We start from the raw sequence: 41,504 nt of genomic DNA on the forward strand, positions 1-41,504 counted from the left end.
AGCGCGAGAAACACCAGCAGCACGGCGACCAGCGCGGCGTTCACGCCCATCATGATGCCGCGCTTGCGCGTGCGGTCCGCCAGCACGCCGCCGATCGGGCTCAGCAGCGTATAGGGCACGAAGCCGCATGCGATCGCCAAGCCGAAGCGCGTGCCGGAGCCCGTCACGTCGAGCAGGTAGAGCGGCAGGACGAACTGCAGCACCTCCTGGCCCAGCAGCGAGCAGAACTGCGCGAGCAGGATCAGCGCGAACGTGCGCCTATCCGATTTCCCAACCATCGTTCCCATCGAGGCCGCCCTCCCGTACGTTTATACATACTGTTGGTATGTTATTTACTGCTGAGAAAAACCGCCGCAGCGGTTCCTCTCCCACATGCGCCCGCGGGGCTATCCCCGGGGCCGCGCGCCTTCATCCGCGAGCGAGCCTCCATAACGGCGCCGCCAGGTTTCCAAGCTCACCTGCGGATCCAGCACGATGTCCAACCCCATGCCCTTCATAAAGGCATTCATGAACGCCACGCGCCGTGCCTGCTCCTCCTCATCGTGTGCAGGGAAGAAGGCCGGAACGCACCACAAGTTGTTGAGCAGGGCGATCGCCTCGGCAAGCTCGCGCGGATACTCGGTCTGGATGGTCCCGTCCTCCACGCCCTGCTCGATCACGGGCACCATGAGCTCATGGGCGCTCACGGCGAACAAATCGCGATACTCGGTGGCGAGCATCCGCGGGTTCCTCATGGGATCCAGCTCGGGGTCGGCCTGGGAGAAGAAGGCCGAGTCCACTCCGCGCGCACCGTTGTCGAACATCGCCTGAATCTTCTCGCGACCGGTCATGCCCTCGGCATCGCGAATCTTACGCAACCGCTCCACGCCGGGCGCCATCACGCGGTCCATGGCGGCGAAGAAGATCTCCTCCTTACTCGAGAAATGATGGTAGACCGCCCCCTTGGTGAGCCCGCCGAGCTCGTCGATGATGTTTTGCATGCTCGTCTGCTCGTAGCCGCGCTCGACGAACAGGCGCATCGCGACGTCGAGGATCTTCGCGACCGTCTCCTCGGGGTGCTTGTTTCTCGCCATAGCGTGCCCGCCTCCTCATACATACTATTGGTATGTATAGTAGTCTTGAATGCACCCCGCCGCAAGAGACGAGACGATGCAGCATGCGCGGGGCGGCTCCGCACGGGAACCTCAGAAAAGGGACAGGCACTAATCTGAGGCAGAGGTTAATCCGAGACTGCTGGCTGCGATGACTGTCGGCTTCGCATGTTACGTCGAACGTCCCGCCTCAAATTAGTGCCTGTCCCCTTTTTGAGGCGGCCATCCGAACCAGGCGAAGGGAAGAAGCAACCATGAACAGCGAGCAAATCCGCATCGACGAGAACCGCGCCAGCTGGGACGACCGCGCCGAGGTCCACGCGCGCGGCGGATACGGCGACCTCTCCGCCCTCACGGACGACCCGCGCGCCATCACGAGCGTCGCCCGCAGGGACTACGAGGCGTTGAAACCGCACCTGCCGCGCAACTCGATCGAGGGCCTCAAGCTACTCCATCTGCAATGCCACATCGGCACCGACACCCTCTGCTGGCCGCGTCTGGGCGCGGCCGAGACCTGGGGGCTGGACTTCTCGCCGTGCGCCCTCGCCCACGCGCGCGAATTCGCACGCCAGGCGAACGTCGCGGTTCACTACGTGGAGGGCGATGCGCGATGCGCGGTAGATGCGCTCCACGATCACGCCGGCACCTTCGACGCCATCGTGACCAGCGCCGGCACGATCACCTGGCTGCCCGATCTTATCGATTGGGCGCGCTCCATCGAGCGGCTCCTCGCTCCCGGCGGCGTCTTCATGATCCGCGACGACCACCCGCTGCTCGCCGCGCTCGGCTTCAGCGGCATGGGCATCTGCGGCGACTATAAAACCGGCGCGCTCAGCTCCTACGACATGGACGTCACCTACACCACCGATCCCGGCAACGACGCCGCGCAGAAGCTCGCGCACACCAGGAACCACAACTGGACGCACGACTTCGCAGAGATCGTGGGAGCGCTCTTGGGCGCCGGCCTCTCCATCGAAGCGCTCACCGAAGACGAGGTGGCCGAGTGGCGATCGCTCCCCATGCTCGAGTTCCACGCCGCAGACGAGTCGTGGCGCCTACCCGAAGGGTCGCCGCGGCTGCCCCTCATGTTCACCATCGTGGCCCGCAAACCTCAGAAAGGGGACAGGCACTAATCTGAGGCGGGGCTCCGGCAGGAAGCGGCACGCAAGCAGCCTGCGCCCTCGACATCACGCCCGTTTGCAGACCACCGCCTTCGATGCGGCGTCTCGATTTGTCGCCATCCTCAATTTGAGGTTTCACGCCCCTGGCGCTAGACTAGCAAGGACATATTCGCCCCCTTCTCCGGATGGGAGCGGCGCGCGAGCGCTCACGTGCCGGCACCGTAGGACGTTGAAGGTGGCCGGCGGGTGGGCGCTCCTTTTCATAGCGCCCGATGGAATAGGAGTGCATCATGAAGAAGTTCGTCACCGACACCTCATTTTGGAAGCTCTTTCCCGGCGCGTCGTTCGGCGTCGTCGTCGCGCACGGCATGAGGCCCGCGGCGGACGTGGCGCCCGAGGACGCCGCGGCCATCGAGCAGCTGCTCGCGCGCGCCAACGCGCAAGCCGAGCGCCACCTGGAGTCGCCCACGCTCTCCGAGAACGCCCCGGTGCGCGTATGGCGCCAGGCCTACCAGCGGTTCAAGACCAAGCGAGGCGCCCGCCGCTCCATCGAGAACCTGCTCAAGCGCGTCCTCAAGGGCATCCCGTAGGTAGCATCTCGCCGTCCGTCGACATCTACAATGCGATCTCGCTCAAGTACGCGCTGCCCCTCGGCGGCGAGGACATCGACGCCTTCCAGGGCGACCTCGTCCTGCGCGTCACCGAAGGCGGTGACGACTTCACGCCGCTTGGCGAGGGCGCCGAGAACGACCCGACGCTCTCCGGCGAACTCGCCTACCTGGACGATGCCGGCGCCGTCTGCCGCTGCTGGAACTGGCGCGACGGCGTGCGCACCGCGCTCACCGACGAAACCGAGAACGCCTTCCTCATCGTGGAGTGCGCCGACCCCGCGCGCGTCGAAGACTGCCGCGCCGCGACCGATGAGCTCGCCGAGCTGGTGGAGCGCCACCTGGGCGCGACGATCGCCGTCCAGGAACTCGTGACGAGCGAGAACCGCGAGGTCGTCATCGCCTGACCCCGGACCCTCGAAACTGCCCAGCGATGGACGCGGTGACCGTCCTGCTGCGTCCATTCTGTACAAACTGGTCAGAATAGGTTGATTTCGCGCCGATAGGACCTCTCTGAGTCCGTCCTGGAGACCACTCCATCGACCCAGCGCGCACCGACCGCGTCAAATTGAGGCGCTTCCGCATCAGGAGCCGCATATCTTGGGTCTCTTGACCATTTCAACCGCAACGCGCTGCCTTTCCCAAGAGATAAAGGGCCATCACCGGCGCGATATTGATCCATTTTGACCACACTTTGAAACACGAAGCGGTGAAACAGGAATGCTCAGGTACATCCGGCGCTGCGACCGGCTAAGCCCACGGGCAACGCACGGACGCGGGCCGAAAACAACAGGCACGCCTTCGCCCCCGTCTCCGTGCCAGCCCCTTCAGCACCCTAAGGCGCTCGCAAGCCTTCCCGCCAGCATTCAATCAAGCGTCCTTCGGACCATGCGGCGTTGGCGGGACTCGTCGAGGGCAGCACGACGGCCCGCATACCCGTTTGCACCTCAAGGTGGCGCTTGTAGAGACGCGCGGACGTCGCGCCGTTGCAAATCACCCGCTCGATGGGAGCCACCTCGAGAATGCACTCGATACGCGCAGGCACGACATTTCTGATCGACGCATCGCTCGAGCCTTTAATATCGCAGCTCTCGATCACGTCCCACAGCGCGATGCCGTGCCGAAGCAGCAGCATCCGCTTGGCCGCAAGGTCATGATCGCCCGGCACCTCTTCACCCAAGCAGGCGGCGATCACGCGCCAAAAACGATTGCGCGGGTTGCCGTAGTAGAACTCATTCGTACGAGAAAGGGCCGAAGGAAACGATCCGAGCACGAGCGTACGGCTGTGCCTATCGAACACCGGATCGAACGGCTGAACGATATGCTGGTACTCTGCCATCTCAACCCATCCTTTCAGCCCGAACCCGCGATGGCCGAATGCGCATCGCGCCCGCATCCCCACCCGCAACTGATGCGCGCCGGTGCCCGGTGTGCCCGAATTCGGCCGCCCGCGCTCGAGTCAAGCGCCTCAGCGCGCATGGGCATCTATCGCGTCACGCAACCAGGCGGCGCAGCCCGCAAGCCTTCGGTCGTAATACGCGCGAAAGCGGTCGTCGCGCATGTACATTTCAGCAAGGCCCCGATGGGCGGCGGGGCTATACGACGGCCAGGTGTACCCCAGCCACTCCCTATGCAGCGCGCACAGATGCGCACCGAGCTCCCCCTCCGGGTCCGCGCCGAATTCGACCGCACGCTCGACGTCGGTACGGATCTCCTCCTCAAGCCGCCTCCATCTCTCGAATTCGGCAGGCCCGAGCCCCATGACCTTCTGTGCGGAAGCATCGACCGCAACGTCCCCGTAGCGCGCACGCGCCTCCATGCCGTGAGCCTCTTCGTTGCTCTCGACCATCGCGCGCTTCATGCCTTCGAACTTCTCTCGATCGCTCATGGCTACCCCTTCCCTCTCACAGCGCAACGTCGCCTCCACCGTCTCAATCAGGCGATCGATCTCGTCGCGTTCGCGGCGCAAGCGCTCCAGATGCTTAATAAGAAAACCTGCCCGTTCAGACGGCTCGGCGCACAGGCACTCGGCGATCCGCGACAGCGGCACCCCCGCTCTGCGGAGCAGCAGGATCTCCTGGAGACGGTCAAGATCGCTCGACATGTAGCGCCGATACCCGTTCGCCATCCGCCTGGGAGCGATCAGCCCCGCCTCCTCGTACAAGCGCAGGGCGCGCGGACTCACTCCGCTCATCCGCGACACCGCGCCGATACCGTACCCCTCATGCGCCATCGGACACGTCCTTCCCTCTTGTCATGCCCAGCTTAAACCCTAACTCTACGTTAAGGTCAAGGGCAGACGGCAGCTGGACAGAAGATGCCGCCGGAGCGCCACTGAGATACACTGACCGGATAAAGTCCCGAGTCGAAAGGAAGCAACCATGGATATCCACACGGACCGCCTCGTCCTGCGCCCATGGGACGATGCGGACGCACCCGCCCTGTTCGAACTCGCCCGCGATCCGCGCGTGGGGACGGCGGCGGGCTGGCCTCCGCACACCGCGGTTGAAGAGAGCCTGGAGATCATTCGCAACGTCCTGCGCGGTCCGGAGCAGTACGCGATCGCGCGCAAGGACGGTACGCTCGTCGGAGCAATCGGCCTGATCGGCCACGAACGCTGCAGCTATGTCGAGGCGGAAGATGAGTTCAGCGTGGGCTATTGGATCGGAGCGCCGTTCTGGGGACACGGTTACGCCCCCGAGGCCCTCCGAGCCCTCATGGAGCACGCGAAACGCGACTTAGCGGCCCGCGCGATCTGGGCGGACCATTTCGAGCAGAACGAAGCTTCCCATCGCGTGATGGAGAAATGCGGACTCGAATACGTGCGTCGCCAGCCCGCAGCAGAAATGCCCTTCACCGGCGAAAACAGCACGATCGTCATCATGCGCCGGGAGCTTTAACGCAAAAAGCGCGAGCCCTGAACCGCCTCCAGTCGCATCACGAAAACGCGCGCAGACGTCAACGGCGTCTGCGCGCGGCGTGTGCATATGATAGAGGAGCGTGTATTTCGGCTGCGGGACTAGCCGACGAGCTCCCTGACAATCACCATGAGGTTCTCGACCTCGTCAATCTTCGTGCAGCCGGTCTCCTTATCGATAATGGAGCTGTACACATGCGGGATGATCTTGGGCACGCCGGCGTCCAGGATGATCTGCATGATCTCGCGGAAGTTCTCGGGCGTGATGCCACCGGTGGGCTCGAGGCAGAAATCAGCCTCGGCGCAGGCCTGCGCGACGACGCGAAGCTCGTCGGCGCACTTCAGTCCTCCCATGGGGAAGAACTTAATGGAGTTTCCGCCCATCTCCTTAATCATGGCGATGGCGGTCGCCACGGGGATGTCGGCAGGCTCGGAGCACTCGCGGGACAGCGGGCCGGTGGAGACGCGCACGAGGCCGGGCGTCCCCGAGGGCGAGATCATGGCATTGATGTGGCAGTCGTCGTTGCCCACGTTGGCGCGCGTCCAGCCCACGGCGCAGAAGGCCTGGTTGAAGTGGTGCGCCTTGATCTTCTTGGCCACTTCGGCCACGGCGCGCCACTGGTTGGGGTTGCCGCCGCCCAGGCCGACCGAGAGGTTGCCCTCGAGCACGTCCATGTACTTCTCCATGTCCTCGATCGCGCTCGAGACATCCGGGTAGTCGGCGGTCAGGACGCCGACCTCGACGTGCTTCTCGGCGGCCGCGTAGATCTCGCGGGCGTTGTCCAAGCTTCCCGCCAGGACATTGAGGCACACGCGGTCGTTGTAGTAGTTGATTCCAGTGGCCATAGTGTTATCCCTCCATAATAATCGATTGAAGTTTCTCGACGATGAGCTCCTTATCGCCCTCGACGAGCGGACGCGGATCGAAGTCGATCTTGCCGAGGTTCAGGAACTCCGTGCGGGTCCACACGGTCGGATCGCCCGCCAACAGCGCGTCGTTGACCTCCGACATCGTCCTGCCGACAACGGCGCCAGCATCGAGCTCCACGCGGCAGCGCCAGATGGCACGCCCCGCCTCGTCCTGAATCACCTGGGCCTTCAGGCCCCCGATGGCTCCGATATGGTCGGCAAGCCACGTCGCGGTGTCGAGGTTATGGCGCGCCTGCGCCTCGTGATCGCGCTCGTCGTACTGGTCGAGCGCTTCGAGCAGGCCCATGATCTGCTCCTTGCCGACCTTCATGGCGCGGCCGATGCCGTGGTACTGCTTGCGGACCGCATCGATGATGTCCGCGCGGCCGCAGACGAACCCGGACGTCGTCGCCTCGAGCGCCTTCGCGCCGCTGTAGCAGACCAGGTCGGCGCCGAGCGCGATGTACTTGCGGAAATCCTCCTCCGCGGCGCAGTCCATCATGAACGGAAGGCCATGCTTGTGTGCGATATCGCGCATGGTCTCGATGTCGACCATGCCCTTCTGGACGCAATGGTGGCTCTTCACGTAGAAGAGAGCGGCCGTCTTGGCAGTGATCGCCTCCTCGATATCGGCCGGCACGACCTCGTTCGCGCAACCGACCTCGACCGGAACGCCTCCGCCCAGGCGAATCATCGTGGGCATGGGTGCGCCATACTCCACCGAATGGCCCTTCTGGATAACGATCTCGTTAGGCAGGCCCGTCGAATCGGGCAGACGAGCAACGTCACTCCACCTGCCGCGCGTGACAAGCGCGGCAACCGATAGCGCGATGGCGGCCGATGCGCACGAGGTGGGGCAGGCGTCCTCCGCCCCCGTGTGCTCGGCGATCAGCTCCCCCGCACGCTTCATAAGGTCGTCGATCACCACGTAGGACTGACCGCCCGCCACAGCCGCCCGAGCGACCCTGTCGCTGATGGTGGACACGCCGAGCTTCGTCATGCGGCCGCTCGCGTTGATGACGCGGGGCAGGCCGATCTCCGTGTAAACGCTCATGTTCCCCTCCTTATCGCGCGCCCGGCAGTATCACCGGGCGCGCAGCGTTCGTTACATGGATGCGAGAATCGTCTAGGGGATGAAGATCGCGCCCATGATCATGGCACCCAGGATCGCGCCGCCGGTCATCTCCTTGCCCCACTTGTAGAAAATGGCGGAGCCGATGATCGCGCCGATGCCTGCGTACACGTTATAGGAGGCGGCGCAGATGACGATCATGGGAGCGAGATAGCGTCCGGACGCGTTGCCCGCGCCCATCATGATGCCCGTGCCGCCCACGGCGACACCACTCGGGACGAGCTTGCGGATCGCGATGATCACGCCACCGATGACGACGCCCACGATGGCACCGAACAGGAGCGCGACGAAGAAGTTGGACAACGGGAAATCCCAGCCCATGGAGAGCAGCAGGCCCGGGATACCGATGCCCACGCCGGTCATGAGGGAGCCGCCGATATCGAGAAGACCGACGAGCGGGCCCTCGAGGATGCGCGCAATCAGGAAGCCGGCGGCGAAGCCCGCGGCGGCGCTATAATCGCCCGTCTCCATGCCACCCTGAAGCATGGCCACAATGGAGACCTCGTTGAAAGCGCCGGTGCCATGGCTGATATACAGATACGTGCCGGCGAAGATCGAGGCCGCCGCACCCATGACGAGCAGGATGAAAGTCCAATCCTTCATCAGGAGTTCGTTAAGCTTGTCCATGAAGGACAGGTTTTCCTTTTCCATTCCGTTCACTCCCCTCTTAAGCCGCGGCAACGAAGAACTGATCGAAGAACCCGCGGAAATACGCAATGGCCACGAACATGATGACGACGACCGCGATCAGGATACGCACGACGTTGGACTTGTAGCCGTTCTCCTCGGCGGACTTGCCGACCAGGATGCCGAGCACGAGGCCGGGCAGCGCGTTACCGGTGACCAACGCGGAAACGCCGCCGAGGACCGTCGCCCACATGCCGCACATCTTGCCGCCGTCGATCGCCGCCAGCCAGAAGATGGCAGGCATGACGGGATTGATGAGATAGGTGGTCGCGGGCACCAGGACCTCGGAAGCGATCGTGGAGAGCTTCTCGGGGATAACCGCGGACAGGGTGTTCAGGAACGCAACCACGACGGCACCCACACCCGCTCCGGCGAAGAGCATCTTCGCGGGATTCTGCAGGGTTTCCTCGACATTCTTGTTGCCGAACAGCAGGATGCTCGCCGCCCAGTTGGGGACGATGCGGTGGAAGACGTCCTGGGTGAGCGCGCCTGCCGCGACGGCGGATGCTGCGGACGAGAACAGGAAGCCCAGGCCGAACGAGAAGTGCGAGATCGGGTCCCCGCCACAGGCGTTCAGCTCGCCCAGGGTGCGGAACGACCCCATGGCCTGGACCTCGGGGGCGCGGAACATGCGCGCCGCGCCCGCTGCCAGGCAGCCTCCGCCGACCGCACCGATGATCAGCGAATAGATGAGTACCTCAATCATGTGTCTATCCCCTTTCGTTGATGTTCAGGTATTTCACATCCACGACGATGCGAGCCGTCACCTCATAGGTCTTTTTCTGACGAGGCCAGAAGAACAGCATGAAGTGCTCGGTGGTCTCCTCCACATCGACCTGATCGAAATACACGGCTTTCGCCTCCATGTGGATAATGGGCTGCGAAATCTCCTGGAAGATCTGTTTGCGCATCTTCTGGAACAGCTTTCCCGTGAGATCCTGGAGCGACTCGCCCCGGGCGCTCACGGTCATGGTGTGCTCCATTTCCTCCAAAAGCTGCACATCCGATCCGTCTGCAGCGACGCGCTTATCGCTACTCATCCCCATGCGCCTCGCGGTAGGCCTGCACGAGACGCTCACCCAGCTCCTCGGTATCCAAAAATCCCAGCCCGACGACCTTGCAACCCTCCTTGACGGCAGTGCATGCCGCATCAACACTGCGAAGCTCGTAGCGTGCCGGGTAACCGTACTTGGTCTGAGCGGTCAGCGCACCGGCGCCACCGCTACCGCACTGGCTGACGCCCAAATCGGCGCCCATCTCATTCATGACGTCACCAAGCTTCATATCCGCCGCCATGCCCGGAATCACGTACGCCTTGCCGCCGGCCTTCTCCACACCTCGGGCAATCGCATCACCCTTGCCCAGCCGGTGTCCGATAACGACGAGTATTTCCTTACTCATTGCCCTGATCCCCTTTCTTCGCCATGGCAACATCAAGATGCGTCGCGAGCATTAACACCTCGGTCTTGTCGGGCTCCTGACCCGCTTTCTTGAACGCACCGCCCACGAGTTCCTCTGCCATGGAGCGGGCGCGATCGGTCAGCTCCGAGAACAGTCCCTCGTCCATGGGCGGCACGTACTCGCCCGTTTGGATGCGCTTGAGCAGGCACATCACGTGGTTGGAAAACATCAAGTCGGCGACCTCATCCATCGTCACGCCCAACGTATCGTAGATGCGTCCAATTGCCTCGTACTCCGCGCAGATAGCCTCATCGACATCGGCGAGGTTCTGGCAGCGCTCCTTAAGCTCGGTCGATGACAGCACTCGTATCACCCCTGCTGTAAATCGTCGTGTGCACGCGCATGCGCCGATCGAGCACCACGCGCTCCCCCATCGCGTCCTCGACGGTCTCGCAGACCTCATCGACCGTGACGATGTTGAGGTCGGCGACCATGCCAGGCGCTATTTCGCCCAAGCCAGAGAGTCCGAAGTAGCGCGCGGGCGCACTCGTGCATTTTGAAATAGCGTCCTCGAAAGGCTCGCCACATGCCATGACTTTAGAGAGCGTCGTGGCCATATCGAAAACCGGGCCGCCCCAGTTCTGCACATGGAGGTCGCTCGAGATGGAATCGCAGTCGAATCCCGCCGCCATGGCGCGCTGATACGTCTTGAACGCGAAGCTCGCCACACCGTGGCCCACATCGAAGCGGACGCCGCGCTGGCGACCCCTTACGGCCTGCGCAATGATCGTGCCGTCCTCGTTCAGGATGCCGCCCGGCTTCCCGTGGAAGGCATGCGTGATGATGTCCCCGGTGTCGAGCAGGTCGATGACCTCGCCAAGCGCCGGAGGATAGTTGCCCACATGGACCATGAGCGGGAGCTTAAGCTCATGAGCGGTCTGAGCCGCCACGGAAATCGGCGCAAGGCCCTGGTCGCCGACGACGCTCGCACTCGCGCGCGCCTTCAGTCCCACGATGTTGTCCGCATGCGCCCGCGCACACGCCATCGCCGATGCGACGTCGACCTTCGCCGGGTCGTCGAGCTCGTGCCCCCGGATAAGGCCCTCGCGCGATATGTTCAAAAGCGTGAACACCTTTGTCTGGGCGGTATCGATATAGTTGGATCTGAAATCATCATAGGTATCCGATCCGCTGCTGCCCGCGTCCACGATCGTCGTGGCGCCGCGGTCCAGACCCAGGACATCGGGGGACAGACCTAAAAACGCCTTGGGATAGCAATGGGTGTGGATGTCGATGAACCCGGGCGTGACGTAGCGCCCCTTCGCGTCGATGACCTCCCCCTGAGCCTCCAGGTCGCTGCCAACCTCCGCAATGCGACCGTCCTTGACAACGATGTCGCCAGCATCGCCGTGCAGCCCGTTGACCGGTGATATCAACCGTCCGTTCTTGATGGTCAGAGTCTTCACGCAATCGCCCTCCTTGTGTTGAGAACCCTGGCTTGCGCCCCTCGCCGACCAGCACGGATCCGATACGCCCGTTCCTCCTTCGTAACCGCGACGCTTCATGATCCGTATCAGTACGGTTTGAATATTATCCCGGTATACTTTCAAATGTGTTTCGATTTATATAAACGGTCATAACGAGACGGTAAAAGGCTGTATGTCGGTTTTATAAGACCCGATTTCACATGCAGGGGTAGAATGATTAGAAGTTTCGAAGCCACACTGTAAGGAGGGGCGGCAGCCGGTGTATAAGTACGAGGAGATCGCTGAAGATATCGAAAACGCCATCAACGACGGCCTCCTCAAGGCATATGACCAGCTGCCCACCGTCAAGGAGCTCTGCCAGACCTATAACGTCAGCAAGAGCACGATCACGCAGGTCATAAACGAGCTTTCGAACCGAGGCCTCATCGCGCGCCGCCGCGGGTCGGGCATGTACGTCAAGAGCATCGCCACTGAGGCCGACTCCTATTGGAACAAGTACAACCAGATCGTTAACGATGCCGGCGACGACGCTCGAGGTGGCGAAAAGCCCGTGACGATCGAGGTCTACGACTTCAACGTCGTACAGCCGGAACCCGCCGTCTGCCGCGCACTCGACCTAGAGAAGAAGAGCTTCACGTACAGCGTCACGCGCGGACGCAAGCAGGCGGGCGAAACGTTCCTACTCGAGTACATCTTCATCCCGCTCGAGCTGGCGGCGAGATTCAAGTACGAGTACGCGAGCAAGCCTATCCGGACGTTCATCGAGCGCAATCTAGGCCTGAAGATAGGAAGCGCCCACAAATCGGTCCGCGCCGTTATGCCCACCACGGAGGAGCGGGCGCGGATGCAGATCGCCTACGGCACACCTCTCCTGGAGATTGAGCAGATTGGCTTCTTGGCGGACGGTCGGCCGTTCGAGTACATCCTGTCGCACTACCGAGGCGATAAATATGAGTTTCGAACCGTTGACAGCCTGTAGAACCTTTTAATCGGCAACGCTCAACGCCCTTTTATCCGACGAAGGGTCAAACCCCCTGGGCCAACCGAGGTCGAAGCAAGGCTACGGACAACCGCCCTATGCGCGGCCCACACGCATGCCGCGCAGCACGGCTTCGCGAAGGGCGGGTATGCGCGCCTTGTCCATAGGCTCCACGCCCGCAAGGCGATAGGGTATCCCTAGCTGCTCGTATTTCGAGACCCCCATCACGTGGTAAGGCAAAAGCTCGAGCCCCACCACGTTGCGCCACGGGGCGATCAGACGCCCGAGGGCCTCGCATTCCTCCTCGCTGTCCGTGATGCCGGGGACGATGACGTGACGAATCACCGTCTTGATGCCGCGGCGCGCCAGCTCGGCGCCGAACGCAAGGATGCGCTCGGGGTCGCGCCCCGTGAGCTCGCGATGGCCCGCGGGGTCGGAATGCTTGATGTCGAGAAGCACCATGTCCGTCTCGTCGAGGACGGCGGAGAAGCGCTCGAGGTGCTCCGGGTCATACGCGTACCCGCAGCTGTCGAGACAGGTATGGACGCGCCCGGCAGGGCGCTCGTGCATCGCACGGAACAGGTCGGCGATGAACTCGGGCTGGAGCAACGGCTCTCCACCGGAAACCGTGATGCCGCCCGAACGATAGAAGGCGCGGTTGCTCTCGAATTCCGAAACGAGGGTCTCGACCGATACGAGGCTCCCCGCATCGACGGCCCAGGTGTCGGGGTTGTGGCAGTATGCGCAACGCATGGGGCACCCCTGTGTGAAGACCACGAAGCGGATCCCCGGCCCATCGACCGTGCCCATGCTCTCGATCGAATGGATGCGGCCGATTGCATAGGCGGAATCCTCCGCGTGCGCGTCCGTCTCGATTACCCTCTGCGCCATGCCGCCGCCCTTTCAATCTCCTATGTGATCGCAGCCATTTTAGACGAAACGCGACGGCCCCTCATCAAGAAGGACCGCCGCGAAGCAATCGACGCTAGAGCAACGCGACGCGCATCGCGTCGCGTCTTCCGACCTTACGCCCTCTCAAGGACAGCCATGATGGAAGGCGCTTCCGACAGGCGCTCCTCCGCGTCATCGTTGCCCTGGGACGCGATGGCGGCGAGGGCGCGGCAAAGCCACGTTCCGACGGAACGGTGACCGGCACCGCGCGAAGAGGCGACGCGCGCGATCCGACGCGCCGCACCGTACAGGTCGGCCTTCAGAGACCCCTGAACGATGGCACCGTCGAACCATTCCGCAGCGACCCCGGTGCAATCGCTCACGCTGCGGGCAGCATCGCGAACGGCCTGCAGGCGCGCTGCACGCTCGGCATCGGGCAACTGCTGGCCCAGCGCATGCAGCGTATCAACGACAAGGCCGGTCGGCATATTGGATGCACCGGCCATCTTATCCGACTCGATCGCTTTTGCGACGGTCGCGCCGAGACCGACCAGGGCCTGGGCAAGCTGCTCGTTCTGTTCGTCGTACATGTCATCCTCCCTGCAGGTATGTACCGATGAAAGATATTTTCGCCTATCGTACAGATTGAAAAATATTCTGCAAGTTTATCTGCGCAGCCTTCATGCGACGTCGACAAGCGAAAGATGCGAACAACCGTATCTTTCGTCGCGCTACATTCGTATGCTTACGTTTCAAGGGTCATCGACGAACGGGCCGGCGGCATCCGCCATGCAGATGCGAGCCCGCCGCGACGCCAGCGCGTCTTGCGCGCTGCACAGAGTTCGATGCTCCGCGGCTCATACGCAAAACAAAACCGCTGGCAGCTATATGCTACCAGCGACATAACATTTGGTGGAGCCGCGGAGAATCGAACTCCGGTCCACGAAAGCCCCCTGATCGGCATCTCCAGGCTCAGTCGCTCGTTTGATCTCGGACGCGTTGCGCGGAGCGACACGCTCGCGGCGTCCCAACCGGTTCGATCTTAGCCCGCGCCATACCGATCACGTGCGCGGGAGCATTCCCCTAAGATGACGTCGCGCCGGTGTCGGGGAAATCACCGGGTTGACGCGCCGCTATCTAACTAAGCAGCGAGAGCCAGCTGAGGCTCAAAAGAAGAATTCTTGTCAATTCATTTTGACGGTACCCCTGTTTAGCGTGGCGAGGAGACCACGGCCTGCTTCCTCTCTCAGAGCTATCGTGTCGAAACCAGTCGGCCCCTCATGGCGAGGGTCGTGCGGGCGCATGCCCGCTGGCCGCCGCTTGATGCGGCGTCGACCTGTCAAGGTTCAAGGCGGCAGAGGCGCCACCTGAAAACAATATAGTAGCATGATGAAGACTTCGCCGCACGCCGTCTGCAAAGCCACACGTCCCGACACCCAAGCATGTCCGGAGATCGGAGACGCATCGTCGCAAACGTTGCGCTAGACTTGCGTCACGAGCAGCATACGAAACGTTCGCACGGAGCAGCCCATGCCCGCACCCGCCTCTCAGTCCCACGACCCCGCCGCGGTTCGCCAGCAGGCCGCGGCCCTCATCGCTGTCAGGATCCTCCTCTATCTCGGGGGCATGTCGTCCTACTTCATCGGCGTGCTCGGCACCCTCACCTTCACGTTGGGCGGAGGCGTCTTCGATAACGCCATCGCCGTGGGGCTCCTCAACCTGTTCATGACATTTGGCTCCATGCAGAGCGGAACCTTGTTGGATCGCCTCGGCATGCGCGCGCATTTCCGCATCTGCGCCTCGTCCCTTGTCGTCATAGGCCTGCTCTACCAAGTGCTCGCCCGCTCGGTTCCCGGTCTCTACCTCGGAGCCGCGCTATTCGGTTACGCCATGGGCGCCGCCGACGTTATCCCCCGGTCCTATCCCGCATATCTCACCGACCGCGTCGACGAGCTCAAGCGCATCAACTCGGGCATCACCGTCGCCACCAACGTCAGCATCATCGTCGGACCCCTCGTCGGCGGCGCCATTGCCACCGTCGCCCCCACCCAGACCGTCTTCCTCTTCATGACCGCCTGCTCCCTGCTCGCCTTCGTGCCGGCCGCCGTCATGCGCCCCTTGCGCACCTTGCGCCAGGGCAGCGGGAAGGGCGGGAAGGATCGCCCGGACGCGCTCTACGGATTCAAATCGATACGCTCCTCCCGCGTGCTCAACCTGCTCTTCTGGTGCACCATGCTCTCCTTCCTCGGCTATGGCGCGTTCGATCCGCTCGAATCGCTCTTCTATCGCGATGTGCTCCGGGTCGGGGCGTCTTGGATGGGATGGCTCTCGGCGCTCTCCGGCGTCGGGGGTATCGTCGGAGCGTTCGCCGTGGGCGCCATTCCGCGGCATCACGTCAACGTTCGAACCCTGCTCACGGTCCTCGCGCTATCAGGCGGCGGCAGCCTTCTGTATGTCTCCACCTCGGATGTCCGCATCGCTTGCGCAGGACAGCTCGCCCTCGGGTTCTTCTTCGCCGCGTTCGGTCCCATCAAGGACACGCTCATCCAGGTGCACACGCCCCTGGAGAACATCGGGCGCGTCAACGCCGCCATGACTGCAGGGTTCAACTTCGCCGGCGTCGTGCCGCTGTTCGCCGCGCGCGCGCTCGCAGCGATGCTCGGGGTCCAAGGAACGCTCGTCGCCGCGGGCGTGACGGTCACGCTCGTGCCCATCTGCCTATTCCTCGTCAAGCGCAAGCAGCTGCAGATCATGGTCGCCCAGGAGCGGGCGTACTGTGGTCGCGAGCCCGGTGACGGCGCGCTGTAAAACTTCCGGGCAGCAGAAGGATGCGCCGCACGGCGGCGGCGCCCGACGCTAAAATAGACGCCGACACGATCGCGTACGATGGGAGACTTCATGTCAATCACGCCTGCAGAAATCGCCGAGACCCGTGGCATGGTCTCCGAGCAGAACCTCGACATCCGCACGATCACCATGGGCATCTCGCTCATGGGTTGCGCCGACGAAAACCTGGACCGCATGTGCACCAAGGTGTACGACCACGTGACCTCTACCGCCGAGCACCTCGTGACAACCGCAGAGGACCTCGAGCGCGAGTACGGCATCCCCATCGTCAACAAGCGCGTCTCCGTGACGCCTGTCGCGCAGATCGCCGCAGCCTGCAAAGAAGAGGACCTGACGCCGCTCGCTCACGCGCTCGACCGTGCCGCCGGCACCCTCGGCATCGATTACCTCGGCGGCTTCTCCGCCCTTGTCCACAAGGGCATCGGCGATGCCGACCGTCGCCTCATCCAGTCCATCCCTGAAGCCCTTGCCGGCACCAGCCGCGTGTGCTCAAGCGTCAACGTCGCCAGCCTGCGCGCCGGCATCAACATGGATGCCGTGCTGATGGTCGCCCAAACCGTCCTCGACGCCGCCCGGCTCACCGCCGACAACGAGTCCGTCGGCGCCTCGAAGTTCGTCGTCTTCGCCAACATGGTGGAGGACTCCCCCTTCATGGCCGGCGCGACGCACGGCTCCGGCGAAGCCGATGCGGTCATCAACGTCGGCGTCTCCGGCCCGGGCGTCATGGCCGCCGCCCTCGAGGAGCTCCCAACCACCGCATCCATGATGGAGGTGGCCGAGAAGATCAAGCAGACCGCCTTCAAGATCACCCGCGCAGGTGAGCTCATGAGCCGCGAGGCCGCCCGTCGCCTCGGCGTCGAGAAGGGCATCGTCGACCTCTCCCTCGCCCCAACCCCCGCGGTAGGAGACTCGGTCGCGCGCATCCTCGAGATCATCGGCGTCGGCCAATGCGGAGGACCCGGCACCACGTGCGCCCTCGCCATGCTCAACGACGCGGTAAAGAAGGGCGGCGTGATGGCAAGCTCCAGCGTCGGCGGCCTCTCAGGCGCCTTCATCCCCGTATCCGAAGATGCCGGCATGATCGCCGCCGCGGAGTCCGGGGCGCTCACCCTTGAGAAGCTCGAGGCCATGACCTGCGTCTGCTCCGTCGGCCTCGACATGATCGCCATCCCCGGCGACACGAGCGTCGAGACCATCGCCGGCATCATCGCCGACGAGATGGCGATCGGCGTCATCAACAACAAGACCACCGCCGTCCGCGTCATCCCCGCAATCGGCAAGGGCGTCGGCGAGTGCGTCGATTACGGCGGCCTGTTCGGACGCGCACCCATCATGCCCGTCAACCCGCACGCCGGCACCGTTCTCGCGCACCGCGGAGGACGGTTCCCCGCTCCGCTGAACTCCCTCAAGAACTAAAAGGGCCGTGCATCCATCTTTCTATCGGGGGCGTATCCGCAGATATGCCCCCGCTTCTTATGTGCAGACGCCCCGCGTTCGAACTCCTCATGCTATCCTCAACGACAAAGATTTCGACGTCCGGCCACGACCCGGCACACACCTTCATCCCAGAAAGCGAGTCGTTACATGGCACTCACCGGCAAACAGGTTCGCCAGCTCCGCAGCCTTGCCCATCACCTCAATCCCGTTGTCCAGATCGGCCGTGGAGACGTCAGCGATACCGTCGTCGCGCAGACCGTCGAGAGCCTTGAAGCGCACGAACTCGTCAAGTGCTCCGTCCAGGATGGATCCGACCTCTCCTGCCGTGAAGCGGCGGAGTTGCTCGCCGAGCGTTGCGGGGCCGATGTCGTACAGGTTATCGGCCATCGTTTCACCCTGTATCGCCCCTCATCTCGCAAAGACATCGAGAAGATCGTCCTGGTCTAGCCTCATCCTCGCATTCCCTGTTCGGGCACGGCGCAATGCCGTGCCCGCTTCATATCAGCAGCTCACCTTTCCCGGGACCGACCACGCGCTCGTACATCTCCCGCGTCTCGATTTCGGGCGCATCGTGCAGCTCTCGTTGGAGATAGCCCAGATGCGCCTGGTACACCCGCGCCGCCTCGCGACGTCTGCCCATCAACCCGTACACCTTCATCGCGCGACGGATCAAGTCTTCTCGATTCGGCTCCTGACGCAACGCCGCCTCGGCCAGCCAACCCGCTGCAGACAGATTCTCCACGTCGAGCGCCTCGTCGATTCCCCGCACCATGCAGTCGACGTACTTAGACGCGTACATATCCCTCATGCGCGCGAACAGCGAGGTGTCTCCCGCATCCGGCACCTGCAACGGTCCCTTATAGATCCCTTCCAGCTTGAGGCATGCCTCGACCGTCTGCTTCGCGTCGAGCCTGTCCCCGTGCGTCAGGATTTCGCGGGCGAGGGTGTCGAACAGGTTCGTATCCGATGTCGCGAACTCCCTATTCAGCGCCAGACCCTCCCCTTGGGTCAACAGGTACTGCGGGCCCGTCTCGTGCTGCCCCATTGCCGCACGCAGCGCCGACAGCGTCACGTACAGACAGGAACGGGCGCGACCGTATTCCTTCGTCGGCCACAGCATATCGATCAGCTCACGGCGCGTCACGAACACACCGATATCGAGCGCAAGCCGCTCAGCCACAACGCATGCTTTGCGCCGCTTCCACATCGAATCGGTGAGGGCGTGCCCGTTCTTTGAAACCTGGAAGCCTCCGAACAGGCTGAAGACCAACTGACCCATCTCGGTATCCCGTTCCCGGGAAACCACGACGTCGTACAGCGTCTCGTCAGGCCCGCTTCCCGAAGCATCCATTCGGTAGGCGTCCCGAACCCTATCGGGCAGTATCCGGCACAACGATGCCGCGCGTTCGCCCAGCACCGATATCGCGACGCGCGCTATAGGCCGGATCGAGTCGACGAGCAAAACGTGTTTATGCAGCGAGAACCACGCCGCGAGCTCAGAGTCGAGACGGGCTGCGGAGAGATGCAGCGCAATGGTCCATGCCTCGGCGGGATCCGCGCACTCTTCGGACAGGTCGAGCATCTCCGCCTCGTCCGCGATGCCGAGCGGAGAGGTATTCCTCAAATGCGCCACGCGGTCGAGCAATCTGCCCCAACCGTACAGCATCGTCCTCGCCGAACCTGCGAGCCGCATGACTTGCTGGCCGCGGAATTGGGCATTTACCGCCTGGCCGGCAATCAGGTCCTGCCATCCTTCCGCCACCATGCAGAACAACTGGGTGAGCTGATCGGATTCACGCACGGCGGCGGCGCCTGCATCCATGAATCCCCGCTCGTCCTCCATCGGTTCGCCCTCAACCAGACGGCATACGTTGACGGTCATGCGGATCCTGACCGCAAGGGCAAATAAGCCGCGCTCGATGACAGGCTTCAAAAGCCCCTCCATGCGAGAGATCCCCGCCGCCACGCCTCCACCCTCATGTATAGCGCGGTCAAGACACCCGTCTGCCATGAGCAGCAGGCGCGGCACGTCCACGGCGTTCGATGTCGGGCGCGATGACAGCCTGTCCACGACATCGTGCCATTCTATCGGCCCCGTGCCTCCCATGATCTCCGCGTAGATCCTCGCATGCTCATCCAGCAGATACGCATCTTCCCCCGACGCCGACACGGCATGCTCTGCCGGAAGATACGGGAGCTCGATCCCCGAGCATGTCCTCCATCCGCGCGCAAGCGCCACCGCCGCCGCCCATTGCCGCGGCGAGACCGCAGAGCGTATCTCGTCCGCTCGCCTCCCCAGCTCCGCCGCCATCTTACGGGCCATCCGATACTCCCCCGTCAGCAGCGAGACCATGTACGTCGCCGTCAGCGCCCCGGGGTGAGCATGGGGACGCGGGACGCGCCCCGCCTCCGCGATCGAGTCCCCGATGAAGCGCGCGTGACCGGCCAGCGTGAGGTCGGCAGGGAACTCCGCGACGAGATCGAGCCGAGCCCGCTCATCGAGATAGGCCTCGGCGAAAGCGACCGATTCGTCGACCCTGCCCGAAAGCATCAACATGCGGGCCGCGGCCTCGGCGAATGCCGGACGCCGACGCGCCAACTCTTCCCGTAGCGGTCGGATGGCGGCCCCGGAGCCCAGGCAGCGGTAGGTCTGCTCCGTCAGGTCCACGCCGAACAGAGGCCAATCGTGCGCAAGCCGCTCCATGAGCCCCGAACGCAACCTGAGCCCTACGGCGGCGAACGTATGCAACGCCCCCGATCCCGTCAGCACCATAAGCGATGCGATCCGGTACAGCGGATCGCGCGCGGAGCGCATCTGGACGAGCGCGTCGGACAGGATCTCAGCCGTCCCCGCATCCAACGCCTCGTATCCCGGCTCACGGCCCACGCACCGTTCCAAGAGCGCCACGAGCGCCGGAACGCCCCGGGTCAACTCATACACGTCCAACGCAGGAGACAAGGCGAACGCGCGCGCCCAGGCGCGATATTCGTCCGGGCGCACAAGCAGATGCTGCGCCGAAACCTTGTGCGCATCCCCCATGGCCTGCATGAACGGCCGAGCGATGGGGACGCAACCAACCACCGCCTCGACATCGTGCTCCCGCAGCGCCCGCAGCGTGGATGCGATTCGCTCCGACGCATCTCGATCGAAGCGAGGAAGATGGTCGAGGGCGAGCAGAGGGTGCGAACCGGCCGGCATCGCCTTGCAGGCAGCTTCCACCGCCTCGATCACCCCGGCGCAATCGAGACGCGCGACATCGAGATATGTTGCCGCACCTCGCGCGGGGTCGGACTGCACAACGGATACATACTGCCTCAGAAGGGCGCTCACACCGAAACCGCGCGGGGCGCAGACGACCGAGATCCCCATATCCTTGCCATGCATCGCCAGGTCATGCAACAGCCGATCTCGCTTCACGATCAACCCCGCGTACACGCCGAGCGCCGTTTTCTCATGATCGGCATATGCGACGAGCCCCTCCGCTCCCCCGCTATCCGCCATCCGTTCATCCATCGTTCCTCCCAACGTGTCGAGTGGCCCCACTCTACGGCCGCCACGCCCCGATTCCACTCCACGGTTCCATCAACTTTGCCGGCGCCGTCAGATACGCGCAAGCATCTTCGCATGCGATCCGAAACCGGGTGTCACTCCCCCTTATGACATAGTTTATGAGACCCCCTTTTGACGAGGGGTTATTATGGTTTACATATCGCCTCCTGCTCATCCGAACAATTTCAACCTCACTTCTTATGGCCAGGCTGTTGAAGTTGTTGATAACTGCGTTGGGTAGCCGCACGCTCCGTGTTGCATCCATGCGCACCGTCGATCACCGTTGAAGCGCGATAAAAAAACGCGCCCCGGCCTTACCGGAGCGCGTCACACGCCGCGTGCGCAGCGTCTCATGGATGAAAGACTACGCCAGCTTGTCCTTGCAGAGCGCCAGCGCCTCGTCGTCGGCGATGACGACGACGTTGGGATGAAGCTGCAGAATCGAGGCGGGGCAGGACGGCGCGATCGGGCCGAAGCACATGTCGTGCACCGCCTGCGCCTTCTTCTCGCCGTTTGCGAGCACCAGGATCTGACGGGCGAACATGATCGTCTGGGTGCCCATGGTGTAGGCCTGGCGCGGGACGTCCTCGATGCGGTCGAACAGGCGGCTGTTCGCCTCGATCGTGGACTCGGTGAGGTCCACGCAGTGGGTACCGCAGGAGAAGTGATCGTCCGGCTCGTTGAAGCCGATATGGCCGTTGTTGCCGATGCCGAGGAGCTGCAGGTCGGGATAGCCGGCGGCGCCGACAAGCCCGTCGTATGCGGCGCAGTTGGCCTCGGCGTCCATATTGGAGCCATCGGGCACGAACGTGCGCGACTTGTCGATGTTCACATGGTCGAAGAGGTTGTCGTTCATGAAGTAGCGGTAGCTCTGAGGATCGTCACCGGTCAGACCGCGATACTCGTCGAGGTTATACGAACTCACCTCGGAGAAATCGAGGTCGCCCGCCTCATACTTGGCGACAAGCCCTTTATAGGTGCCGATCGGGGTGGAACCCGTGGCAAGGCCGAGCACGCAGTTCGGCTTAAGGGTGACCTGGGCGGCGATAAGATTCGCCGCCTTACGGCTCATGTCCTCATAATCGGTTGCATGGATAATCTTCATGACGCGCTCCTTTCCATCTAGGACAAAACGTCCCAGCCCCTTGCGGCCCGCGTCGGCCGCGACCAACGTGAGCGCGAACTCTTCAGGGCAAGGTCGCGCGTGATGAAAAGAACTCCCGTGTCGAGGCCCCTGCCCGTCCACGGCAGCCCGAACCAATCGGGTCGGACATGTTCTACTATGTCATATCTTCATAGCAAAAGACAAGCGCTCGCCAGCAAGCGGACGGAAGCGTATGCGTCTCCACGGCTACCCGCTCAAGGTCACTGGACGCACCGCGCGGCAAGCACGGCAAAAGAAACGCGCCAAAAGGGACGGACCCTTTTGGCGCGAAACATCCCTGGCGAGGACCGGTCGATGCAGCGTCTCCAATCAACGGCAGCGGACGGAGATCAGCTCGTCAAGCTCGGAGACGGAGGCCCCCACGTTACCCTTGATGCTGGCGAACTCCACCGCGTTGCACACGAGGATGGGCACCGTCACATCGAACCCTTCCCGCTGTATGGCGGCACGATCGAACTCGATCAGCACGTCTCCGCGCTTGACCGCCTGTCCCACCGACGCGCGAACGCCGAAATGCCTCCCGTCGAGCTTGACCGTATCGAGGCCGATATGAATGAGCACATCAAGCCCATCGTTGGTGTGGAGAGCGACTGCGTGGCCCGTCGGAAACACAGCCTCGACCTTGCAGTCGGCGGGAGCGACGACCTTGTCGCCCGTCGGCACGACGGCGACGCCTTGACCGAGCAGGCCGGCAGCGAACGTCTGGTCTTGAACCTCTGAGAGCGAAATCACTTTGCCCGCGAGCGGCGAAAGCAGCGTCTTGCTTCGCGTGCGCAGGCCAATCGACTTGAGAAACCCGTCGAACATGTTCCCCCTAGATCACCCGTGCAGTAATCAGCACCCCATATCCTACCCTACTTCACCCAGAAAAGGGAACGAAGGAGGCCTCGGTTAGGGGAGCTCGCGCTTAACGACCTCGGTGATCTCGTCGACCGCGGCCTGCGCCTCCTCCTGCGTCGCGGCCTCGGCCATGACGCGTACGAGCGGCTCGGTACCGGAGGTGCGCACGAGCACGCGCCCGCGCTCGCCCAGACGCTCCTCGACAGCGCGGACGGCATCCCAGACGGGCGCGCAACCATCGAGCTCGGCCTTGCGCTCGGAACGCACGTTCTCGAGCACCTGCGGGAAGATCTGCACGGGTGCGCAGAGCGTGGAGAGCGCCTCGCGCTCGGCTCGCATGACCTCCATGACCCGCAGAGACGTCATGATGCCGTCACCCGTGGTCTCGATGTCACCGAAGATGATGTGCCCAGACTGCTCGCCGCCCAGGCTGTAGCCCTTCTCGCGCATGCAGGCGGTGACATACTTATCGCCGACCGCAGTGGTCTCGTAGCGCAGGTTGGCCCGGTCGAACGCGCGGAAGAGGCCGAGGTTGCTCATCACGGTCGGCACCACGGTGCCGGCGGTGAGGCGCCCGTGCTTGTGCAGATACGTGCCGCACACGTACAGGATCAGATCGCCGTCGACGACGTTGCCGCGCTCATCCACGGCCAGGCAACGGTCGGCATCGCCGTCGTAGGCGAATCCGACGTCCAGGCCCTGCTCCACGACGTGACGGCGCAGGCGCTCGATATGGGTGGAGCCGCAGTCGACGTTGATGTTGAAGCCGTCCGGAGCGTTGCTGATGACGCGAACGTCGGCACCGAGCGCATCGAACACCGGCTTGGCGACCGAGGAAGCCGAACCGTTCGCGCAGTCCAGGCCGATCTTCATGCCCTGCAGCGAGAAGTTGGCGCTGGCGATCAGGTGGGCTATATAGCGGTTGCGACCCTGCATGTAATCGACCGTGCAGCCGATCTCGTCACCCGTCGCGAAGGGAACCTCGCTCTTGCCGTCGATATAGTCCTCGATCAGCTCGAGGACCTCTTCGTCCATCTTGCAGCCTTCGCCGTTCATGAGCTTGATGCCGTTATCGGTGTAGGGGTTATGGCTCGCCGAGATCATGATGCCGCAATCGAAGCGCCCGTCGATCGTCTCGTAGGCGACGCCCGGCGTCGGGATGACATGCAGCAGGTACGCGTCGGCACCGGAGGCCACGAGGCCCGAAACGAGACCGGATTCGAACATGTAGCTCGAACGGCGGGTATCCTTTCCGACGATGATGCGGGCCTTGCGCTCGAAACGCGCGCCGTAATACCAGCCCACGAAGCGACCGATCTTGTACGCATGCTCGACCGTGAGGGCGCTGCCGGCCTCCCCGCGGAACCCATCGGTGCCGAAATACTTCATAAGCCTTGTCCCTTCGCTCTGTCCGGCTCGCGCTGACGACCGGATCTTCTGCGTCCGTACGGTCGCCGCCAGGCGGCCATAGCTCTATATGATACGAAAAAACGGGACCCACCGAACATTCGGCAGGCCCCGTTTTGAAAGCGTAAGCTCCGGAAGCGATTAGCGCTTGGAGAACTGCGGAGCGCGACGGGCCTTCTTGAGGCCGTACTTCTTGCGCTCGACGACGCGGGCGTCGCGGGTGAGGAAACCGGCGCGCTTGAGGTCGGCACGGTAGTCGCCGGCCTTCAGGAGGGCACGGGCGATACCGAGACGGAGGGCACCGGACTGACCGGTGATGCCGCCGCCGTCGCACAGGGCGATGACGTCGAAGGTGCCGGCGGTGTCGGTGACCTTGAAGGGAGCCAGCGCGTTCTCGACGAGCTGCTGGCGGCCGAAATACTCGGCGGCGTCACGCTTGTTGACGGTCACCTTGCCGGTGCCGGGGACGATGCGGACGCGGGCAACGGCGTTCTTGCGACGGCCGGTGCCGTAGTAAACAACGGTGTTCTCAGCCATCTTTATGCCTCCACCTCAATCTTGACGGGGTTCTGAGCGGCGTGCGGGTGCTCGGCACCGGCGTACACCTTGAGCTTCTTGAGCTGGGCGCGACCCAGGGTGGTCTTGGGGAGCATGCCGCGGACGGCGCGCTCGATGACCTGCTCGGGATGCTTCTCCATAGCGACGCGGAAGCTCTCCGCCTTGAGGCCGCCATTGTAGCCGCTGTGACGGTAGTAGACCTTCTGGTCGGCCTTGTTGCCGGTAAGCTGGACCTTATCGGCGTTGATGACCACCACGAAGTCACCGCAGTCAGAGTTGGGGGTGAACTGGGGCTTGTTCTTGCCGCGCAGGATCATGGCGATCTGGGTGGCGAGACGGCCCAGGACAGCACCCTCGGCATCGATGAGGACCCAGTTGCGGGAAACCTCACCCTGCTTGGCGTAGTGAGTCGACTTCTGAATCACTTGACTCCTCCATGTACAGTACGTGTCTTAACAGAGATTCACGGGGCTCTGCAAAGTAACTTGTCAATAATACCGCCTTCACGCGGCTCGTCAACGAACAATCTGCCCCATCGCAGACTTTCTGCACATGTCAGCGCCTCCCGCCGGTACGGCGGAGGCGCGGCGCGCCGTCTGGACCCCGCTCGCTACCCCTCGACGAACTCCCTGATCTGATCGAGGCGGGAAAGCGCCGCGCGGCGTCCCTCGATATAGAGCCTGAGCAGCTTCTCGGTATCGTGCTCGACATGCGCGACCTCGACTGGATGATCGGGCGCGAGCACGAGCGCGCGCCCCTGCTGCTCGTACTCCCAGATATGCTCGCGCTGCGCGTTGTAGCGCGCATGCCGGCTCTCGAGCGCTTCGAGCAGATACGGGTACTCCGCATACCGCGCCCGGGCGACCCCCATGAACTCATAAGGGCCCTTCGTGTACCCGCGGTCCTGCGTGAGCACCACGAGTGCCCGACCGTACCCCGCCTCCTCGAGCACGTGCTCGATGGGCACGGAGTCGGCGATGCCGCCGTCGAGGTAGCGATGGCCGTCGATCTCGACCGGCGGCGTGACGAGCGGCAGGGAAGTGGTCGCGCGCAGGCGCTCGATATCGAGGACCGCGTTCTCGACCTCCAGATACGCCGCGGTACCGAAGACGATATCCGTCGCCGCGGCGAACAGCCGCATCGGATTGGCGCCGAAGGCCTCGTTGTCGAACGGGTCGATACGGTCCTGCACGTCGTTGAGCAGGAAGTCGTAGCCCACGATGCTCCCGCTCGTCGCCAGCGACTTCGCGCCCATGTAGCGCGGATCGTTGCAAAATGCCAGGTTGACGCGGTTCGGCCTGCCGATCTGACGGGACTTGTAGTTCAAGCCGGAAAGCGCTCCCGCAGAGACCCCGTAGCATGCGTCCGCATCGATGCCGTTCTCGAGCAGCACGTCCACGACGCCGGCGGTGAACTGGCATCGAAAGCTCCCGCCCTCGAAGACCGCCGCGACCTTTCCGGCGTTCGCCGCCGCGCCCCGAAGCTTCCCGTCCATCGTCTCCCCTATCTCATCGCCGGCTTCGCCGGATACGCCTTGCACTGCTTGTGCTTCTACCACAAATCCGCCCTTTGCAAACAGCGACCGCCCGCCCCGCGCGACAGCGAGGGGCGGGCGGTCGCTCGTCGAGGCCCTAACCTGCGATAAGCGCTACATCAGCTCGCATACGCGCGCCGCGAACGCGACCGGGTCCTCGGGAAGCATGCCTTCGACCAGCAGGGCCTGGTCGTACAGCAAACCGGCGTACAGGCCGATTTTATCGGTGTCGCCCGCCTCCTGGGCCGCCACGAGCTTCTCGAAGACCGGGTGCTTCGCGTTGAGCTCGAGCACGCGGCGGCTCTTCGGCAGGTCGTCGGATGCCGCCTCCGGCCCGCGCGCGAGAACCTTCTCCATCTCGAGCGACAGCGGTCCCTCGGTCGTGATGCAGGCGGGCGCATCCGTCAGGCGAGCCGAGACCGCAACCTTCTCGACCTTGCCGTCGAGCGACGCGCACATGGCATCGCAGAGCGCCTCGTTGTCCTTGGTCGCGCGCTGGGCGTCCTCCTTCTCCTCGTCGGTCGCCAAGTCGACATCCCCGGCCGCAACGTTTTTGAACTCGATGCGCCGGTCTTCGAGCTCGGGCTCGGCTCCGTCTGCGACAGCCTGCTCCGCTGCCGCGCGGGCGGCGTCGTCCTCGTAGACCTTCGGCATGTCACGGGCGACGTACTCGCGCATGGCCTGGAAGGTGAACTCGTCCACATCGGCGGTGAGCAGCAAGACGTCGTAACCGCGCGAAAGGGCGCCGGTCACGACCGGCATCTTGGCGAGGCGCTCGCGCGAATCGCCCGCAGCGTAGTAGATGGCCTGCTGACCCTCCGGCATCGCTGCCGCGTACTCCGCCAAGGTGACCATCTTCTGCTCCCGCGCGCTCCAGAACAGCAAAAGGTCGGCCAGCTCGTCGGCCTTCATACCGTAGCTCGAGTAGATCCCGTACTTGAGCCCGCGCCCGAAGTTATCGAAGAACGTCTCGTAGGCTTCGCGATCGTTGTCGCGCATGTCCTCGAGCTCGGAGGTCACCTTCTTCTCGACGCGCCGGGCGATGGCGCGCAGCTGCCTGTTCTGCTGAAGGGTCTCGCGGCTGATGTTGAGCGAGACGTCCTGGGAATCGACGACGCCGCGCACGAAGTTGTAGTAGTCCGGAAGCAGGTCGGCGCACTTCTCCATGATGAGCACGTTGGAGCTGTAGAGTGCCAGGCCCTTCTCGTAGTCCTTGCTGTAGAGGTCGAAGGGCGCGCGTCCGGGGATGAAGAGCAGCGCATCGTACTCCAGGGCCCCCTCGGCATGGAAGGAGGCGGTGCGGAGCGGAGCCTCGAAATCATGGAACGATGACTTGTAGAACTCGTCGTAGTCCTCCTGCGACACATCCGCCGCGCGCTTCTTCCAGATGGGGGTCATGGAGTTCAGCGTCTCGAGCTCCTTGTAGTCCTCCCACTCCGGCGTGTAGTCGTCGCCGGCGTCCTCGGGCTTGGGCTTCTGGCGGCTCTTGGTCACCATCATCTGGATCGGGTAGCGCACGTAGTTGCTGTACCGGCGCACCAGGTCCTTGATCGTCCATTCAGTGAGGTAGCGGCCGTAGTCCTCGCCGGCCTCGCCGGATTCCGCCGACTCGTCGTCCCGCAGGGTGAGAATGACATCGGTGCCGTGCCCGGCGCGCTCGGCGGGCTCGATGGTATAGCCCTCGAGTCCGTCGGAATCCCAGGCGTTCGCCTCCTCGGAACCGAAGGCGCGCGATACGACGCGGACGTGCTTCGCCACCATGAATGCAGAGTAGAAGCCGACGCCGAACTGACCGATGATATCGACCTCCGAGCCCTGGCTCTCGGCGTTCTCCGACTTGAACTCCTCGCTGCCCGAATGGGCGATCGTCCCGAGATTGCGCTCGAGCTCGTCCGCGTTCATGCCGATGCCGTTGTCGGAGACGGTCAGCGTGCGGACGCCCTCGTCAACGGAGATGCGGATGGCGAGATCGCCGTCGGCGAGTTCCATGCTCGCATCGGAAAGGCTCTTGAAGTTGAGCTTATCGACCGCATCGGAGGCATTGGAGATCAGTTCGCGGAGGAAGATCTCCTTGTTGGTGTAGATGGAGTTGATCATGAGGTCGAGAAGCTTCTTGCTCTCGGTCTTGAATGCGCGCATCGTTCGTCCTTTCCGCTTCGCCACGCGGGGCGTATCGCAGCCCATATGTTCAAACGTTCTGCATCGTACCCAATATCACGCTCATAAAACCTGAGTGCTTAAGACTTAGATATTCTTCAAACGAAAAAGCGCCGCCGGGAATCCGACGGCGCCTCGCATACCTAAGCGCGCATATGTCGTCCGCGCACGCGGAATTTCGAGCGGGCTTCGGCAAGATAGCCGTAATGCTCCACCATGTGCGCGTCGCTCGCGATGAACGTGTACATGTTCTCCTCGAACATGAGCTTGGCAGGCTTCTTCTCTCGACCCAGGCGACCGCCGGCGATGAAGTCGGAAGAAGCCTGGAGCTTGCACCCCATCTTCATGAGCCGCTTGGCGACGGAGATATCCTCCTGGATCGCGCGATACCGCTCGGGGTGCGCGATGATGACCTCGTAGCCCATGCCCTGCAGCTCGTAGATCGTGCGCTCGTACTCCTGGAACTCCATCTTGCCCGCACGGGTCGAGAGCTCGAGCAGAAACTCGTTTGACCCGTCGAAATGCAGCACGTCGGCCCACTCCATGCCAAGATCCATGAGCTTGGCGTGGTTCACCTCGAAGCCCATCTGCAAGGGAAATCCCCCGGCATGGGCGACGAGCAGCTCGTAAGCGTCCCACATGGCGTCATAGTCGAAATACGGCTCGCGGCAATGCGGGGTGCACACGATGCTCGTGACGCCCGCGGCGCGGGCGGCGTCGAGCATCGCGAGGCTCTCCGCGAGGTCGGCGGCACCGTCATCGACGCCGGGAAGGATATGGCAATGGATGTCGCGCATGTCCTGGACTCCGTATTCCTCTTATCGGCCGAAGCGGCTCGAGGAGGCGAGGCCGGACGACGCACCCTGGGCGCCCTTGCCCTGCGGTACCGCCTGCACGTCGTCGGACTTGCGAACCTTCTTGCCGTCCTTGGTGTAATAGGAGTAGTAGTACTCGCTCGTCTCGGCCTCGCAGTAGTTCATGACGGCACCGATGACGTTGACCTCGGCACGACGGAGCTGGTCGAATGCGGCCTGGACCTCGGCGCGCTTCGCGAAGTTCTCGCGGACGACGAACAGGACGCCGTCGGAGAGGTGGCCGACCTCCGCCGCGTCGACGAACGTGCCCACGGGCGGCGTATCGAAGATGACGTACTGGAAGGTCTCGCGCAGGGCCTCCACGAGGCGACGGAAGCGCTTGGACGCGATGATATCGGCGGGGTTGGGAATATGCGGCTCGGAATCGAGGAAGTACAGGTTCTTCTGGCTCGTCTCGACGACCGCTTCCTCGATGGTCATCTGCTCAGACAGCACCGCGTAGAGACCGCCGCGCGTGCGGGCGCCGATCATGTCGGCAAGGGAGCGGCGGCGCATGTCGCACTCAACGAGGACCACGCTCTTGCCGCTCGTCGCGATGGCCTGAGCGAGGTTGAGCGCGACGGTGGACTTGCCCTCGTTCGGCGTCGAGGACGTGAGGGTGATTACGCGGATGGGGTTGTCGACGCTGGAAAAGCGGATGTTCGCCAGCAGGGTCTTCGCGGCGTTCTGGACGACGAGCTTGTCGGCGCCGGCCTTCTTCTTCGCCATATTACTTACCGCCCTTCATAGCGGGGATGCGACCGACGACGGTGATGCCGAGGAGCTCCTCGACCTCCTCGGCGCCGCGGATGCGCGTATCGAGCATGTCCTGGAGCACGACGACGGCGACGGCCAGGAACAGACCGCCCATCAGGGCGACTGCAACGTAAAGCGGACGGTTGGGGCCGCTCGGGGCCTCGGGGGCGACAGCCTCGTCGATGACGTTGATGGAATCGGCCATCTTGACGTCCTGGGCGACGACGGAGACCTGCTTGGCCATCTCGTTGGCGACGGCGGCGGCACCCTCGGCGTCCGGACCGGTCACGGAGATGGAGATGACGCGCGTGGTGGTCTCGCTCGTGACGCTCACCTCGTAGTCGGAGAGGTCCTCGAGGCCGAGGGTGCGCGCGGCCTCCGCCTCGACGCGGTCGCTCTTGAGCAGCGTCGCGACGTCGTTGGCGATAAGCTGGGATGCGGTGAGGTCGCTGTAGTTGGCGCTCTGGCTCTCCGGGGAGGACGCGGCGAGAATATACATACTCGTGCGCGCGGTATACGTGTTGTGCATGACGGCGAAGCTCGCTATCGCCATGATCAGCGCGCACGCCAGAGGCAGCGCGACGACCAGCTGCAGATGCTTCTTCAGCAGCTGGAAGAGTTCGAGGAGCGTCATCGAACCAACCTTTCCTAATCTCCGGAGCGCAGCGGGCGCATCGCCCGGCACGACATTCAGACGCGAGGGGCGAAAGCGGCCGGACACCAAACGGCCCGGAGCGTGGACACAGGACCCCTCTGCATGCGGTCTTTATGGTATCGCATGTAAGATTGGCGGGGGCTATTCACATGTCGTTTGTATGACGTTCTCTCAAAATTTGCAAATACGCGATTAGGCTTCCGGATACCCGAAAACCCATGCCGCTCATGGGCAAAGCGCCTATGTGCTAGGAATCTCCGGTAGCCCCGGCATTCCGGGATGAGGGGTCGGAAACGTGACTGTCACGTCGGTGCCGCAACCGAGCTCGCTCTTCACGTCTATGGTCGCATCGTGGAAATGCGCGGCATGCTTCACGATCGCCAGACCGAGGCCCGTTCCCCCTCCAGCCTTCGATCGGCTCTTCTCCACGCGGTAGAAACGCTCGAATATCTTATCGACCTCCTCGGGAGCGATGCCGATGCCCGTGTCCGAGACCCGTATGCACGGAGCGCCCTCGTCGTTGACGCCGCAACCGAGCGTGACCGATCCGCCGGGGCGGTTGTAGCGGATCGCGTTGCTCGCGAGGTTGTAGACGAGCTCGTCCACCAGGCGGGGAACGCCGACGACCAGAGCGGGCTCGCAAGCGGTGGCGAAGGCGACGTCGGCGCGCTCCGCGACCTGCTCCAGGCGCTGCTTGACGCTCTCCAGGGCGCGGCGCAGGTCGATGGGCTCGCGAGAGCCCAGAAGGGCCGACGCATCGCCCGACTCGCTGCGCTCCGCCTCGTCGAGGTTCGATAAAGTCAAGATGTCGTTCACGAGCGATGTGAGGCGTCCCGCCTCCCGGTAGATCCGGCTGCCGAAATCGCGCAGGTCCGCCTCATCGGTCACGAGACCGTTGGCGATCAGCTCGGCATACCCCGACACCGTGGTCAACGGGGTCTTGAGTTCATGGGTGATGTTCGCGGTGAACTCGCGGCGCATGCGGTCGCTGTCAGAGATCGCGCGCATCTGCCGCTTAAGCTCTTGGCGCTGGCTCTCGATGCGCTCGAGCATGGGAACCATCTCGGCGTAGGCGCCTTCCGCGGTGCGGGTCGGATGGTCCAGGTCGACCTCCGTCAAGGGAGCGATGATGCGCCGGGACTCACGGCGGGCGATGGCGAGCGAGAGCAGCGCGCACACGCCGAGCAGCAGAAGCATCGGCCCCACGAGGCTCACGAGGATCGGCAGGTACCCGGCTTGCTCCTGCGCCAGGCGGACCACCGAGCCGTCGTCGAGGCGCTTGGCCTCGTAGACCATGACCTCGCCGAGCGTCGAGCTCGAGCGTTCCGATGTGCCCTGCCCGTGCTCCAGGGCCGCGCGGATCTCGGGACGGCCGGCATGGTTTCCCATGGACGCGGCGTCCTCGAAGGTGTCGTACAGCACCGCCCCATCCGGTCCCACTAGCGTGAGACGCGTCGTCGCGATGTCGAGGTTGCCCAGCACGGCCATGTCGTCGGACGAGGCGTCGAGGGCAGAGGCGACCATGTCCGCCTGCTCGGCCAGCTCGTCGTGGGCCAGGTCGACCAACCGCGTGTGCACGAACGCGGTGCCCGCGAGGGCGAAGACGCACACGAAGCCCATGGTGAGCCCGAACACCGTCATGAAGACGCGACGCATCAGCGAGCGATGCTTTCCGCTCATAGGATCCCCCCCCCGTCGACGATAGCGCACGCCGGCGCGCAGTCGGCCGCCTTACGCATCCTGGGCAGCGAAGCGGTAGCCGACGCCTCGGACGGTCTCGATGCTTGAAGAGCGCTCCCCCAGCTTCTGGCGGAGCGTCTGGACATGAACGTCCACGGTCCGGGAGCCTCCGTCGAAATCCCATCCCCAAACGCTGCGGAGAAGCGCCTCGCGCGTGAAGACGACGCCGGGCTTCTTCATGAGGTACTCGAGCAGATCGAACTCGCGCAAGGTGAGCTTGACGTCCTTGCCGTCCACAGAGCACGTCCTGCAGCTCGGCGAGAGCACGATGCCGCCGGCGGACAGCAGGTCGCTTACCTGACGGGACATGCCGCCGCGACGCAGCAGTGCGCGGCAGCGGCTCGTGAGCTCCATGAGGGAGAAGGGCTTCGTAAGGTAATCGTCCGCGCCTCCGTCGAGCGCCACGACCTTGTCCAGCTCGGTATCCTTGGCCGTCAGCATCATGATGGGCACGGTCGCCGTCTCGGTGCTCGCCCTAAGCCGGCGCATGATCTCGAGGCCGTCGGTGTCGGGGAGCATGATGTCGAGAAGGACCGCATCGGGCACGCGCCGGGCGACAGCCGCCTTGAACTCGCTGTCGCAGCTGAAGCCCTCGGCCTCGATTCCCTGCTGACGCAGTGCGTACAGCGTGAGCCCGCGAATGTTGTCGTCATCCTCGACGTAGTAGATCATGTCCCGCTCCTCTCGGCCGTTTCGAAGATTGTACTACCCCCACGGCGTCCACCCGCAGAGCGGGGAGACGCCACGGGCGCGGGCCCTATCCGAAGCGGCCCGTCAGGTAGTCGGCCGTGCGGGGATCGCTGGGACGAGCGAACAGCTCAGCCGTCCCGGCGTGCTCGACGAGCTCTCCGAGCAGGAAGAACGCGACAGAGTCGGAGATGCGGGACGCCTGCTGCATGTTATGGGTGACCACGACCAGCGTGTAGTCGCGGCGCAGCTCCTGCGCGAGCTGCTCGACCTGGACCGTGGAGATCGGGTCGAGAGCGCTCGTCGGCTCGTCCATCAGGAGGACCTCGGGCCTGACAGCGATCGCGCGGGCGATGCAGAGGCGCTGCTGCTGGCCACCGGAAAGGCCCAGGCCGGATTGCTTGAGCTTGTCCTTGACCTCATCCCAGAGCGCGGCGTGACGAAGGGAGTCCTCGACGAGCTCGTCGAGCTCGCTGCGCGAGCGCACGCCAAGACCGCGAGGGCCGTACGCGACGTTGTCGTAGATGCTCATGGGAAAGGGATTGGGGCGCTGGAACACCATGCCGACGCGCTGACGGAGCCGCGTCGGGTTCGCCTCCCGGTAGATGTCCTCGCCGTCGAGCGCGACACGGCCCTCGATGCGGCACCCCTTGACGTCATCGTTCATGCGGTTGAAGCACCGCAGCAGCGTCGACTTGCCGCAGCCCGACGGACCGATGAACGAGGTGATCTGCTTGTCGCGAATATCGATGGACACGTCTTTCAGCGCATGATGGTCCCCGTAGAAGAGATCCAGATGCTCAACGGAAAGGCGAACGTCCCCGTCGCGGAAATCAGATGCCTCCGCCGCGACCCCCAACTCGCGCTCGCGAGCCTCGGCGACCGCCTGCTCCACCTGCACTTCCCCCATATGGCCTCCTTGCATCATGCACGCTCTCGGGCCACATGGTACGCTCGGGCCGAAAGCCGGAGGCAAGGGAGATGTCAGAGTTCTGTAAAGCCGCGCCCCGAGACCGATGCACCCTAAGCGGGCAGGTCGATGGTGAACGTCGTGAACTCGGGCGTCGACGTGCAGCCGATCGTCCCGCCGTGCGCCGCCACGATCTCGCGCGCGATGGCCAGGCCGAGCCCCGCGCCGCCCCGGTTCGTCGAACGGGCCGCGTCGAGACGGTAGAACTTCTCGAAAATGACCCGTAGCTTCGCCTCGGGGATCGGATCGCCCTGGTTGATGAAGCGAATGCGGACCCCGGCGGGGGTCGTCTCTGCCTCGATTCGAATCGCGGTCCCATCGTAGCTGTAGGCGATCGCGTTCTTCATCACGTTGTTGAACACGCGCGCCATCTTATCGCCGTCGACAAGCGCCACGAGCCCCTCGGGGATGTCCACGACGGCGCGCTTGCGCTGATCGGAGAGCTGGGGATAGAACTCCTCCGCGACCTGGCCGAGCATGAGCCCGAGATCGACGTAGCCGCGCGTCAAGACGATGTCATGGAAGTCGAAGCGCGTGATGTCGAAGAACTCCTCGATAAGGCTGTCGAGGCGGTGCGCCTTCTCCAGGGCCACGCCCGTGAAGCGCACCCGCTGCTCCTCGGGAAGATCGGGGGCCTCGTGCAGCAGCGAGAGGTAGCCCACGACGCTCGCGAGCGGCGTCTTGAGGTCGTGGGCCAGGTAGGTCACCAGATCGTCCTTGCGGCCCGATTCGTCCCGAAGCGCCTGCGCCGCGAGACGCTCGCGCTCTCGCACCCGGTTGAGCGCGCTTTCGACCTCAAGATAGTCGCTGTCCAGGTCGTCCCAGTTATCAGGATGCTCGATCAGGCGATCGACCATGTGGCGGGCGATGGCCCCGTCCGCCTCCTCTCGGCCGCGGGCGCATCCGTGCGCGTATGCCGAGCGCGCCGAGAACAGCGCGGCGCACACGGCGAGAGCGAGCAGGAAGCCGCAAAAGACGAAGATGTAGTCGATGCTCACGTAGAGCTGCGGGGCCTGCGCGGTCGCGACACCACCCATGAAGAGAACGGCGAGCCAGATGGTACCGCCCATCGTGATCGCCCGTCGAACCTCGAGAAACCGCTCGATCAGCACATAGCCGATGAAGAAGACGGCGGCGAGCACGATGATGTTCTCCATGCCCAGGACGGCGAAGCAGAGCGCACCCAGCACGACGGTGGAGACCCACCTGCTGTCGACGACGGCGCGCAGGCGGCCGAGCACCGTCGCCCACGAGGTCTCCGGGTCCGTCGCGGGATCCGCGCTGCGCCGCGCTGCGCCGGGAGCCTCCCCCTGCGCAGCCTGGTCGGCATGCTCGAGATCCCGCGCGCCGGCGATCTCGTTCGGACGCCCCGTCATCGGGTTCACGGGCGCTCGCCCGGAACGATTCGCCATGCTTGGCCCCTCTCTCATCTCGCCATCTTCACGAACGCCGACGTTTCTCTCCACAAGAAAAGAGTTCTAGTCCTCTGTGCGCGGAAGCTCGACCGGGTCCGCGTCATCGGCGTAATCGACCGTCACGGCCTCGGGCTCATCGGACCCGTCGGGCGGCGTGAGCACGTACAGGCTCGGAACGAGGTCCATCGTCGCCGGGCCATCGTAGGGCTTCAGCTGCACCGCGAGCACGCGGCCGTCCAGCTCGGCGGATTCCGGCTCGGGGCGTGGATTGGATGAGCCCCAAAACGTCAGGAGCACGGAGCCGTCATCCTGCAGCTTCCACGAATCGCGCTGGACCGTGCCGACCGGATTGTCATCCTCCGCAACGGCCTCAATGGCCCACGCCGACACCGCATCCGCCGGGGCGGAACCCGTGGGCTCCTGGGACTTCGGGCCGCATCCCGCGATGCCTCCGATCGCCGCGCAGGCACCGCATGCCGCGAGGGCCACAAACGTCCTTCGATTGACCATGTTGAGCTTCCTTTCCTGCGTGCGCCGCACGAGACGTCCCGTTCGAGACGGCCGACGGCAGCTTATGGGCAGTATGGGCCGGAATGGCGCTTCGGCGAAGGTCCTCGCATGCGCGCCTGGTGGCTTGCATCCAGCCTATAGCTTGCATCCAGCCTATAAGAAGTATAGGAAGCGCGATGCAGTCCGAAACGGAAGAGTTGCTTAAAATCCCCTCGGTGCTCTCGCCACGCGTTCCGAACGGAGGGCGGACTACTTCTCGATGGTATAACCCACGCCCCAGATATTCTTGATGAAGCGCGGGTTCTGGGCGTCGTCCCCCAGCTTCTCGCGCAGATGGCGGATGTGTACCATGACGGTGTTGCTCGAACTCGACATGAAATCCTCGCCCCACACCGCACGGAAAAGATCCTCGACGGGCACCACGCGGCCTCGGTTCTCCACAAGATACAGAAGGATCGAAAACTCAAGCGGCGTGCAGCGCACCGGGCGGTCATCGACCGTGACGGTGCGGGCGTCACGATTGATCGTGAGGCCGTCCACGGAAAGCTCGCTCGCGTCTTCCTCTGCGACCCTACTTCCATACCTCGTATAGCGCCTCAGCTGCGCCTTGACGCGCGCGACGAGCTCGAGCGGTCGGAACGGCTTGACGACGTAGTCGTCCGCCCCGAGGGCCAGGCCCTCGATCTTATCTTTCTGGGCGTCGCGCGCCGTGAGCATGATGACCGGATAGGTCCTATCGGACCGGATGGTGCGCAACAGCTCGAACCCATCTATATCCGGCAACATGATGTCGAGCACGGCCAGGTCGAACTCCTGCTCGAAGATCGCCTTCGCCGCCTCGGCGCCGGTATAGGCGATCGTCACGCCGAACCCCTCATTTTGCAGATATATTCCCACGAGGTCTGCGATGGTCTTCTCATCGTCCACGACCAGGATGTGCGCGTCCAACGGGCCCTCCTTTCAAACGTCACCATTATCCCCGCCCTTTTCGCGTCCCCTGGCGGATCCTAAAGTTATTAAGGAACAACTAATAGTGCGCCTGCGCCGCCGCGGGCTTACAGCTCCGCCGTGTCGAGCATCACGGTGAAGGGGCCGTCGTTGACCAATTCGACGCCCATATCGGCCGCGAAGGTCCCCGTCCGCACCCGCTCGACATCGCGACGGACAAGGTCGACGAAATACTCGTAGAGCTCGCGCGCGAGATCGGGAGATGCGGCGTCCGTGAACGACGGCCGCCTTCCCCTGCGGCAGTTGGCATAGAGCGTGAACTGCGAGACGACCAGGACATCCCCCGCCGTATCCATCAGCGAGCGGTTCACACGGCCCTCGTCGTCCTCCATGATCCGCAGGTCGCGCAGCTTGCTCCAAAGCCGCTCGGCCTCTGCGGGCGTGTCCCCTTCGCCCACGCCGAGCAGGACGAGATAGCCCGCACCGATACGCGCAGTCACCTCTCCCCCGATGGTCACGCTCGCTCGCGTCACGCGCTGGACCAGCGCCCTCATGCTTCTCTCCTAACCCTCGGAGCCGCCGAGCTTGGCGGCGAGATCCTGCAGGGCGTGGAAGCGATGGCTGATGGCGTTCTTCTCCTCCGGGGTAAGCTCGGCCATCGTCTTGCCTGGGGTGTCGTCCGGCAGAAACAGGGGATCGTAGCCGAATCCATGCGAGCCCCGCTCCTCATGGCCGATCGCGCCCTCGCACGTGCCTTCGCCCGACAGCACCATGCCCGTCGCGTCGATGAAGGCGATGGAGCTCACGAACCGGCCGCGACGGAGCTCGTCCGGCACGCCCGCTAACCTCTCCTTGAGCTTCGCGTTGTTCGCCGCATCGTCACCATGGACTCCCGCGTAGCGAGCAGAGTAAACGCCCGGCTCCCCGTCGAGCGCATCGACCATCAGGCCAGAATCATCGGCGATGGCGGGCAGACCCGTCGCCTCCGCAGCGGCCTGCGCCTTGATCAGCGCGTTCTCGAAAAACGTCGCTCCGTTCTCCTCGGGCTCCTCGAACTCCCCGAGCTGCCCGAGCGCCACGAACCTTACATCGGGCAGCACGGTCGAGAGTATCTCCTCGATCTCGACCAACTTATGAGCATTGCCCGTCGCGACGACCACCGTGCGCGCGGGGTCGATTTCTTCCCTATCAATCATCGTGCGATCCATGCGATCACCGCTCCCTCTCCTCTATTGAGCCCAGCGGCCCCAAGCAGCCGCCTCATGTACGCTGCAGCCCCCGGCGTCGTGCCGCCCGCATGCCGAGATCCCCATCAGTCCCTGAATGCGGTGACCTCGTTTTGCAGCGCAATGAGCTGTGCGATACCCATTTCCCCCAGGTCGAGCAGATCGTTCAGCCTCTTTCTGTCGAACGGGGCCTGCTCGCCGGTACCCTGGATCTCAACGATCTCGCCGGTATCCGTGGCGACGAGGTTCATATCCACCTCCGCGCGGCTGTCCTCACCGTAGTCGAGGTCGAGCACGCACGACCCGTCGACGACGCCCATGGAAACCGCGGCGACCTGACCGGAGAGCGGCAGGCGGGGAATCTTGCCCGCCTCGACCCACGCCATGAGCGCGTCATGGAGAGCGACCCAGGCACCCGTCACGCTTGCGGTCCGCGTGCCGCCGTCGGCCTGGATGACGTCGCAATCGACCGTGACGGTGTATTCGCCGAGCGCGCGAAGATTCGTGACCGTACGCAGGCTGCGGCCGATCAGACGCTCGATCTCCATCGAACGGCCCTTCCGCATCCCCGTCTCGCGGCGCGTGCGGCGGCCGGTCGAGGCGGGCAGCATCGCGTACTCGGCCGTCACCCAGCCCGCGCGGCTCGCGCGGCGCCATGCGGGAAGGCCCTCCTCGATCGTTGCGGCGCACAGCACGCGCGTGTCGCCGAACTCGACGAGGCACGAGCCCAGCGCATGCTTCATGACCTCACGCGTAAGCTTGACCGGGCGCATCGCGGAGGCAGGCCTGCCGTTCGCGCGCTTGATATCCATATGTTCCATGTCGCATTCCTTTCATGCCCATGGCTCGAAGGCCGTACGGCGGCGCACGGCGCAGCACGCCCGGCACGGCGAGCCATCAGATACTCTTAAGCTCATCCAGGCTGATGTGCTCGATTGACTTGAGCGGTTGACCGAAGATGAAGCTCCCCGCAGCCGCGAATTCCGCAATGTTGTCCGACGTCGTGGCGAAACGGTGCTGGGGCTCATTCCCCGCGTCTGCAAGCTGCTCCCGACGCTCCAAGATATCGCGCAGCTCGCGCGTCGTCTCCTCCGCGGAGGACACGACGCGGACCTCCGGACCGAGCGCATGGCGAATCGGCCCAGCGAGCAGGGGAAAGTGCGTGCAACCGAGCACCACCGTGTCCACATGGGCCCCACCGTTCACAATCGGAGCAAGCGTCCGCTCGACTTCGATGCGGTTCTCCTGCGTATCGAAGATATCGCCGTTCTGAAGCCAACGTTCCTGCAGATGGGCTCCCGTCGCAAGCTCGCGCTCGACGATCTCGACAAAACTGGGGGCGGGGCAGCCGTAGACGTCGACGCCGGCATCAAGATCCTGGATCGCACGCATATAGGCGCCCGATCGAACCGTGAGGCTCGTGGCCAGGACGCCCACCTTGCGCGTGCGCGTGGAATTGATCGCGGCGCGGGCCCCAGGCGCTATGACGCCGATCACGGGGACGGGAAGAAGCTGCTGCGCGATGCGAAGCCCCGCTGCGGTCGCCGTGTTGCAGGCGATGACCATGATCTTGATATCGCGCTCAGCAAGCCAGCGGCCCGCCTGCATGACGAATGAGCGGACCTCCTCCTCCGATCTGACGCCGTAGGGGCACCGCTTGGTGTCGCCCACATAGTAGATTGACTCATGCGGCAACGACGTCGCGATGCAGCGCGCCACGGTCAGGCCGCCAAGCCCCGAATCGAATACACCGATCGGCCTGTTGTTGCCCGCGCCGGCAGAGCCGAAAAACGGCGGCGCCGCATACACGGAACGCTGATCCAGGCTATCCAGAGCGTCATGGCTGGAAGTCATCACAAATCACCCCGCATCATTTACAGGCCAGCAGGCAGCGCATAGCGTTAACCCAGCCGTCGACGATTCGTCCGCGCGTGACGAAGGCGTTGTCATGCGACACGAGGAACTCCTCCGCCCCCGGGTCTCGCAGGCCGTTTTCAACGAGGAAGAAGACGCTCGTGTAATCCGCCATGAGGAAATCCGACGACGCGTCGCCGATGGAAAGCGTCTCTCCCGGGTCGATTCCCCGGAGCTCGCAGAATCGCTCGATACCTCGACCTTTGTTGAGACCGAGCGGGCTGATGTTGAACGCTCTACCGCGAACGCCTTCAGGCAGTTCAAGGGTCGTGGGGGCAGAGATGTAGCCCAAGAACCCGTTATCGCTCCATTCGAGCTCGGCGCCGGATGCACGGATGATCTCTCGAGCCTCCTCATCGGGAATCTCACCGCGGAGTCCCACCGTGACCTCGCGATACTTATAGCCCGTAGACATATCGTTATGGTATTCAAGCAAGCCGGGCCAACGGGTAGAGAAGGCATCGAGAATCCCCGTGGCCTCGATGCATTCATGCGGCGTATAGCCCCAGGCGGGATTGTACGGCATGTCGGCGCAGAAATACTCCCAGCGGTTGTCCGAGCGATCGACCATAAGCAAGCCGCCCATTTCCGCAATATAGGAGTTGAAGCCGAAGATACGAGAATCCTCGTGCATCATAGACCTGTTCCGTCCGGAGCAGGGGATGATCTCGATACCCGCCCGTTTAAGATCAAGAACGGTGGATACGAGGTCGAGACTCGCCTCGCCCGAGGCGTCAGCAAGCGCGCAGGAACCGGGAGCAAGCATCGTTCCATCGAGGTCGGTAAAGATGTACTTGACGCGAGCAAGGCGAGCAGCGAGCTCATCAGAGGGCTCGACAGGGAGAACGGGACAACCCATGCTCTCAACTCCTTGATATACGACAGGATTGAGTATAACGGCCTTATTGTACCGTTCGGATTATGCGTCACCGAAACATGCGAACGAGTCGGACCAGCACTACATATTTACGCTCTGCTTGACCCCTTTAAACGCGAAGAGGCCCCCGCGGTCTCCCGCGGGGGCCTCCCCGACCGAAACGCCGTCCACCGGTCAGCGGCGCCCTGCTCTCCCACGGGCTTGCCCCGCAGTACCATCGGCGCGGTGCGGCTT

The 41,504-nt window shown here is 63.8% G+C and carries 42 protein-coding genes, 1 other RNA gene and 1 pseudogene (1 of these 44 only partly in view); 7 read left to right on the forward strand and 37 right to left on the reverse strand.

Annotation, left to right across the window (positions count from 1 at the left end):
• Together BQ7355_RS00515 and BQ7355_RS00520 are read right to left on the reverse strand one after the other, a co-directional pair.
• Positions 1 to 287 carry the beginning of an MFS transporter gene (locus BQ7355_RS00515; protein WP_083581342.1) on the reverse strand. Its footprint begins 976 nt before the window's first position, so the window shows 287 of its 1,263 coding nt (coding positions 1-287); the start codon lies at positions 285 to 287; the stop codon falls past the left edge of the window.
• A gap of 99 nt (positions 288 to 386) precedes the next feature.
• The gene (locus BQ7355_RS00520; RefSeq protein ID WP_072414419.1) at positions 387 to 1,073 is read right to left on the reverse strand and encodes a TetR/AcrR family transcriptional regulator; all 687 of its coding nucleotides are present in this window, start codon (positions 1,071 to 1,073) and stop codon (positions 387 to 389) included.
• A 272-nt stretch (positions 1,074 to 1,345) separates the two neighbouring features.
• Here BQ7355_RS00520 and BQ7355_RS00525 point away from each other — a divergent pair, with 272 nt between their 5' ends.
• Positions 1,346 to 2,224: a class I SAM-dependent methyltransferase gene (locus BQ7355_RS00525; RefSeq protein WP_072414420.1), complete on the forward strand. Its 879-nt coding sequence runs from the start codon at positions 1,346 to 1,348 to the stop codon at positions 2,222 to 2,224.
• Positions 2,225 to 2,502: 278 nt separating this feature from the next.
• Positions 2,503 to 3,227, forward strand: a pseudogene (locus tag BQ7355_RS00530) (B3/B4 domain-containing protein).
• A gap of 428 nt (positions 3,228 to 3,655) precedes the next feature.
• On the opposite strand, the gene BQ7355_RS00535 reads toward BQ7355_RS00530, so the two are convergent.
• Together BQ7355_RS00535 and BQ7355_RS00540 are read right to left on the reverse strand one after the other, a co-directional pair.
• Positions 3,656 to 4,159 (reverse strand): DNA-deoxyinosine glycosylase, encoded by a 504-nt coding sequence (locus tag BQ7355_RS00535; protein WP_072414421.1) that lies wholly within the window; start codon positions 4,157 to 4,159, stop codon positions 3,656 to 3,658.
• A gap of 129 nt (positions 4,160 to 4,288) precedes the next feature.
• Positions 4,289 to 5,053 (reverse strand): MerR family transcriptional regulator, encoded by a 765-nt coding sequence (locus tag BQ7355_RS00540; RefSeq protein WP_072414422.1) that lies wholly within the window; start codon positions 5,051 to 5,053, stop codon positions 4,289 to 4,291.
• A gap of 148 nt (positions 5,054 to 5,201) precedes the next feature.
• On the opposite strand from BQ7355_RS00540, the gene BQ7355_RS00545 reads away from it, so the two are divergent.
• Positions 5,202 to 5,720, forward strand: a complete 519-nt coding sequence (locus BQ7355_RS00545) for a GNAT family N-acetyltransferase (protein WP_072414423.1) — start codon at positions 5,202 to 5,204, stop codon at positions 5,718 to 5,720.
• Positions 5,721 to 5,839: 119 nt separating this feature from the next.
• Here BQ7355_RS00545 and dagF read toward each other — a convergent pair whose 3' ends face one another.
• From dagF to BQ7355_RS00585, 8 genes are all read right to left on the reverse strand, one after another.
• On the reverse strand, positions 5,840 to 6,583 hold the full coding sequence (gene dagF / locus BQ7355_RS00550; protein ID WP_072414424.1) for a 2-dehydro-3-deoxy-phosphogluconate aldolase: 744 nt from the start codon (positions 6,581 to 6,583) through the stop codon (positions 5,840 to 5,842).
• Between the two features lie 4 nt (positions 6,584 to 6,587).
• Complete coding sequence (locus BQ7355_RS00555) at positions 6,588 to 7,700, reverse strand: DgaE family pyridoxal phosphate-dependent ammonia lyase (RefSeq protein WP_072414425.1); 1,113 nt, start codon at positions 7,698 to 7,700, stop codon at positions 6,588 to 6,590.
• Positions 7,701 to 7,772: 72 nt separating this feature from the next.
• Positions 7,773 to 8,429, reverse strand: coding sequence for a DUF4310 family protein (locus BQ7355_RS00560; protein WP_205407535.1), 657 nt, complete (start codon positions 8,427 to 8,429; stop codon positions 7,773 to 7,775).
• Positions 8,430 to 8,445: 16 nt separating this feature from the next.
• Positions 8,446 to 9,171, reverse strand: coding sequence for a DUF4311 domain-containing protein (locus tag BQ7355_RS00565; RefSeq protein ID WP_072414426.1), 726 nt, complete (start codon positions 9,169 to 9,171; stop codon positions 8,446 to 8,448).
• Between the two features lie 4 nt (positions 9,172 to 9,175).
• Positions 9,176 to 9,505: a DUF4312 family protein gene (locus BQ7355_RS00570; protein ID WP_159430422.1), complete on the reverse strand. Its 330-nt coding sequence runs from the start codon at positions 9,503 to 9,505 to the stop codon at positions 9,176 to 9,178.
• Positions 9,498 to 9,866: an SFCGS family glycine-rich protein gene (locus tag BQ7355_RS00575; protein WP_072414428.1), complete on the reverse strand. Its 369-nt coding sequence runs from the start codon at positions 9,864 to 9,866 to the stop codon at positions 9,498 to 9,500. The genes BQ7355_RS00570 and BQ7355_RS00575 overlap by 8 nt, the downstream gene beginning before the upstream one ends.
• Positions 9,859 to 10,230: a PRD domain-containing protein gene (locus BQ7355_RS00580; protein ID WP_072414429.1), complete on the reverse strand. Its 372-nt coding sequence runs from the start codon at positions 10,228 to 10,230 to the stop codon at positions 9,859 to 9,861. Before BQ7355_RS00580 ends, BQ7355_RS00575 begins: the two co-directional genes overlap by 8 nt.
• Positions 10,208 to 11,332, reverse strand: a complete 1,125-nt coding sequence (locus BQ7355_RS00585; protein ID WP_072414430.1) for an amidohydrolase/deacetylase family metallohydrolase — start codon at positions 11,330 to 11,332, stop codon at positions 10,208 to 10,210. Before BQ7355_RS00585 ends, BQ7355_RS00580 begins: the two co-directional genes overlap by 23 nt.
• 280 nt (positions 11,333 to 11,612) lie before the next feature.
• On the opposite strand from BQ7355_RS00585, the gene BQ7355_RS00590 reads away from it, so the two are divergent.
• Complete coding sequence (locus BQ7355_RS00590; protein WP_072414431.1) at positions 11,613 to 12,332, forward strand: GntR family transcriptional regulator; 720 nt, start codon at positions 11,613 to 11,615, stop codon at positions 12,330 to 12,332.
• 96 nt (positions 12,333 to 12,428) lie between these two features.
• Here BQ7355_RS00590 and pflA read toward each other — a convergent pair whose 3' ends face one another.
• From pflA to ssrA, 3 genes are all read right to left on the reverse strand, one after another.
• Positions 12,429 to 13,223 (reverse strand): pyruvate formate-lyase-activating protein, encoded by a 795-nt coding sequence (pflA, locus tag BQ7355_RS00595; protein WP_072414432.1) that lies wholly within the window; start codon positions 13,221 to 13,223, stop codon positions 12,429 to 12,431.
• A gap of 134 nt (positions 13,224 to 13,357) precedes the next feature.
• Positions 13,358 to 13,813 carry a hypothetical protein gene (locus BQ7355_RS00600; RefSeq protein ID WP_072414433.1) on the reverse strand — a complete coding sequence of 152 codons (456 nt, stop codon included), beginning with the start codon at positions 13,811 to 13,813 and terminating at the stop codon, positions 13,358 to 13,360.
• A gap of 320 nt (positions 13,814 to 14,133) precedes the next feature.
• Positions 14,134 to 14,501: a transfer-messenger RNA gene (gene ssrA, locus BQ7355_RS00605) on the reverse strand.
• A gap of 252 nt (positions 14,502 to 14,753) precedes the next feature.
• On the opposite strand from ssrA, the gene BQ7355_RS00610 reads away from it, so the two are divergent.
• From BQ7355_RS00610 to yhbY, 3 genes are all read left to right on the forward strand, one after another.
• Positions 14,754 to 16,031 carry an MFS transporter gene (locus BQ7355_RS00610; protein WP_072414434.1) on the forward strand — a complete coding sequence of 426 codons (1,278 nt, stop codon included), beginning with the start codon at positions 14,754 to 14,756 and terminating at the stop codon, positions 16,029 to 16,031.
• Between the two features lie 90 nt (positions 16,032 to 16,121).
• The gene (locus BQ7355_RS00615) at positions 16,122 to 17,486 is read left to right on the forward strand and encodes a PFL family protein (RefSeq protein ID WP_072414435.1); all 1,365 of its coding nucleotides are present in this window, start codon (positions 16,122 to 16,124) and stop codon (positions 17,484 to 17,486) included.
• A gap of 168 nt (positions 17,487 to 17,654) precedes the next feature.
• Positions 17,655 to 17,954: a ribosome assembly RNA-binding protein YhbY gene (yhbY, locus tag BQ7355_RS00620; RefSeq protein WP_072414436.1), complete on the forward strand. Its 300-nt coding sequence runs from the start codon at positions 17,655 to 17,657 to the stop codon at positions 17,952 to 17,954.
• 49 nt (positions 17,955 to 18,003) lie between these two features.
• On the opposite strand, the gene BQ7355_RS00625 is transcribed toward yhbY, so the two are convergent.
• The 22 genes from BQ7355_RS00625 to BQ7355_RS00730 all read right to left on the reverse strand — a co-directional run bounded on the left by BQ7355_RS00625 (position 18,004) and on the right by BQ7355_RS00730 (position 41,252).
• The gene (locus tag BQ7355_RS00625) at positions 18,004 to 21,078 is read right to left on the reverse strand and encodes an AfsR/SARP family transcriptional regulator (RefSeq protein ID WP_159430423.1); all 3,075 of its coding nucleotides are present in this window, start codon (positions 21,076 to 21,078) and stop codon (positions 18,004 to 18,006) included.
• A gap of 343 nt (positions 21,079 to 21,421) precedes the next feature.
• Positions 21,422 to 22,162, reverse strand: a complete 741-nt coding sequence (gene nagB / locus BQ7355_RS00630) for a glucosamine-6-phosphate deaminase (RefSeq protein ID WP_072414438.1) — start codon at positions 22,160 to 22,162, stop codon at positions 21,422 to 21,424.
• 369 nt (positions 22,163 to 22,531) lie between these two features.
• A complete protein-coding gene (locus BQ7355_RS00635; RefSeq protein WP_072414439.1) occupies positions 22,532 to 23,029 on the reverse strand; it encodes a PTS sugar transporter subunit IIA in 498 nt (165 codons plus the stop codon).
• 84 nt (positions 23,030 to 23,113) lie between these two features.
• Positions 23,114 to 24,451, reverse strand: coding sequence for a phosphoglucosamine mutase (gene glmM / locus BQ7355_RS00640; protein ID WP_072414440.1), 1,338 nt, complete (start codon positions 24,449 to 24,451; stop codon positions 23,114 to 23,116).
• A 159-nt stretch (positions 24,452 to 24,610) separates the two neighbouring features.
• Entirely contained in the window at positions 24,611 to 25,006 is a 396-nt protein-coding gene (gene rpsI, locus BQ7355_RS00645) for a 30S ribosomal protein S9 (RefSeq protein ID WP_072414441.1), read from the reverse strand.
• A gap of 2 nt (positions 25,007 to 25,008) precedes the next feature.
• Positions 25,009 to 25,452 (reverse strand): 50S ribosomal protein L13, encoded by a 444-nt coding sequence (gene rplM / locus BQ7355_RS00650; protein ID WP_072414442.1) that lies wholly within the window; start codon positions 25,450 to 25,452, stop codon positions 25,009 to 25,011.
• Positions 25,453 to 25,637: 185 nt separating this feature from the next.
• A complete protein-coding gene (locus BQ7355_RS00655) occupies positions 25,638 to 26,522 on the reverse strand; it encodes a patatin-like phospholipase family protein (RefSeq protein WP_072414443.1) in 885 nt (294 codons plus the stop codon).
• A gap of 153 nt (positions 26,523 to 26,675) precedes the next feature.
• Positions 26,676 to 28,700, reverse strand: a complete 2,025-nt coding sequence (gene htpG / locus BQ7355_RS00660; RefSeq protein WP_072414444.1) for a molecular chaperone HtpG — start codon at positions 28,698 to 28,700, stop codon at positions 26,676 to 26,678.
• 161 nt (positions 28,701 to 28,861) lie between these two features.
• Positions 28,862 to 29,515 carry a CpsB/CapC family capsule biosynthesis tyrosine phosphatase gene (locus BQ7355_RS00665; RefSeq protein ID WP_072414445.1) on the reverse strand — a complete coding sequence of 218 codons (654 nt, stop codon included), beginning with the start codon at positions 29,513 to 29,515 and terminating at the stop codon, positions 28,862 to 28,864.
• A gap of 21 nt (positions 29,516 to 29,536) precedes the next feature.
• Positions 29,537 to 30,301 carry a CpsD/CapB family tyrosine-protein kinase gene (locus BQ7355_RS00670; protein WP_083581350.1) on the reverse strand — a complete coding sequence of 255 codons (765 nt, stop codon included), beginning with the start codon at positions 30,299 to 30,301 and terminating at the stop codon, positions 29,537 to 29,539.
• 1 nt (position 30,302) lies between these two features.
• Positions 30,303 to 30,962 (reverse strand): YveK family protein, encoded by a 660-nt coding sequence (locus BQ7355_RS00675; RefSeq protein ID WP_072414446.1) that lies wholly within the window; start codon positions 30,960 to 30,962, stop codon positions 30,303 to 30,305.
• A 261-nt stretch (positions 30,963 to 31,223) separates the two neighbouring features.
• Entirely contained in the window at positions 31,224 to 32,663 is a 1,440-nt protein-coding gene (locus BQ7355_RS00680; RefSeq protein ID WP_072414447.1) for a sensor histidine kinase, read from the reverse strand.
• A gap of 51 nt (positions 32,664 to 32,714) precedes the next feature.
• Entirely contained in the window at positions 32,715 to 33,395 is a 681-nt protein-coding gene (locus tag BQ7355_RS00685; RefSeq protein WP_072414448.1) for a response regulator transcription factor, read from the reverse strand.
• An 85-nt stretch (positions 33,396 to 33,480) separates the two neighbouring features.
• Positions 33,481 to 34,320 carry a phosphate ABC transporter ATP-binding protein PstB gene (gene pstB / locus BQ7355_RS00690; RefSeq protein ID WP_083581353.1) on the reverse strand — a complete coding sequence of 280 codons (840 nt, stop codon included), beginning with the start codon at positions 34,318 to 34,320 and terminating at the stop codon, positions 33,481 to 33,483.
• Between the two features lie 113 nt (positions 34,321 to 34,433).
• Positions 34,434 to 35,792 carry a sensor histidine kinase gene (locus tag BQ7355_RS00695; RefSeq protein WP_072414449.1) on the reverse strand — a complete coding sequence of 453 codons (1,359 nt, stop codon included), beginning with the start codon at positions 35,790 to 35,792 and terminating at the stop codon, positions 34,434 to 34,436.
• A gap of 66 nt (positions 35,793 to 35,858) precedes the next feature.
• Positions 35,859 to 36,305, reverse strand: coding sequence for a hypothetical protein (locus BQ7355_RS00700; RefSeq protein ID WP_072414450.1), 447 nt, complete (start codon positions 36,303 to 36,305; stop codon positions 35,859 to 35,861).
• Positions 36,306 to 36,554: 249 nt separating this feature from the next.
• On the reverse strand, positions 36,555 to 37,253 hold the full coding sequence (locus tag BQ7355_RS00705; RefSeq protein ID WP_072414451.1) for a response regulator transcription factor: 699 nt from the start codon (positions 37,251 to 37,253) through the stop codon (positions 36,555 to 36,557).
• Positions 37,254 to 37,360: 107 nt separating this feature from the next.
• On the reverse strand, positions 37,361 to 37,807 hold the full coding sequence (dtd, locus tag BQ7355_RS00710) for a D-aminoacyl-tRNA deacylase (RefSeq protein ID WP_072414452.1): 447 nt from the start codon (positions 37,805 to 37,807) through the stop codon (positions 37,361 to 37,363).
• A 9-nt stretch (positions 37,808 to 37,816) separates the two neighbouring features.
• Entirely contained in the window at positions 37,817 to 38,449 is a 633-nt protein-coding gene (rdgB, locus tag BQ7355_RS00715) for an RdgB/HAM1 family non-canonical purine NTP pyrophosphatase (protein WP_143761637.1), read from the reverse strand.
• Positions 38,450 to 38,565: 116 nt separating this feature from the next.
• Entirely contained in the window at positions 38,566 to 39,300 is a 735-nt protein-coding gene (rph, locus tag BQ7355_RS00720; protein ID WP_072414454.1) for a ribonuclease PH, read from the reverse strand.
• Between the two features lie 76 nt (positions 39,301 to 39,376).
• On the reverse strand, positions 39,377 to 40,333 hold the full coding sequence (murI, locus tag BQ7355_RS00725) for a glutamate racemase (protein WP_083581356.1): 957 nt from the start codon (positions 40,331 to 40,333) through the stop codon (positions 39,377 to 39,379).
• A gap of 16 nt (positions 40,334 to 40,349) precedes the next feature.
• Positions 40,350 to 41,252, reverse strand: a complete 903-nt coding sequence (locus BQ7355_RS00730; protein WP_072414455.1) for an HAD hydrolase family protein — start codon at positions 41,250 to 41,252, stop codon at positions 40,350 to 40,352.
• Positions 41,253 to 41,504 lie beyond the last annotated feature (252 nt).

This window comes from Collinsella phocaeensis (genome assembly GCF_900119895.1).
Taxonomy (GTDB): Bacteria; Actinomycetota; Coriobacteriia; order Coriobacteriales; family Coriobacteriaceae; genus Collinsella; species Collinsella phocaeensis.

Bases quoted from the DNA above. Each gene is read 5' to 3' on its own strand.
- BQ7355_RS00520 (WP_072414419.1), bottom strand. From the start codon at position 1,073: ATGGCGAGAAACAAGCACCCCGAGGAGACGGTCGCGAAGATCCTCGAC.
- BQ7355_RS00525 (WP_072414420.1), top strand. From the start codon at position 1,346: ATGAACAGCGAGCAAATCCGCATCGACGAGAACCGCGCCAGCTGGGAC.
- BQ7355_RS00535 (WP_072414421.1), bottom strand. From the start codon at position 4,159: ATGGCAGAGTACCAGCATATCGTTCAGCCGTTCGATCCGGTGTTCGAT.
- BQ7355_RS00540 (WP_072414422.1), bottom strand. From the start codon at position 5,053: ATGGCGCATGAGGGGTACGGTATCGGCGCGGTGTCGCGGATGAGCGGA.
- BQ7355_RS00545 (WP_072414423.1), top strand. From the start codon at position 5,202: ATGGATATCCACACGGACCGCCTCGTCCTGCGCCCATGGGACGATGCG.
- dagF (WP_072414424.1), bottom strand. From the start codon at position 6,583: ATGGCCACTGGAATCAACTACTACAACGACCGCGTGTGCCTCAATGTC.
- BQ7355_RS00555 (WP_072414425.1), bottom strand. From the start codon at position 7,700: ATGAGCGTTTACACGGAGATCGGCCTGCCCCGCGTCATCAACGCGAGC.
- BQ7355_RS00560 (WP_205407535.1), bottom strand. From the start codon at position 8,429: ATGGAAAAGGAAAACCTGTCCTTCATGGACAAGCTTAACGAACTCCTG.
- BQ7355_RS00565 (WP_072414426.1), bottom strand. From the start codon at position 9,171: ATGATTGAGGTACTCATCTATTCGCTGATCATCGGTGCGGTCGGCGGA.
- BQ7355_RS00570 (WP_159430422.1), bottom strand. From the start codon at position 9,505: ATGAGTAGCGATAAGCGCGTCGCTGCAGACGGATCGGATGTGCAGCTT.
- BQ7355_RS00575 (WP_072414428.1), bottom strand. From the start codon at position 9,866: ATGAGTAAGGAAATACTCGTCGTTATCGGACACCGGCTGGGCAAGGGT.
- pflA (WP_072414432.1), bottom strand. From the start codon at position 13,223: ATGGCGCAGAGGGTAATCGAGACGGACGCGCACGCGGAGGATTCCGCC.
- BQ7355_RS00600 (WP_072414433.1), bottom strand. From the start codon at position 13,813: ATGTACGACGAACAGAACGAGCAGCTTGCCCAGGCCCTGGTCGGTCTC.
- BQ7355_RS00610 (WP_072414434.1), top strand. From the start codon at position 14,754: ATGCCCGCACCCGCCTCTCAGTCCCACGACCCCGCCGCGGTTCGCCAG.
- BQ7355_RS00615 (WP_072414435.1), top strand. From the start codon at position 16,122: ATGTCAATCACGCCTGCAGAAATCGCCGAGACCCGTGGCATGGTCTCC.
- yhbY (WP_072414436.1), top strand. From the start codon at position 17,655: ATGGCACTCACCGGCAAACAGGTTCGCCAGCTCCGCAGCCTTGCCCAT.
- nagB (WP_072414438.1), bottom strand. From the start codon at position 22,162: ATGAAGATTATCCATGCAACCGATTATGAGGACATGAGCCGTAAGGCG.
- BQ7355_RS00635 (WP_072414439.1), bottom strand. From the start codon at position 23,029: ATGTTCGACGGGTTTCTCAAGTCGATTGGCCTGCGCACGCGAAGCAAG.
- glmM (WP_072414440.1), bottom strand. From the start codon at position 24,451: ATGAAGTATTTCGGCACCGATGGGTTCCGCGGGGAGGCCGGCAGCGCC.
- rpsI (WP_072414441.1), bottom strand. From the start codon at position 25,006: ATGGCTGAGAACACCGTTGTTTACTACGGCACCGGCCGTCGCAAGAAC.
- BQ7355_RS00655 (WP_072414443.1), bottom strand. From the start codon at position 26,522: ATGGACGGGAAGCTTCGGGGCGCGGCGGCGAACGCCGGAAAGGTCGCG.
- htpG (WP_072414444.1), bottom strand. From the start codon at position 28,700: ATGCGCGCATTCAAGACCGAGAGCAAGAAGCTTCTCGACCTCATGATC.
- BQ7355_RS00665 (WP_072414445.1), bottom strand. From the start codon at position 29,515: ATGCGCGACATCCATTGCCATATCCTTCCCGGCGTCGATGACGGTGCC.
- BQ7355_RS00670 (WP_083581350.1), bottom strand. From the start codon at position 30,301: ATGGCGAAGAAGAAGGCCGGCGCCGACAAGCTCGTCGTCCAGAACGCC.
- BQ7355_RS00675 (WP_072414446.1), bottom strand. From the start codon at position 30,962: ATGACGCTCCTCGAACTCTTCCAGCTGCTGAAGAAGCATCTGCAGCTG.
- BQ7355_RS00680 (WP_072414447.1), bottom strand. From the start codon at position 32,663: ATGAGCGGAAAGCATCGCTCGCTGATGCGTCGCGTCTTCATGACGGTG.
- BQ7355_RS00685 (WP_072414448.1), bottom strand. From the start codon at position 33,395: ATGATCTACTACGTCGAGGATGACGACAACATTCGCGGGCTCACGCTG.
- pstB (WP_083581353.1), bottom strand. From the start codon at position 34,320: ATGGGGGAAGTGCAGGTGGAGCAGGCGGTCGCCGAGGCTCGCGAGCGC.
- BQ7355_RS00695 (WP_072414449.1), bottom strand. From the start codon at position 35,792: ATGGCGAATCGTTCCGGGCGAGCGCCCGTGAACCCGATGACGGGGCGT.
- BQ7355_RS00700 (WP_072414450.1), bottom strand. From the start codon at position 36,305: ATGGTCAATCGAAGGACGTTTGTGGCCCTCGCGGCATGCGGTGCCTGC.
- dtd (WP_072414452.1), bottom strand. From the start codon at position 37,807: ATGAGGGCGCTGGTCCAGCGCGTGACGCGAGCGAGCGTGACCATCGGG.
- rdgB (WP_143761637.1), bottom strand. From the start codon at position 38,449: ATGATTGATAGGGAAGAAATCGACCCCGCGCGCACGGTGGTCGTCGCG.
- rph (WP_072414454.1), bottom strand. From the start codon at position 39,300: ATGGAACATATGGATATCAAGCGCGCGAACGGCAGGCCTGCCTCCGCG.
- murI (WP_083581356.1), bottom strand. From the start codon at position 40,333: ATGACTTCCAGCCATGACGCTCTGGATAGCCTGGATCAGCGTTCCGTG.
- BQ7355_RS00730 (WP_072414455.1), bottom strand. From the start codon at position 41,252: ATGGGTTGTCCCGTTCTCCCTGTCGAGCCCTCTGATGAGCTCGCTGCT.